The 55,080-nt window shown below is 59.7% G+C and carries 53 protein-coding genes (1 of these 53 only partly in view); 21 read left to right on the forward strand and 32 right to left on the reverse strand.

What is annotated here, in order from left to right; translation table 11 throughout:
- Both BFP89_RS07790 and BFP89_RS07795 read right to left on the reverse strand, forming a co-directional pair.
- On the reverse strand, positions 1-229 hold the beginning of the coding sequence (locus BFP89_RS07790) for an FUSC family protein (RefSeq protein ID WP_065884936.1). 833 nt of this gene lie to the left of the window's left edge; 229 of the gene's 1,062 nt are visible here — the first part of the coding sequence; the start codon lies at positions 227-229; its stop codon lies off the left edge, out of view.
- A 266-nt stretch (positions 230-495) separates the two neighbouring features.
- The gene (locus BFP89_RS07795) at positions 496-2,112 is read right to left on the reverse strand and encodes an NADP-dependent glyceraldehyde-3-phosphate dehydrogenase (RefSeq protein WP_065884937.1); all 1,617 of its coding nucleotides are present in this window, start codon (positions 2,110-2,112) and stop codon (positions 496-498) included.
- Between the two features lie 138 nt (positions 2,113-2,250).
- Between BFP89_RS07795 and BFP89_RS07800 the strand changes: the two genes are divergently transcribed.
- The 3 genes from BFP89_RS07800 to BFP89_RS07810 all read left to right on the forward strand — a co-directional run bounded on the left by BFP89_RS07800 (position 2,251) and on the right by BFP89_RS07810 (position 5,074).
- Positions 2,251-3,126 carry a Dyp-type peroxidase gene (locus tag BFP89_RS07800; RefSeq protein ID WP_065884938.1) on the forward strand — a complete coding sequence of 292 codons (876 nt, stop codon included), beginning with the start codon at positions 2,251-2,253 and terminating at the stop codon, positions 3,124-3,126.
- 80 nt (positions 3,127-3,206) lie between these two features.
- A complete protein-coding gene (locus tag BFP89_RS07805) occupies positions 3,207-3,593 on the forward strand; it encodes a hypothetical protein (protein WP_128876389.1) in 387 nt (128 codons plus the stop codon).
- Positions 3,594-3,709: 116 nt separating this feature from the next.
- Positions 3,710-5,074, forward strand: a complete 1,365-nt coding sequence (locus BFP89_RS07810; protein WP_065884940.1) for an MFS transporter — start codon at positions 3,710-3,712, stop codon at positions 5,072-5,074.
- 27 nt (positions 5,075-5,101) lie between these two features.
- On the opposite strand, the gene BFP89_RS07815 is transcribed toward BFP89_RS07810, so the two are convergent.
- The gene (locus BFP89_RS07815) at positions 5,102-5,623 is read right to left on the reverse strand and encodes a DUF3087 family protein (RefSeq protein ID WP_065884941.1); all 522 of its coding nucleotides are present in this window, start codon (positions 5,621-5,623) and stop codon (positions 5,102-5,104) included.
- A 113-nt stretch (positions 5,624-5,736) separates the two neighbouring features.
- Between BFP89_RS07815 and BFP89_RS07820 the strand changes: the two genes are divergently transcribed.
- Together BFP89_RS07820 and BFP89_RS07825 are read left to right on the forward strand one after the other, a co-directional pair.
- Positions 5,737-5,916, forward strand: coding sequence for a hypothetical protein (locus tag BFP89_RS07820; protein WP_065884942.1), 180 nt, complete (start codon positions 5,737-5,739; stop codon positions 5,914-5,916).
- Positions 5,917-5,930: 14 nt separating this feature from the next.
- A complete protein-coding gene (locus tag BFP89_RS07825) occupies positions 5,931-6,125 on the forward strand; it encodes a DUF6021 family protein (RefSeq protein WP_065884943.1) in 195 nt (64 codons plus the stop codon).
- A 29-nt stretch (positions 6,126-6,154) separates the two neighbouring features.
- Here BFP89_RS07825 and BFP89_RS07830 read toward each other — a convergent pair whose 3' ends face one another.
- A complete protein-coding gene (locus BFP89_RS07830; protein ID WP_065884944.1) occupies positions 6,155-6,391 on the reverse strand; it encodes a DUF6555 family protein in 237 nt (78 codons plus the stop codon).
- Between the two features lie 250 nt (positions 6,392-6,641).
- Here BFP89_RS07830 and BFP89_RS07835 point away from each other — a divergent pair, with 250 nt between their 5' ends.
- Entirely contained in the window at positions 6,642-7,394 is a 753-nt protein-coding gene (locus BFP89_RS07835; RefSeq protein WP_065884945.1) for an outer membrane beta-barrel protein, read from the forward strand.
- Positions 7,395-7,456: 62 nt separating this feature from the next.
- Here the strand turns inward: BFP89_RS07835 and BFP89_RS07840 are convergent, their stop codons facing one another.
- From BFP89_RS07840 to BFP89_RS07950, 23 genes are all read right to left on the reverse strand, one after another.
- The gene (locus tag BFP89_RS07840) at positions 7,457-7,771 is read right to left on the reverse strand and encodes a helix-turn-helix domain-containing protein (protein ID WP_065884946.1); all 315 of its coding nucleotides are present in this window, start codon (positions 7,769-7,771) and stop codon (positions 7,457-7,459) included.
- Positions 7,761-8,111, reverse strand: a complete 351-nt coding sequence (locus tag BFP89_RS07845; RefSeq protein WP_065885047.1) for a toxin — start codon at positions 8,109-8,111, stop codon at positions 7,761-7,763. Before BFP89_RS07845 ends, BFP89_RS07840 begins: the two co-directional genes overlap by 11 nt.
- A 237-nt stretch (positions 8,112-8,348) precedes the next feature.
- Positions 8,349-9,812 carry an NADH-quinone oxidoreductase subunit NuoN gene (nuoN, locus tag BFP89_RS07850; protein ID WP_065884947.1) on the reverse strand — a complete coding sequence of 488 codons (1,464 nt, stop codon included), beginning with the start codon at positions 9,810-9,812 and terminating at the stop codon, positions 8,349-8,351.
- Positions 9,813-9,819: 7 nt separating this feature from the next.
- The gene (nuoM, locus tag BFP89_RS07855; RefSeq protein ID WP_065884948.1) at positions 9,820-11,352 is read right to left on the reverse strand and encodes an NADH-quinone oxidoreductase subunit M; all 1,533 of its coding nucleotides are present in this window, start codon (positions 11,350-11,352) and stop codon (positions 9,820-9,822) included.
- A gap of 49 nt (positions 11,353-11,401) precedes the next feature.
- Positions 11,402-13,255 carry an NADH-quinone oxidoreductase subunit L gene (nuoL, locus tag BFP89_RS07860; protein ID WP_065884949.1) on the reverse strand — a complete coding sequence of 618 codons (1,854 nt, stop codon included), beginning with the start codon at positions 13,253-13,255 and terminating at the stop codon, positions 11,402-11,404.
- Entirely contained in the window at positions 13,252-13,560 is a 309-nt protein-coding gene (nuoK, locus tag BFP89_RS07865) for an NADH-quinone oxidoreductase subunit NuoK (protein WP_003174727.1), read from the reverse strand. Before nuoK ends, nuoL begins: the two co-directional genes overlap by 4 nt.
- Positions 13,561-13,562: 2 nt before the next feature.
- Positions 13,563-14,066 (reverse strand): NADH-quinone oxidoreductase subunit J, encoded by a 504-nt coding sequence (nuoJ, locus tag BFP89_RS07870; protein WP_065884950.1) that lies wholly within the window; start codon positions 14,064-14,066, stop codon positions 13,563-13,565.
- Positions 14,067-14,075: 9 nt separating this feature from the next.
- Complete coding sequence (gene nuoI / locus BFP89_RS07875) at positions 14,076-14,624, reverse strand: NADH-quinone oxidoreductase subunit NuoI (RefSeq protein ID WP_003174725.1); 549 nt, start codon at positions 14,622-14,624, stop codon at positions 14,076-14,078.
- An 11-nt stretch (positions 14,625-14,635) separates the two neighbouring features.
- Positions 14,636-15,643: an NADH-quinone oxidoreductase subunit NuoH gene (gene nuoH / locus BFP89_RS07880; protein ID WP_003174724.1), complete on the reverse strand. Its 1,008-nt coding sequence runs from the start codon at positions 15,641-15,643 to the stop codon at positions 14,636-14,638.
- Positions 15,640-18,354 carry an NADH-quinone oxidoreductase subunit NuoG gene (nuoG, locus tag BFP89_RS07885; RefSeq protein WP_065884951.1) on the reverse strand — a complete coding sequence of 905 codons (2,715 nt, stop codon included), beginning with the start codon at positions 18,352-18,354 and terminating at the stop codon, positions 15,640-15,642. The genes nuoH and nuoG overlap by 4 nt, the downstream gene beginning before the upstream one ends.
- A gap of 136 nt (positions 18,355-18,490) precedes the next feature.
- A complete protein-coding gene (gene nuoF, locus BFP89_RS07890) occupies positions 18,491-19,849 on the reverse strand; it encodes an NADH-quinone oxidoreductase subunit NuoF (protein ID WP_065884952.1) in 1,359 nt (452 codons plus the stop codon).
- Positions 19,846-20,343, reverse strand: coding sequence for an NADH-quinone oxidoreductase subunit NuoE (nuoE, locus tag BFP89_RS07895; RefSeq protein ID WP_003232080.1), 498 nt, complete (start codon positions 20,341-20,343; stop codon positions 19,846-19,848). The genes nuoF and nuoE overlap by 4 nt, the downstream gene beginning before the upstream one ends.
- 2 nt (positions 20,344-20,345) lie before the next feature.
- Positions 20,346-22,130 carry an NADH-quinone oxidoreductase subunit C/D gene (nuoC, locus tag BFP89_RS07900; protein WP_065884953.1) on the reverse strand — a complete coding sequence of 595 codons (1,785 nt, stop codon included), beginning with the start codon at positions 22,128-22,130 and terminating at the stop codon, positions 20,346-20,348.
- A 72-nt stretch (positions 22,131-22,202) separates the two neighbouring features.
- Positions 22,203-22,877, reverse strand: coding sequence for a NuoB/complex I 20 kDa subunit family protein (locus tag BFP89_RS07905; protein ID WP_003174719.1), 675 nt, complete (start codon positions 22,875-22,877; stop codon positions 22,203-22,205).
- 10 nt (positions 22,878-22,887) lie between these two features.
- Positions 22,888-23,301: an NADH-quinone oxidoreductase subunit A gene (locus BFP89_RS07910; RefSeq protein WP_003192109.1), complete on the reverse strand. Its 414-nt coding sequence runs from the start codon at positions 23,299-23,301 to the stop codon at positions 22,888-22,890.
- 638 nt (positions 23,302-23,939) lie between these two features.
- On the reverse strand, positions 23,940-25,265 hold the full coding sequence (gene aceA / locus BFP89_RS07915) for an isocitrate lyase (protein WP_025858968.1): 1,326 nt from the start codon (positions 25,263-25,265) through the stop codon (positions 23,940-23,942).
- A gap of 177 nt (positions 25,266-25,442) precedes the next feature.
- Positions 25,443-26,180, reverse strand: coding sequence for a secretin N-terminal domain-containing protein (locus BFP89_RS07920; protein WP_065884954.1), 738 nt, complete (start codon positions 26,178-26,180; stop codon positions 25,443-25,445).
- 220 nt (positions 26,181-26,400) lie between these two features.
- Positions 26,401-26,823: a GNAT family N-acetyltransferase gene (locus BFP89_RS07925; protein WP_065884955.1), complete on the reverse strand. Its 423-nt coding sequence runs from the start codon at positions 26,821-26,823 to the stop codon at positions 26,401-26,403.
- Positions 26,816-27,982 carry a ribosomal protein uL16 3-hydroxylase gene (locus tag BFP89_RS07930; RefSeq protein ID WP_065884956.1) on the reverse strand — a complete coding sequence of 389 codons (1,167 nt, stop codon included), beginning with the start codon at positions 27,980-27,982 and terminating at the stop codon, positions 26,816-26,818. Before BFP89_RS07930 ends, BFP89_RS07925 begins: the two co-directional genes overlap by 8 nt.
- A gap of 84 nt (positions 27,983-28,066) precedes the next feature.
- Positions 28,067-29,437 carry an adenylosuccinate lyase gene (purB, locus tag BFP89_RS07935; RefSeq protein WP_065884957.1) on the reverse strand — a complete coding sequence of 457 codons (1,371 nt, stop codon included), beginning with the start codon at positions 29,435-29,437 and terminating at the stop codon, positions 28,067-28,069.
- Positions 29,438-29,562: 125 nt separating this feature from the next.
- Positions 29,563-30,186, reverse strand: a complete 624-nt coding sequence (hflD, locus tag BFP89_RS07940; protein WP_017137510.1) for a high frequency lysogenization protein HflD — start codon at positions 30,184-30,186, stop codon at positions 29,563-29,565.
- Complete coding sequence (mnmA, locus tag BFP89_RS07945) at positions 30,183-31,307, reverse strand: tRNA 2-thiouridine(34) synthase MnmA (RefSeq protein ID WP_065884958.1); 1,125 nt, start codon at positions 31,305-31,307, stop codon at positions 30,183-30,185. The genes hflD and mnmA overlap by 4 nt, the downstream gene beginning before the upstream one ends.
- A gap of 59 nt (positions 31,308-31,366) precedes the next feature.
- Complete coding sequence (locus BFP89_RS07950) at positions 31,367-31,813, reverse strand: NUDIX hydrolase (protein WP_065884959.1); 447 nt, start codon at positions 31,811-31,813, stop codon at positions 31,367-31,369.
- Between the two features lie 250 nt (positions 31,814-32,063).
- Here BFP89_RS07950 and BFP89_RS27190 point away from each other — a divergent pair, with 250 nt between their 5' ends.
- From BFP89_RS27190 to BFP89_RS07970, 6 genes are all read left to right on the forward strand, one after another.
- Positions 32,064-32,444, forward strand: coding sequence for a DMT family transporter (locus tag BFP89_RS27190; protein ID WP_176718401.1), 381 nt, complete (start codon positions 32,064-32,066; stop codon positions 32,442-32,444).
- 15 nt (positions 32,445-32,459) lie between these two features.
- The gene (locus BFP89_RS27195; RefSeq protein WP_176718402.1) at positions 32,460-32,960 is read left to right on the forward strand and encodes a DMT family transporter; all 501 of its coding nucleotides are present in this window, start codon (positions 32,460-32,462) and stop codon (positions 32,958-32,960) included.
- Positions 32,961-32,999: 39 nt separating this feature from the next.
- The gene (locus BFP89_RS27200) at positions 33,000-33,428 is read left to right on the forward strand and encodes a cupin domain-containing protein (protein WP_083208029.1); all 429 of its coding nucleotides are present in this window, start codon (positions 33,000-33,002) and stop codon (positions 33,426-33,428) included.
- 17 nt (positions 33,429-33,445) lie between these two features.
- Positions 33,446-34,969: an acyl CoA:acetate/3-ketoacid CoA transferase gene (locus BFP89_RS07960; protein ID WP_065884960.1), complete on the forward strand. Its 1,524-nt coding sequence runs from the start codon at positions 33,446-33,448 to the stop codon at positions 34,967-34,969.
- Between the two features lie 70 nt (positions 34,970-35,039).
- The gene (locus BFP89_RS27205) at positions 35,040-36,602 is read left to right on the forward strand and encodes an FAD/NAD(P)-binding protein (protein WP_176718403.1); all 1,563 of its coding nucleotides are present in this window, start codon (positions 35,040-35,042) and stop codon (positions 36,600-36,602) included.
- A gap of 133 nt (positions 36,603-36,735) precedes the next feature.
- On the forward strand, positions 36,736-37,614 hold the full coding sequence (locus BFP89_RS07970) for a LysR family transcriptional regulator (protein WP_065884962.1): 879 nt from the start codon (positions 36,736-36,738) through the stop codon (positions 37,612-37,614).
- A 60-nt stretch (positions 37,615-37,674) separates the two neighbouring features.
- Here the strand turns inward: BFP89_RS07970 and BFP89_RS07975 are convergent, their stop codons facing one another.
- Positions 37,675-39,900 (reverse strand): NADP-dependent isocitrate dehydrogenase, encoded by a 2,226-nt coding sequence (locus BFP89_RS07975; protein WP_065884963.1) that lies wholly within the window; start codon positions 39,898-39,900, stop codon positions 37,675-37,677.
- A gap of 494 nt (positions 39,901-40,394) precedes the next feature.
- On the opposite strand from BFP89_RS07975, the gene icd reads away from it, so the two are divergent.
- Positions 40,395-41,651 (forward strand): NADP-dependent isocitrate dehydrogenase, encoded by a 1,257-nt coding sequence (gene icd / locus BFP89_RS07980; protein WP_065885048.1) that lies wholly within the window; start codon positions 40,395-40,397, stop codon positions 41,649-41,651.
- 72 nt (positions 41,652-41,723) lie between these two features.
- Here icd and BFP89_RS07985 read toward each other — a convergent pair whose 3' ends face one another.
- On the reverse strand, positions 41,724-41,987 hold the full coding sequence (locus tag BFP89_RS07985) for a cold shock domain-containing protein (RefSeq protein ID WP_065885049.1): 264 nt from the start codon (positions 41,985-41,987) through the stop codon (positions 41,724-41,726).
- 224 nt (positions 41,988-42,211) lie between these two features.
- Here BFP89_RS07985 and clpS point away from each other — a divergent pair, with 224 nt between their 5' ends.
- On the forward strand, positions 42,212-42,580 hold the full coding sequence (gene clpS, locus BFP89_RS07990; protein WP_005789091.1) for an ATP-dependent Clp protease adapter ClpS: 369 nt from the start codon (positions 42,212-42,214) through the stop codon (positions 42,578-42,580).
- Between the two features lie 29 nt (positions 42,581-42,609).
- Positions 42,610-44,880, forward strand: coding sequence for an ATP-dependent Clp protease ATP-binding subunit ClpA (gene clpA, locus BFP89_RS07995; protein WP_065884964.1), 2,271 nt, complete (start codon positions 42,610-42,612; stop codon positions 44,878-44,880).
- A 183-nt stretch (positions 44,881-45,063) separates the two neighbouring features.
- On the opposite strand, the gene infA is transcribed toward clpA, so the two are convergent.
- The 3 genes from infA to aat all read right to left on the reverse strand — a co-directional run bounded on the left by infA (position 45,064) and on the right by aat (position 46,827).
- Positions 45,064-45,282 carry a translation initiation factor IF-1 gene (gene infA / locus BFP89_RS08000; RefSeq protein WP_002553999.1) on the reverse strand — a complete coding sequence of 73 codons (219 nt, stop codon included), beginning with the start codon at positions 45,280-45,282 and terminating at the stop codon, positions 45,064-45,066.
- A 100-nt stretch (positions 45,283-45,382) separates the two neighbouring features.
- A complete protein-coding gene (locus BFP89_RS08005; RefSeq protein WP_065884965.1) occupies positions 45,383-46,090 on the reverse strand; it encodes an arginyltransferase in 708 nt (235 codons plus the stop codon).
- 56 nt (positions 46,091-46,146) lie between these two features.
- Complete coding sequence (aat, locus tag BFP89_RS08010; protein ID WP_065884966.1) at positions 46,147-46,827, reverse strand: leucyl/phenylalanyl-tRNA--protein transferase; 681 nt, start codon at positions 46,825-46,827, stop codon at positions 46,147-46,149.
- Positions 46,828-47,324: 497 nt separating this feature from the next.
- Between aat and BFP89_RS08015 the strand changes: the two genes are divergently transcribed.
- From BFP89_RS08015 to cysG, 6 genes are read left to right on the forward strand one after another with little or no spacing between them, the layout of a single operon-like run.
- Complete coding sequence (locus tag BFP89_RS08015) at positions 47,325-49,733, forward strand: DNA translocase FtsK (RefSeq protein WP_065884967.1); 2,409 nt, start codon at positions 47,325-47,327, stop codon at positions 49,731-49,733.
- A gap of 54 nt (positions 49,734-49,787) precedes the next feature.
- Positions 49,788-50,411 carry an outer membrane lipoprotein chaperone LolA gene (gene lolA / locus BFP89_RS08020; protein WP_065884968.1) on the forward strand — a complete coding sequence of 208 codons (624 nt, stop codon included), beginning with the start codon at positions 49,788-49,790 and terminating at the stop codon, positions 50,409-50,411.
- A gap of 27 nt (positions 50,412-50,438) precedes the next feature.
- On the forward strand, positions 50,439-51,761 hold the full coding sequence (locus tag BFP89_RS08025; RefSeq protein ID WP_057721800.1) for a replication-associated recombination protein A: 1,323 nt from the start codon (positions 50,439-50,441) through the stop codon (positions 51,759-51,761).
- Entirely contained in the window at positions 51,761-52,135 is a 375-nt protein-coding gene (crcB, locus tag BFP89_RS08030) for a fluoride efflux transporter CrcB (RefSeq protein ID WP_057721801.1), read from the forward strand. The genes BFP89_RS08025 and crcB overlap by 1 nt, the downstream gene beginning before the upstream one ends.
- 16 nt (positions 52,136-52,151) lie before the next feature.
- A complete protein-coding gene (serS, locus tag BFP89_RS08035; RefSeq protein WP_065884969.1) occupies positions 52,152-53,432 on the forward strand; it encodes a serine--tRNA ligase in 1,281 nt (426 codons plus the stop codon).
- A complete protein-coding gene (gene cysG / locus BFP89_RS08040) occupies positions 53,433-54,827 on the forward strand; it encodes a siroheme synthase CysG (protein ID WP_065884970.1) in 1,395 nt (464 codons plus the stop codon). It abuts the gene before it with no gap.
- Positions 54,828-55,080 lie beyond the last annotated feature (253 nt).

Here is a 55,080-nt window from a genome sequence, read left to right on the forward strand (position 1 = left end):
CGACGGCTTTCTTGCCGATATTGCCATGGTGCTGCAAACCGCCGATCACGATCAGCATGGTCACCGACGCCCATTCACCATGCGGCAGGTTGAGGCCGGTGGTCAGCAGGATCGTCGCCAATAAGCCGATGGACACGCGCACGGCGTGGATCAGCTTGGCATGACGATAGCGCCGGTACGGGTCGAGCAGGGGGCGCAGCAGGCGCCGGGCAAAAATGGGCAGGTTCATCGGTATTAAGGGGGCCTCATTAGTCAGGGCAAACCGATCCAATGTGAGAGGGGATTGCCCTAATGTCAGTCAGTCAAACGTAGACCGCCGTCTGTAGGAGCGAGGGGGGCGCCTAGCTCTTGCTCGCGAAAAACGCCAACGATAACGCGTGCTGTCTGAATGAACGCGGTGCCTGTGAGTTTTTCGCGAGCAAGCTCGCTCCTACAAAAGTCCTAACTGCCTGGCATCAGGGCAAGCCCCCTCCCACCTATTTGACCGAGGTGATCTTAGAAGATGTAGTCGGTGCTGATGAAGCTCGAGTCACGGTTGCGCAGGATATCGCCGAGCAGCGCCTTGTTGCTCTCCTGGAACTTGGTCGCCACCAGGGTGCGGATCGAGAACACGCGCAGCGCGTCATGTACCGACAACGTACCCTCGGCCGAGTTCTTGCGCCCGTTGAAGGGAAAGGTGTCCGGCCCGCGCTGGCACTGGGCGTTGATATTGATCCGGCCGACCTGGTTGGCGAAGGTGTCCACCAGCCGTCCGATCTCCACGGCATTGGTGCCGAACAGGCTCAATTGCTGGCCGAAGTCCGAGTCCAGTACGTAGTCAATCACTGTCTCCAGGTCCCGGTAGGGCACGATCGGCACCACGGGGCCGAATTGTTCTTCGTGGTACACGCGCATCTGCGGGTTCACCGGGTACAGCACGGCCGGGTAGAAGAATGACCCACGGCTCGCCCCGCCGTCGGCATTCACCACCCGGGCACCGTGCTGCGCGGCATCGGCCACCAGGTCGTTGAGGTAATCCACCTTGCCCACTTCCGGCAGCGGGGTCAGCGCCACGCCGTCATCCCAGGGCATGCCGGGTTTGAGCGTCGCCAGCCTGGCGTTGAATTTTTCGATAAAACGGTCGACCACATCCTCATGCACAAACAGGATCTTCAAGGCCGTGCAACGCTGGCCGTTGAACGACAGCGAGCCGGTGAGCGCTTCGCTGACCGCATTGTCGAGATCCACCTCGGGCAGCACGATGCCCGGGTTTTTCGCATCCAGGCCCAATGCGGCGCGCAGCCGGTGAGGTTTCGGGTGCAATTTTTTCAGGGCGCTGGCGGCCTTGTTAGTGCCGATGAACGCAAAGATATCGATCTTGCCGCTGGCCATCAGCGCGCTCACGGTTTCGCGGCCGCTGCCATAGATCACGTTGATCACCCCGGCCGGGAAGCTGTCGCGGAACGCCTCCAGCAACGGGCGGATCAACAGCACGCCGAGCTTGGCCGGCTTGAACACCACGGTGTTGCCCATGATCAGCGCCGGGATCAGCGTGGTGAACGTTTCGTTGAGCGGGTAGTTGTAAGGCCCCATGCACAGCGCCACGCCCAGGGGCACGCGGCGGATTTGCCCAAGGGTGTCCTGCTCCAGCTCAAAGCGGCTGCTGCGACGGTCGAGTTCCTTGAGGGCGCTGATGGTGTCGGTGATGTAGTCGCAGGTGCGGTCGAACTCTTTCTGTGAGTCCTTGAGGTTCTTGCCGATCTCCCACATCAGCAGCTTGACCACCGCGTCGCGCTGTTCGCGCATGCGCCGCAGGAAGGCCTCCACATGCCGGATGCGGTCGGCCACGCGCAGGGTCGGCCACTCACCCTGGCCCCGGTCATAGGCGCGCACGGCGGCGTCGAGGGCGGTGAGGGCGGTCTCGGCGTCCAGCAGCGGCGTGCTGCCGATGTGCACGCGTTCGTCACCCAGTTGCACAGGGCTTTGCACGCGGGCCAGCGGGCCGTTCCACACCCGCAACTGGCCATCGACCAGGTAATCACGTTGTTCAATCGGCGCCGCGAGGCGAAATTGTTCAGGAATCTCTGCGGTGGAGGCAGGAAACAGCTGCGTGAGCAGGTTGCTGGTGGTCATGTCGCTACCCCTGGAATAGTTGCAAATCTTGACTAGAGAGTCACCCATACGAGGGCTCTGTGGCAAGGCTTGCGCGCTTTCCCCTGCGCATGGCGGGTGCTTCGGGATAAACTGCGCGGCTTTCTTGAAGGAGTTCACATGAGTCACTACCAGTCGGGCATTCTTGCCACACCGGTGCCGTTGCAGGCACGCCATCTGTTTTTTGCCCTCGAGTCCCGGGATGCCTTGCCCGCTGCGCTGGACGCGCTGGTGCAGTTGACGGATTCAGCGGCGGTGGTCGGTTTCGGCAAGCCCCTGGTAGACGCGCTGGGCGCAGGCATCGAAGGGTTGCGCAGCTTCCCGGCCATCAGCGGCCCGGGCGCGCACAACCCGTCCACCCAGCAGGCTCTGTGGGTATGGTTGCATGGCGTGGACCGTGGTGAATTGCTGTTGCGCAGCCGCGCGTTCGAAAAAGCCCTGGCGCCGGCGTTGCGTCTGGTACAGATGACCGAAGGCTTTCGCTACAAGACCGGTTTCGACTTGACCGACTACGAAGACGGCACCGAGAACCCTCACGATGCCGCGGCCGTCGAAGCTGCCTTCACCCACAGCGGCGCCAGCTTCGCCGCCCTCCAGCAGTGGCAGCACGACCTCGACGGTTTCGCCGCGCTACCGGCCCAGGAGCGCGACCACATCATCGGCCGTCGCCATGGCGACAATGAAGAACTCGACGACGCCCCCGATTCCGCCCACACCAAGCGCACCGCCCAGGAAAGCTTCACCCCGCAGGCGTTCGTGGTGCGTCGTTCGATGCCCTGGGCCGAGAACGGCCAGGCAGGGCTGATGTTTCTCGCGTTCGGGCATTCCTTCGACGCATTCGAAGCGCAACTGCGCCGCATGAGTGGACTGGAAGACGGGATTGTCGATGGTTTGTATCGCATCAGCACACCGTTGACCGGTGGCTACTATTGGTGCCCGCCCTTGCAGGAAGGGTGTCTGGACCTCAGTGCGATCACACCGGCAACGCCGTTCTGAAGGTGCGCGCACCCTGGAACTGACCTGAGGGCGCTGGCCACTTAACAGCGACCTCGGCACACTTCCAGGAGCACTCAATCATGATGGTCTCACGCATTTCCGTGAACGTTTCACCGGCGCGTCCGAATCCGAAGGATTACTCATCGATGTCGGACTCGGACCTGGCCAAGGCATTTGGCGACAACTTCCAGGCGTTCAAGCACCCGACGACCCCGAATGCAACCACGGATAAAATCCGTGAAGTGGCGGGACGTTCGCTGACCGGCGACGCGCAGAAAGACAATGAAACCCAACTGGCCCGCGAGCTGCTCAAGCGTGACAACGTCATGAAGGCGCTGGATTCAGTGGATGACAACGGCAAGCGCGACGGCGTGATCGGCCCCTGGAATCCGAAGATGGCGGCTGATCAGTTAGCCTGTCATTGCCGCCCGAATCCGCCCATTACCACGCTGCAAATCACTTATTGAGCCGGGCCTGGCCAGCCCTTGGCAACATGAAAAGATTGACAGGCAAGCCAACGAACGCTGAAAAAAATCCGCACTGGCCGTACTCTAGGCACCCTTGCCACCTGTGCGGATTGTTCATGTCTCCTGTTGCCGATGGGCTGCCCTTCGATAAACGCTTGCCGGCCGTGATTGCCCTTTCCCTGGGCATCGGCATGGCGACGCTGGACACTGCCATCGTCAATACCGCCCTGCCGACACTGGCCCAGGGCATCGGTACTGACTCGGCCTCGGTGATCTGGGTGGTCAACGCCTATCAGTTGGCGATTATCGCAACCGTGCTGCCGTTTGCTTCGCTGAGCGATGTGCTGGGGCATCGCCGCGTGTACCTCGGCGGGTTGCTGCTGTTCATTGTTTCGTCGTTATTGTGCGGGCTGGCCGATTCGCTGCTGACCCTCACCGCCGCGCGGGTGGCGCAGGGCCTGGGGGCGGCCGCGCTGATGAGCGTCAACACCGCGTTGCTCAGGCATATCTACCCCGCGAAAATGCTCGGGCGTGGCCTGGGCTATAACTCGCTGGTGGTGGGGCTGGCGTTCACTCTCGGGCCCACCGCCGCGTCGGCGATTCTCTCAGTGGCCAGTTGGCATTGGCTGTACCTGATCAATGTGCCACTCGGGCTGCTGGCCCTGGGCCTGGGCCTGCGCTCGTTACCGACGCTGCCGATCACCGGGCACGCGTTTGATCGGTTGGCGGCGCTGTTATGTGCCGGCTTGTTCGCCTTGCTGGTCCTGGGTCTGGGCGCCGCCGTGCATGGCGCACAGGGCGCGCTGACCCTGGGCCTGATCGCGCTGGCGCTGGTGTTCGGCGCTTTACTGCTGCGCCGCGAGACCGGGCATCCGGCGCCGATGCTGGCAATCGACCTGTTCAAGCGCCCGCTGTTTGCGTTGTCATCGCTGACCGCGATCTGTGCCTTCAGTGCCCAGGGCCTGGCGTTTGTCGCCTTGCCGTTCCTGTTGCAGTCGGCGCTGGGCCACAGCCAGGTGCAGACCGGCTTTCTGATGACGCCGTGGCCGGCCGTGGTGGCGGTCATGGCCCTGGTCGCGGGACGCCTGGCTGACCGCGTGTCACTGGGTTTGCTGTGCGGTATTGGCTTGTTGATGCTCAGTGTCGGCATGGCCGCGCTGGCAACCTTGAGCAATGATGCCTCGGCCTTCGATATCGGCTGGCGCATGGCCTTGTGTGGCGCCGGCTTCGGCTTTTTCCAGTCGCCCAATCTCAAGGCGCTGATGACCAGCGCACCCCTGGCCCGCAGCGGCGGGGCCAGTGGCATCGTGGCGATCTCGCGGTTGCTGGGCCAGACACTGGGCGCCTCGTTGGTCGCCCTGTGTTTCCATCTGTTCGTGGACAGTGGCCCAGCCTCCGCACTGTGGCTGGGTTGCGGGTTTGCGCTGATCGGTGCTGTGGCCAGTGGCCTGCGTTTATTGCCCTATAAACGAACGGCTTAGCGCTTGTGGCTGGCGCGCACGCAATGCTCAGCGGTTTTTAAGGCTCTCCAGCCAAGCCGGGTCGAGGCGGGTTTGTTCGGTATCGATCCCCAGCGCCTGCATCCTGGCTTTGTGCGCCTGGACCTCATCCACCAGTTGCGCCTGGGCGCTGGAGTTGGCATCCAGGGCATGCATCTGTGTCAGCGCCAAGTGGTAGAAGCGCAACACGTTGATAGCGTCCGGGTCATCGGCCTGCACCCGTTCACTGACCTTGTGCATCACATTGGTCACGCTCATCAGGCTGCGCTTGAGCTGCCAGCCGTAGACCGCCGGTGCCAGCCAGGACTGGCGCCAGAAGGGGCCGCGCACCAAACCGACCGTGATCAATACCCCGGCAAATACACCGCCGACATTGAAGCGAAAGTTGTCCCCGCCAGGCTCACCGAACAGCATCACCGCCAGGCTCGACAGCACCATGGCCAGGGTCAGGAATACCACGGCAACAATCAGCGTGCTGCGGCGGGTTTGTTTTCGATAGAGGGCGGGGTCACAGGGTTTGAGTTCGAACATTCGGGTCAGGTCTCCAGCACGGGAGGGCATCTTCTCATGCTTCACGCAATCAAGTTGAACGATGGCCAACGGTGTTTCCTCTAAATCCTGAAGTCACCATGAGGTAAGCCATCATGTCCGAACACAAGCAACCGCCGCCTGGCACGCCCAATCCTGAGCGCACCCCTGGTGAAGAGGAGCGCGATAACGATGCGCTGCGCCCCAACGACCCGGCCGAGCGCCAGGACAACGAAGACGTGGAGCAGGTCGAGCACGACCTGGAAAACCTCCACGACAAAGCCCGCCCGCTGTAAGCAAGGAGGTCTGTATGAGCAATCCCCCGAACGGCCCGCGCTCTGACGAACACGCCACCGGCAAGGATGAGCTGGGATTCGATCCCGACTCGCCGGATGTGGCTGACCCGCAGGTCGATCCCATTGGCCCGGCCATCGCGCCGCTGGACAAGCAAAAACAAGCGGAAAAAAAGCCGCCCTACGATCCGTTGGGCGACTTGAAGAAGTAAATCAGGCCCCGCAATGTGCGGGGCTTTGTTTATTTTGGAGGGTTCCAGCTCACATCGGTGATGCCGTATTTTTCCGCCCAGGGCCGAGTGGTCTTTTTCACCTGCTCATGCCCCACGCGGCCGATGCGGCTGACGTGCGCAATGTCGGCGTCGACGGCCGCCCAGTGCCAGGCTTCGGTGCTGTTCATCACCTCGGCGCGCACTACAAAAGACTTGGGTTTACCGTGCAGCTGGTAGTTGATGGTGTAGATTTTTGCGGTACTCATGTTGCCTCCCTGTCTTGTTATAGATGGATAGGCCGCCGCGCGTAAAGGTTCATTCAAAATGACAATTCGCACGGGTGCGCGGCGTAGTGACGCATCCAGTGCGCACCCATAGCGAAGAGTCTTGAGCTAGAGCCTTCGCTGAACCGTTTTTTCTCCATGTTGGTGCACATTCGTTCGAACTTTTTGCAAATGCGAAGGTTCGAACTGATTCCTGAATACTTTGCCCACTCAAAAAATGGAGATGTAAACGATGTCCAAACTATTCGGAAACTTCCTCAAGAACACCTCGTGGCTGGCCCTGGTGGCGGCGCCAGGCGTGGTGTTCGCGGCACCGTCGACCGACCCGATTTCCACCTTCGGGATCCTCGGCAGCTATAACGACTTCAAACTCGAAGGCGGTAGCGAAAGCGACAAGGACCACATGCCCGAGGCGGGCCTGTTCTACAACTTCGGCAATAAGCTCACTGCCGAATCCGGCTTCATCTACCAGGCCGGTATCGAAGCCAAGTACGGCGAAAAGAGCGACAACAAACTCAAGGAAGGCCAGGCCGACCTCGACCTCGGCTGGCGCGCCGCGCTGGATGCACGCAACTTCGTCGACGTGATCGTCGGCGGCGGCTACACCTGGACCCGCTACGAGCCGGACACCAATGGCTACGACCTGAAGCTCACCAACAAGTCGCCGTTCGCCAAGGCTGCCCTGGGCTACAACCATCAGTTCGATGACATGACCCTGCGCGTTGAAGCCGGCGCCCGTCATACCATTGATGGCCGCTCCAAACTCAAGGTGGACGGCGTCGGCAGCGACAGCGTGGACCTCAAGGACCGCACCAACCCTTACGCCGAAGTCAGCCTGCTGATGAACCAGAAGGGCAACCTGCCGGTGATGGCGGGCCTGTACTACACCCGCACCGAGTACAAGCTCGATGACGATTCCTATGTAGCCGACAATACCAAGCTCAAGCGTGATGAGTATGGCTTGAAGGTCGGTATCGCGTTCTGACGTTATTGCACTATAAAAAACGCCCCGAACATTCGGGGCGTTTTTTTTGCAGCTGTTTCAGGTCAGCCCAGTGCCGCCAGTTGCGCCACGGTCTCGGGAAAACGCGCCACCAGTCGTATCAACGTGACAGCCTGTGCATTGGGCTTGGCCCGGCCTTGTTCCCAGTTCTCCAGGGTGCGGGTGTTGGTACGCAGGTACATGGCGAATACCGACCGGGAGAGGTTGAGTTGCTGACGTACTGCAACCACTTCTTCAGCTGTGAGGGGGTCGAGTTTGTTGAGCTGCGCCTTATGGGTGCGCAGGGTGATCTTGCCCTGGCGTTCTTCGGCCAGCGCATCGAAGCCTTCGACCAGTTCGGAAAAAATTTCACGTTTCATTGTGTGTTCTCGCTTTGATTTCCCTGTCCAGCATGTATTTAAGGGCTTTCTTGTGTTGTGGTGTCAGGTCGCTCTGTTCGTGCTTGCCGTACAAGGTGAATAACCAGAATTGCGTGCCGCCTGACCACCAGTAGTAAATGACCCGCAGGCCACCGCGTTTACCTTTGTTTCGTCGCTCATCGACGAAGCGAACCTTGCGTAACCCTCCCGTTCCCTCGATCACATCTCCTGCTTCCGGGTTTTTCATCAGCTCCTGTTGAAAACCGTGGAAAAGCTCGTCACTCAGATAGTCCTCGCGATGCCGCTCGAAGGCCGGCAGTTCGATAAATAGAGCATCCATGTTCTGTACGTAGCCTGCGTATAGTTTGGTGGCCCACTCGCCTTGAGTCAAGTGCCCTTGCTGTGGGAACTTTCTTAAAACGCAAACACCATAGAACCCTTTCCAGCAGGGGAGATGCCAGAGGAAGAGGTATAGCAAGAAGGAAAAGTCAGCGAGCAGGGAAGGGAAAAAACAGGCCTTGGAAACGCAAAACGGCGCCCAAAGGCGCCGTTCTTTTTACTGCATCAACCTAAACGATCAAACCCCCAGCACCGCATGCTGCACCAGAGTGAGCAACGGTTGCGGGTACACACCCAGGAAGAACGCGAGCAGGGCAATGGCCAGCAGCATCACGCCACCTGCCTTCTGTTCCCAATGCAGCTCGGCGTCCACACGGCGCAGGTTCGGCTCGATCAGGTAGAGGGTGACCATCACGCGCAGATAGTAGAACACGCCGATGGCGGAGCCCAGTACCAGGGACGCAACCAGCCACCACTCGTGGGCCTCGACGCCGGTGGCGACGATGTAGAACTTGCCGATAAAGCCGGCCGTCAGCGGGATACCCGCCAGGGACAACATCATCACGGTCAGCACGGCGGTCAGGTACGGACGGCGCCAGAACAGGCCGCGGTATTCGTACAGGGCGTCGGCGTCACGGCCTTTGTACGGCGAGGACATCAGCGTGATTACACCGAATGCGCCGAGGCTGGTGATCACGTAGGTGACCAGGTACACGCCGATGGCTTCCACGGCCAGGCCTTTACTCGCCACCAGGGCGATCAGCAGGTAGCCGAAGTGGGCGATGGACGAATAACCCAGCAGACGCTTGAGGTTGTTCTGGGTCAGCGCCAGCAGGTTACCGAACAGGATCGATGCAATGGCGATCACCGTCAGTACGTTGCTCAGCACGCCGGTGTTGGCCGCAGGCGAGATCTGGAACAGACGCACCATCACTGCAAACACGGCAACCTTGGACGCCGTGGCCAGGAACGCGGCCACCGGCGCCGGGGCGCCTTCGTACACGTCCGGGGTCCACAGGTGGAAGGGCACCAGCGACAGCTTGAACGCCAGGCCGATCAGCATCATCGCCAGGCCCAGTTGGGCAATCGGCGCCGGGCTGTTGGTGGCGGCCAGGGCGTGGCCGATACCGGTGAAGCTCAGGCTGCCGGCTTCGGCGTAGAGCAGGGCCATACCGAACAACAGGAACGCGGAACCGGCGGCCGACAGCACCATGTATTTGATGCCGGCTTCCAGCGAGCGCTTGCTGAAGAAGGCATACGCCACCAAACCGTAAGTCGGGATCGACAGCAGTTCCAGGCCGATGAACAGGCCGGCCAGGTGCTGTGCGCTGACCAGCACGATGCCACCGGCCGCGGCCAGCAGGATCAGCAGGTACAGCTCTTCCTTGTTGCCCGGGTAGCCGGCGGCGCCTTCGCCGAGGTAGGCATGGGCGAGCGTGACACAGGCCAGGGTCGCCACCAGGATCAGGGCGATGTACAGCAGAGCGAAGTCATCGACCATCATCAATGGCGTGACCGCCAGTGGCGCGACCTTGAGGGCCGGGATGATCGACAGCAGGGCCAGGTTCAACCCGGCACAGGACAGCAGGAACGTTTGCGAATGATTGCGGCGCCAGGCGATCGCCAGCATCACCACCACAATGGTGAGGCTGGTGATCAGCAGCGGCGCAAGCGCGATAAAGTGTTGGATCGTGAATTCCATAGCGCTCTTACCGGGCCGAAGCGAGTTGAGAGAAGGCGGTGCCGAACCACTGCTGCACGCCATGCATCGTGGCGGCAGACGTGTCCAGGAACGGCTGCGGGTATACGCCGATGTAGATCAGCAGCACCGCAAGGCCGAGCACCATGATCAGTTCGCGCGCATCCATCCCTTGCAGGACGGTGTCGGACTTGGCCGGGCCGAAGTAGGCGCGGTGGATCATGATCAGCGAGTAGACCGAACCGAACACCAGGCCGGAGGTGGCAATGGCACTGATCCACGGCGTCTGTACGAAGGCCCCCATCAGGATCAGGAATTCGCCGATGAAGTTACCGGTACCCGGCAAGCCCAGGGACGCAGCGGCGAAGAACAGGCTGATTGCCGGCAGGTAAGCGATGCGGGACCACACGCCACCCATCTCACGCATGTCACGGGTGTGCAGGCGCTCGTACAGCTGACCACTGAGGATAAACAGTGCAGCGGCCGAAACACCGTGGGCCAACATCTGGATCACCGCGCCTTGCAGCGCCAGCTGGCTGCCGGAGTAGATGCCGATCAGTACGAAACCCATGTGGGAAACGGACGAGAATGCAATCAGACGCTTGATGTCGGTTTGGGCGAAGGCCAGGAACGCGCCGTAGAAGATCCCGATCAGACCCAGGGTCATGGCAATCGGCGCAAATTCGGCCGAGGCATTCGGGAACAGCGGCAGGGCGAAGCGCAGCAGGCCGTAGGCGGCGGTCTTCAACAGGATACCGGCGAGGTCGACGGAACCGGCGGTCGGCGCCTGGGCGTGGGCGTCAGGCAACCAGGAGTGGAACGGCACCACCGGCAGCTTCACCGCGAACGCGATGAAGAAGCCCAGCATCAGCACGTACTCGGTGGTCAGCGACATCTTGGTCTTCAACAGGTCGGCGTAGTTGAACGTGATCACGCCGGTGCTGTTGAAGTTGACCAGGACCAGGCCCAGGATCGCCACCAACATGATCAGGCCGGAGGCCTGGGTGAAGATGAAGAACTTGGTCGCCGCGTAGATCCGGGTTTTCTTGCCGTCCGAAGAACTGTGACCCCAGAGCGCGATGAGGAAGTACATCGGCACCAGCATCATTTCCCAGAAGAAGAAGAACATGAACAGGTCCAGCGCCAGGAACACGCCGACAACGCCGCCCAGGATCCACATCAGGTTCAGGTGGAAGAAGCCCACGTGACGCTGGATCTCTTTCCACGAGCAGAGTACCGAGAGGATACCCAGCAGGCCGGTCAGCAGGATCATCAACAGCGACAGGCCGTCCAGCGCCAGGTGCACGTTGATGCCGAAGCGCTGGATCCACACGTGCTTGAATTCAAGCGCGAAGGTGGGATCGACACCCGGTGCCGGAGCGAATGAATAGTCGCCGTGGGCCCACAGCCAGAGGCCGAGCGCGAGTTCCAGGGACATGGTCAGCAACGCGATCCAGCGGGGGAGGGTGGCGCCGAAGCGTTCACCCATCCAGCAGAGCAGGCCGCCGATAAAGGGGATCAGGATTAGCCAGGGCAGAATCATGACAGGCTCGTTTCCTTTCGCAAGTTTGCAAAGTTCGCAAAGTTCATAGTCATACCGCCACCACCACGATGGCACCGATCACCAGCACGGCACCGGCCGCCATGGACGCTGCGTACCAACGCAATTGGCCGGTCTCGCTGCGGCTCAGGGCGGTGTGACCGGCCTTGGCGGCGCGCGGGATCAGACCGATGGTCTGGTCGAGCGGGTCTTTGCGCAGCACGTGGCTGATCGCAAGGTAAGGCTTGACGAACAGTTTGTCGTAGATCCAGTCGAAGCCCCAGGCGGCGAACCACCAGGCCGAGAGGAAACGGCCAATGCCACTGTTGGCCACGGCGGTTACCAGGCGACGCTTGCCGAGGAACAGCAGGGCTGCGAGCAGGATACCGGCGATGGCGATGGCGCCCGAGGCGATCTCCAGGCTGTGCTTGTCGGCGCCGCCGGCATGGCCGACGCTTTGCGGCAGTACACCGGCCAATGGCGGGGTGATCAGCGCGCCGATGAACGTCGACAGGATGATCAGCACCGACAACGGCAACCAGTGCGAGATGCCATGGCCTGCGTGGGCTTCGGTCTTGGCTTCACCGTGGAAGGTGATGAAGATCAGGCGGAAGGTGTACAGCGAGGTCATGAACGCGCCCACCAGGCCTGCGTACAGCAGGTTATGGTTACCGCTGGCAAACGCTTCCCAGAGGATTTCGTCCTTGGAGTAGAAGCCTGCGGTCACCAGCGGCAGGGCGGCCAGGGCGGCACCACCGACGATGAAGCTGGCGTAGGCCAGTGGCAGCTTCTTCCACAGGCCACCCATCTTGAAGATGTTCTGCTCGTGGTGGCAGGCAACGATCACCGCACCGGAAGCAAGGAACAGCAGGGCCTTGAAGAAGGCGTGGGTCATCAGGTGGAAGATCGCCGCGTCCCAGGCGCCAACGCCCAGGGCCAGGAACATGTAGCCGATCTGGCTCATGGTCGAGTAGGCGAGGATACGCTTGATGTCGGTTTGGACCAGCGCGGCAAAGCCGGCCAGTACCAGGGTCACGCCGCCGACGATGCCGACCAGGTGCAGGATGTCCGGCGCCAGGGTGAACAGGCCGTGGGTACGGGCAATCAGGTAGACACCGGCGGTGACCATGGTCGCGGCGTGGATCAGTGCCGACACCGGGGTAGGACCGGCCATCGCATCCGCCAGCCAGGTCTGCAGTGGCAGTTGCGCGGATTTACCCACGGCGCCGCCCAGCAGCATCAGGGTCGCCAGGGTGATCCAGAAGTCGCCGACCTGGAATTTCTGCGGTGCCAGCACCAGCAGTTCCTGGATGTTCAGCGTGCCCACCTGTTGGAACAGGATGAACAGGCCGATGGCCATGAACACGTCGCCGATCCGCGTGACGATAAACGCCTTGAGTGCGGCGTTACCGTTGTTGCGGTTGCTGTAGTAGAAACCGATCAACAGGTACGAGCACAGGCCCACGCCTTCCCAGCCGAAGTACAGGAACAACAGGTTATCGCCGAGCACCAGGAACAGCATGCTGGCGATAAACAGGTTGGTGTACGAGAAGAAGCGCGAGTAGCCCGCTTCACCGCGCATGTACCAGGACGCGAACAGGTGGATCAGGAAGCCCACACCCACCACCACGCCGAGCATGGTGATCGACAGGCCGTCGACATAGAGGGCGAAGTTGGGCTTGAAGCCCTCCACCGAAATCCACTGCCACAGCACCAGGGTGTAGTGACCGCCTTCCGGCGGCGCTACGTTGAATTGCCAGATGACGTAGGCGGCAACGATGGCCGACAAGCCAATCGAGCCTACGCCGATCAGGGCCGAGAGGTTCTCCGACCAGCGTCCGCGAGAGAACGACAGCAGCAGGAAACCGATCAGGGGAAATACGAAAGTCAGAAAGATCATGTTCATCCGCGCATCTCACTGGCAGCGTCGATATCAAGCGTGTGGAAGCGACGATACAGTTGCAGCAGGATCGCCAGGCCAATACTGGCCTCTGCGGCTGCCAGGCTGATCACCAGGATGAACATGACTTGTCCATCCGGCTGGCCCCAACGTGCACCCGCCACGATGAACGCCAGTGCCGCAGCGTTCATCATGATTTCCAGGCTCATCAACACGAACAGAATGTTACGGCGAACCATCAGGCCGACCAGGCCAAGGCAGAACAGGATGCCGGCGACCGCCAGACCATGCTCCAAAGGGATAGCAGGCATCGTCATTGCTCCTTGGCTTCGTTGCGGCCCAAGTGGAAGGCCGTGATGGCTGCGGCAAGCAGCAGCATCGAAGCCAGTTCGACCACCAGCAGGTACGGGCCGAACAGGCTGACGCCCACGGCTTTCGCATCCACGGTGGTGTGGCCGATGGCCTGGCCGCTCTGGTGAGCGAACAGCACATACAGCAGTTCACCCAGCAGCAGGGCTGCGAGGACAACCGGGCCGAGCCAGATGCCGGGCTTGAGCCAGACGCGTTCCTGGGCGACCGAAGCCGGCCCCAGGTTGAGCATCATCACCACAAACACGAACAGCACCATGATGGCGCCGGCATAGGCGATCACTTCCAGTACACCGGCGAACGGTGCGCCGAGGGCAAAGAAGGTCATGGCCACGGCGATCAGCGAAATGATCAGGTAGAGCAGGGCGTGCACGGGGTTGGTGTTGGTGATCACGCGAAGCGTGGACACCACTGCGATACCCGATGCGAAATAGAAAGCGAATTCCATCTTTCTTCCTTAAGGCAGCAAGCTCTTCACGTTGATCGGCTCGGCTTCGTTTTGTGCGGCGCCTTTTGGCTTACCGGCAACGGCCATACCTGCAACACGATAGAAGTTGTAATCAGGGTTTTTACCGGGACCAGAGATCAGCAGATCTTCTTTCTCGTACACCAGGTCCTGACGTTTGAACTCGGCCATCTCGAAATCCGGTGTGAGCTGGATCGCGGTGGTCGGGCAAGCTTCCTCGCACAGGCCGCAGAAAATGCAGCGCGAGAAGTTGATGCGGAAGAAGTCCGGGTACCAGCGACCGTCTTCGGTTTCAGCTTTCTGCAGGGAGATGCAACCTACCGGGCACGCCACGGCGCACAGGTTGCAGGCTACGCAACGCTCTTCGCCATCGGGGTCGCGGGTCAGTACGATGCGGCCGCGATAGCGCGGCGGCAGGTACACCGCCTCTTCCGGGTATTGCAGGGTGTCGCGTTTGCGAAAGCCGTGACCGAACACCATCACCAGGCTTCGCAACTGGGTACCGGTACCCTTAACGATGTCGCCAATATATTTGAACATGGGTCAAATCCTCACTGAACCGCGGCAGCCGGCGTGTTCAACAACACGACGGCAGCCGTCACCAGCAAATTGATCAGGGTCAGCGGCAGGCAGAATCTCCAGCTGAAATCCATCACCTGGTCATAGCGCGGGCGCGGAATCGAGGCGCGCAGCAGAATGAACAGCATGATGAAGAACGCGGTCTTCAGGAAGAACCAGAAGAAGGCCAACTGCGGCAGGATGCCGAACGGGCCGTGCCAGCCGCCGAAGAACAGCGTGACCAGCAGGGCCGAGATCAAGATGATGCCGATGTACTCACCGACGAAGAACATGCCCCATTTCATGCCGGCATATTCAATGTGGTAACCGTCGGCCAGTTCCTGTTCCGCTTCCGGCTGGTCGAAGGGGTGACGGTGAGTCACGGCCACGCCCGCGATGAAGAAGGTACAGAAGCCGAAGAACTGCGGAATGATGAACCACAGGTTCTGCGCCTGGTACTCGACGATGTCGCGCATGTTGAATGAGCCAACCTGCACCACGATGCCCATCAGTGCCAGGCCCATGAACACTTCATAGGAGACGGTTTGCGCCGAGGCGCGCAGGCTGCCGAGCAGGGCGAACTTGTTGTTGCTCGACCAACCGGCGAACAGCACCGCATACACCGACAAACCGGCCATGGCGAAGAAGAACAGCAGGCCAATGTTCAGGTCCGCCACACCCCAGGTTGGAGTGATCGGGATGATCGCGAAAGCGATCAGCAAGGCGCTCATGGCCACGACCGGCGCCAGGGTGAAGATCACCTTGTCGGCGAACGGCGGGGTCCAGTCTTCCTTGAAGAACATTTTCAGCATGTCGGCGGCGATCTGGAACATGCCGAACGGGCCGACGCGGTTCGGACCGTAACGGTCCTGCCACCAGCCCAGCAGGCGACGTTCGACGAAGCTGAGCAGGGCGCCCGCGACGACCACGGCCAACAGGATCACGATGGCCTTGACCACCGAGATGATCACGTCGATCACTTCAGGAGTGAACCAAGTCATTGCGCTGCCTCCTGCAGACCGTCAACGGTGTGGCCAAAGATCGCTGGAGGAATCCCGGCGAGGCCTTTTGGCAATGCAACCAGGCCGGCGCCCAGCTCGTCGTTGATGCGCAGCGGCAGACGCAGGGTCTGACCGGCCACGCTCAGGCTGAGCAGGGCACCGTCGTTGACGCCCAGGCGGTCGGCTTCGGACTTGGCCAGCGACACGTAGGCTGCGGGGATGCGTTCTTGAACCGGCGCGGCCTTGGAAGAGGTTTCTTCGCTGCCGAACAGGTGGAAGAACGGCACGACCTGCCAGGTGCCCGGCGCCGGGTTGAACGGACGCGGTACCGCCGCGAACCAGTTCAGCGAGTCACCGGTGCTTTCGATCAGGCGGGTGCCCGGGTCGCCCGCGCGGATGTGACCACCGACTTCGTCCTGGAACTTGTTCCAGGCCTGCGGTGAGTTCCAGCCCGGCGACCAGGCAAATGGCACCTGCTGACGCGGTTCGGCCGAACCCGAGTAACCTTCCATGGAGAAGGCGAACGCGGTGTCGATGTCTTGCGGTGTACGCGGTTCATGCACGCTGATGTCAGCACGCATGGCGGTGCGCCCGGAGTAGCGCAGCGGTTCACGGGCCAGTTTCAGGCCCTTGATGCGGAACGCGGCGGACGGTGCAGCGTCGACGATGCGTGCCAGTTGCGGCGCGCTCGCGGCGGTGGCGGCGGTGACGTGGTCGAGCTGGGTCCAGTCAATCGGCTGGTTCAGCAGGGTCGCGCGCAGGGCATGCAGCCAGCGCCAGCCTTCGTGCACCAGGATGCTGGCGTCCATGTACTTCGGATCGAACACCTGGAAGAAGCGCTGGGCGCGGCCTTCCTGACTGACCAGGGTACCGTCGCCTTCGGCGAAGGTGGCGGCTGGCAGCACCAGGTCGGCACGCTCGCTGGTGGCGGTCTTCTGGTGGTCGGCAACGATCAGCACCTGGGCGGCGTTGAGCGCAGCGTCAACCTTGGCCGCAGCGGTGCGGGTGTACAGGTCGTTTTCCAGCACGACGATGGCGTCGGCATTGCCGTCGATCACCGCTTGCAGCGCGGCATCCACGGACTCGCCGCCAAGCATGGCCAGGCCGAGGCTGTTGGCTTCCGGCACGACCAGGCTGATGGAGCCGTTCTTGTCGCGCAGTTTCAGGGCCTTGGCGATGTTGGCGGCGGCTTCGATCAGCGCCTTGGAACCCAGGGAAGTGCCGGCAATGATCAAGGGACGCTTGGCCGCCAGCAGGGCGTCGGCAATACGCTGAGCCAACTCGACAGCTTCAGCGTCCAGGCCTTCGACGGCCGGCGCGCTGGCGTCGAGGGCATGGGCCACGGCGAAACCGAGGCGGGCCAGGTCGTCCGGTGCGGCGTGGACGCATTCTTCGGCGATGTCGTCGAGCTTGGTTTCAGCCAGGGACGCGATAAACAGCGGGTTCAGCGCGTGCTGGCCGATGTTTTTCACCGCAGCGTCAAGCCACGGCTGTACGCGCATGGCGTCGGCCATTTCCTCGGCCTTGCCTTTGACCGATTGGCGCAGCGACAACGCGATACGCGCAGCGGTCTGGGTCAGGTCTTCACCGAGCACGAAGATCGCATCGTGGTCTTCGATGTCGCGCATGTTCGGTACCGGCAGCGGGCTGTCGTTCAGCACTTGCAGGACCAGGCGGATGCGCTCCAGTTCACCGGCTTCAATGCCGCTGTAGAAATGCTCGGCGCCGACCAGTTCGCGCAACGCGAAGTTGCTTTCGAGGCTGGCGCGGGGTGAACCGATACCGACGATATTACGCCCGCGCAACAGGTCGGCGGCTTTATCCAGCGCCGCGTCCAGGCTCAGCTTGGCGCCATCGGCCAGCAGCGGCTGGCGTGGGCGGTCTTCGCGGTTGACGTAGCCATAGCCGAAACGGCCACGGTCGCACAGGAAGTACTGGTTGACCGAACCGTTGAAGCGGTTTTCGATACGACGCAGTTCGCCGTAGCGCTCGCCCGGGGAGATGTTGCAACCGCTGGAGCAGCCATGACAGATGCTCGGGGCGAACTGCATGTCCCACTTGCGGTTGTAGCGCTCGGAGTGAGTCTTGTCGGTGAACACACCGGTCGGGCAGACCTCGGTGAGGTTGCCGGAAAACTCGCTTTCAAGCACGCCGTCTTCAACGCGACCGAAGTACACGTTGTCGTGGGCGCCGAACACGCCCAGGTCGGTGCCGCCGGCGTAGTCTTTATAGAAGCGCACGCAGCGGTAGCAGGCGATGCAGCGGTTCATCTCGTGGGAAATGAACGGGCCGAGGTCCTGGTTCTGGTGGGTACGCTTGGTGAAGCGATAACGGCGCTCGTTGTGGCCGGTCATCACCGTCATGTCTTGCAGGTGGCAATGACCGCCTTCCTCACAGACCGGGCAGTCGTGGGGGTGGTTGGTCATCAGCCATTCGACCACGCTGGCGCGGAACGCCTTGGATTCTTCATCGTCGATGGAGATCCAGGTGTTGTCGGTGGCTGGGGTCATGCACGACATGACGATACGACCACGGGTGTCGTTCTCGTCGGTGTATTGCTTGACCGCACACTGGCGACAGGCACCGACGCTACCAAGCGCGGGGTGCCAGCAGAAATACGGGATGTCGAGGCCGAGTGACAGACATGCCTGTAACAGGTTGTCCGCCCCATCGACTTCGAGCGCTTTGCCGTCTACGTGGATAGTGGCCATGGTTCAAAGTTCTTCGTTGGCCCGTTGTCAGCGGGCGTGGCTAATGGAATCTTGTTATTCATGTGCATCAACACAGCCATCAAGGCGTCCGCACATGAGAAAAGCGAAGGGCACGGACCCTTCGCTTCTTTAAGCTCTACGCACCGACCATGGTCGGTGATACCACCTGAGTGAGTTCGCCCGCGCGGGTTGGCGCGATGCCGGCCTCGAATTCAGGACGGAAGTATTTGATTGCGCTGCCCAATGGCTCCACGGCGCCCGGTGCGTGAGCACAGAAGGTCTTGCCTGGGCCGAGGAAACCCACCAGTCCGAGCAGGGTTTCGATGTCACCCTCGCGGCCTTCGCCGTTTTCCAGGGCCATCAGCAGCTTGACGCTCCACGGCAGACCGTCGCGGCAAGGGGTGCAGAAGCCGCAGGATTCACGGGCAAAGAACTGCTCCATGTTGCGCAGCAACGAGACCATGTTCACGGTGTTGTCGACCGCCATCGCCAGGCCGGTGCCCATCCGGGTGCCCACCTTGCCGATGCCGCCGGCATACATCTGTGCGTCGAGGTGCTCGGGCAGCAGGAAACCGGTGCCGGCGCCGCCTGGCTGCCAGGCTTTCAAGGTGTAGCCGTCGCGCATGCCGCCGGCGTAGTCCTCGAACAGCTCGCGTGCGGTCACGCCGAATGGCAGTTCCCACAGACCCGGGTTCTTGACCTTGCCGGAGAAGCCCATGAGCTTGGTGCCCATGTCTTCGCTGCCTTCACGGGCCAACGATTTGTACCAGTCCACGCCGTCGGCGATGATCGCCGGCACGTTGCACAGGGTCTCGACGTTGTTCACGCAGGTTGGCTTGCCCCACACGCCCACGGCAGCAGGGAAGGGCGGCTTGGAGCGTGGGTTGGCGCGGCGGCCTTCGAGGGAGTTGATCAGTGCGGTTTCTTCACCGCAGATATAACGCCCGGCGCCGGTGTGCACGAACAGCTCGAAGTCGAAACCCGAGCCCAGGATGTTCTTGCCCAGCAGGCCCGCCGCCTTGGCTTCGGCCACGGCACGGTTGAGGTGCTTGGCGGCGGTGGTGTATTCGCCGCGCAGGAAGATATAACCCCGGTAGGTTTTCAGCGCGCGGGCGCTGATCAGCATGCCTTCGATCAGCAGATGGGGCAGTTGCTCCATCAGCATGCGGTCTTTCCAGGTATTGGGCTCCATTTCATCCGCGTTGCACAGCAGGTAGCGGATGTTGATGGATTCGTCTTTGGGCATCAGACCCCACTTAACACCCGTGGGGAAGCCTGCACCGCCGCGGCCCTTGAGGCCTGCGTCCTTGACGGTCTGGACGATATCGTCCTGGGCCATGTCGGCGAAGGCCTTGCGCGCGGCGGCGTAGCCGTTCTTGGCCTGGTATTCGTCAAGCCATACCGGCTTGCCGTCATCACGCAGGCGCCAGGTCAGCGGGTGGGTCTCGGCCGAACGCTTGATCAGGTTGGCCGGGCCGAAGGAAGTCAGGGTCATGGGTAGCCCTCGAGCAATTGGGTGACGCCAGCAGGCTGTACGTCACCGAATGTGTCGTCGTCGATCATCAACGCCGGCGCCTTGTCGCAGTTGCCCAGGCAGCACACCGGCAGCAGCGTGAAGCGGCCGTCGGCGGTGGTCTGGCCCAGGCCGATGCCCAGCTTGGCCTGGATCTCGCTGACCACGGACTCGTGGCCACCGATGTAGCAAACCATGCTGTCGCACACGCGAATGATGTGGCGGCCCACCGGCTGGCGGAAGATCTGGCTGTAGAACGTGGCCACGCCTTCAACGTCGCTGGCGGGGATGCCGAGGATTTCGCCGATGGCGTAGAGGGCGCCGTCCGGCACCCAGCCACGTTCCTTCTGGACGATCTTCAAGGCTTCGATCGACGCCGCGCGCGGGTCTTCGTAGTGATGCAGCTCGTGCTCGATGGCCGAGCGCTCGGTTTCACTCAGGGTGAAACGGTCTGTCTGGATAAGCGTGCTGTTCATGCTTAGCGGTCCACGTCGGCCATAACGAAATCGATACTACCCAGGTACGCAATCAAGTCCGCGACCATCTCGCCTTTGATCACCGAAGGGATCTGCTGCAAGTGCGGGAAGCTTGGGGTGCGAATCCGGGTGCGGTAGCTCATGGTGCCGCCATCGCTCGTCAGGTAATAACTGTTGATGCCCTTGGTCGCTTCAATCATCTGGAAGGACTCGTTGGCCGGCATCACCGGGCCCCACGAAACCTGCAGGAAGTGCGTGATCAGGGTCTCGATGTGCTGCAGCGTGCGCTCTTTCGGCGGCGGCGTGGTCAGGGGGTGATCCGCCTTGTACGGGCCTGCCGGCATGTTGCGCATGCATTGCTCGATGATCTTCAGGCTCTGGCGCATTTCTTCGACGCGCACGATGCAACGGTCGTAGGCGTCGCCATTGGCCGCCAGCGGCACTTCGAATTCGAAGTTCTGGTAGCCGGAGTACGGGCGTGCCTTGCGCAGGTCGAAGTCGCAACCGGTGGAACGCAGGCCGGCACCGGTGACGCCCCATTCCAGGGCCTCTTTGGTGTTGTATTGCGCGACGCCGATGGTACGGCCCTTGAGGATGCTGTTATCCAGGGCGGCCTTCTGGTATTCGTCCAGACGCTTGGGCATCCAGTCGATGAATTCCTTGACCAGGCGCTCCCAGCCGTTCGGCAGGTCGTGGGCAACGCCGCCGATGCGGTACCAGGCCGGGTGCAGGCGGAAACCGGTGACGGCTTCGATGACCTTGTAGGCGCGCTGGCGGTCGGTGAAGGTAAAGAACACCGGGGTCATGGCACCGACGTCCTGGATGTACGTACCCAGGAACAGCAGGTGGCTGGTGATGCGGAAGAACTCGGCCATCATGATGCGGATGGTGTCGACGCGGTCCGGCACCTTGATACCGGCCAGCTTCTCGACGGAGAGCACGTACGGCAGGTTGTTCATCACGCCGCCGAGGTAGTCGATACGGTCGGTGTAGGGGATGAAGCTGTGCCAGGACTGTCGCTCGGCCATCTTTTCGGCGCCACGGTGGTGGTAGCCGATGTCCGGGACGCAGTCGACGATTTCCTCGCCATCCAGTTGCAGGATGATACGGAAGGCACCGTGGGCCGAAGGGTGGTTCGGGCCCAGGTTGAGGAACATGTAGTCCTCGTTGGTGCCGGAACGCTTCATGCCCCAGTCTTCCGGACGGAAGCGCGCTGCCTCTTCTTCAAGCTGCTGCTTGGCGAGGGTCAGGCTGAACGGGTCGAACTCGGTGGCGCGGGCAGGGTAGTCCTTGCGCAGCGGGTGACCTTCCCAGGTCGGCGGCATCATGATGCGCGTCAGGTGCGGGTGGCCCGGGAAATCGATACCGAACATGTCCCACACTTCACGCTCGTACCAGCTGGCGTTCGGCCAGATACCGGTCACGGTCGGGACGCTCAGGTCGCTCTCGGAGAGGGCGACCTTGATCATCACGTCACTGTTACGTTCCAGCGACATCAAGTGGTAGAACACGGTGAAATCGGCGCCGCTCGGCAAGCCCTGGCGCTTGGTGCGCAGACGCTCGTCCACGCCATGCAGGTCATAGAGCATGACGTACGGCTTGGGCAGGTTGCGCAGGAAGGTCAGGACTTCGACAAGCCTGGCACGCGCCACCCACAGCACCGGCATACCGGTGCGTGTGGCCTGGGCGGTGAAGGCATCAGGGCCAAAACGGTTATTGAGTTCGACAACCACATCCTGGTCGTCTGCCTTGTAAGGCGGGATATACAGAGCACTGCCTGTAGTCATGGTTTTTTATCGCTTTCGGTCAACGTAAAGAATGAAGCCAGGTTTTCGTTCTATAAAAAGAAGCGGGCTGGATCAGACTTCGTCGGGGCTGCGCAGGTTGGTGACTGCGATTCGCTGTTCGCGGCGCTGTTCCTTTTGGGACGGCATCTCGGCGCGGTACACGCCTTGATCGCCGACGACCCAGGACAGCGGGCGACGCTCCTTGCCAATCGATTCCTGCAACAGCATCAAGCCTTGCAGAAATGCTTCGGGACGGGGCGGGCAGCCAGGCACGTAGACGTCCACGGGCAGGAACTTGTCCACCCCTTGAACGACGGAGTAGATGTCGTACATGCCACCGGAGTTGGCGCACGAACCCATGGAGATCACCCATTTCGGTTCGAGCATTTGCTCATAGAGACGCTGGATGATCGGCGCCATCTTGATAAAGCAGGTACCGGCGATAACCATGAAATCCGCCTGGCGCGGCGATGCCCGGATAACCTCGGCGCCAAAGCGCGCGATGTCGTGGGGCGCCGTGAAGGCGGTGGTCATTTCCACGTAGCAGCACGAAAGGCCGAAGTTGTACGGCCACAGGGAGTTCTTACGCCCCCAGTTGACCGCGCCACTCAGCACGTCTTCCAGCTTGCCCATGTAGATGTTCTTGTGGACTTGGTCTTCTAACGGGTCGGAAACGGTTTCCCGTTCGCCGATGGGGTACTGCTCGTTAGGAGCATCCGGGTCGATCCTGGTGAGATTGTATTGCATCGCCAAAGCCTCATTGTTTCAGCTTCGCTTGCCGCTTGCGACGAGCTTCCGGAGCCCAGTCAAGGGCGCCCACTCGGAACAGGTAGACAAGACCTGCCAACAGAATTGCTATGAAAACGAGAGCTTCGACGAATCCGGTCCAGCCGCTTTCGCGGACGGACACAGACCAGGCAAAGAGAAAGAGGGCTTCGATATCGAAGATCACGAAGAGCATCGCGACCAGATAGAATTTGGCTGAGAGCCGCAAGCGGGCGCCACCTGTAGGTAGCATGCCGGACTCGAACGGTTCGTTTTTGCTGCGACCCCAGGCTTTTGACCCGAGGAGGCTGGAGACGCCGAGCATGAAGGCGCAAAGCCCCACAACACCGAGGAGGAAAATGGCAAAGCCCCAGTTGTGGGCCATGAGTCCTGTCGCGTCGGTCATGCTGGAAATCCTTAACAGAGAGCAAAGGTCTCTGAGCTCGAAAAAGTCACGATGCAGTGACGATATGTCGCACTGCAATCAATCGCGGTGATTTTATGGCTAAACACCGGGCAAGTAAAATTCCTGTGGCGAAATTATTCGGCGGAATAAGCACATAGTGCACCTTTATAGGGCTGTAGCCCTTGCAGGGCGGGCATTAGCGGGCTTTTTATCAAATGTGTTTTGTTTAAGTGGTAACGAAGTTTTCTCATTCCAAATGATAATGAATATTGTTTGCGTGGGGTTTAAGCGAATGTTTCTCGTGTAGCGGGGTAAGTTACCGTTACTTGGTTGAGTGTCGCTTAGTTATGGGTGCGCATCTTTTAACTGATTTGATTCGGGCGGACACCGCTCTGGATCAATGTTTTGCGCAAAATCCATTGTGGGAGGGGGCTTGCCCCCGATTGCCGAGTGTCAGTCAGCACATCGGTTGCTGGCCCACAGCTATCGGGGGCAAGCCCCCTCCCACATGGGATTCGTGGTGCATCAGTAGATTATGTGCAGGCAAAAAAAACGCCCCGAACCAGTCGGGGCGTGATGGCTGTGCGGCACTGCGGTTAGGTCTTCCCTGGGGCCGCAGTGGCCGTGTACTCAGTCACTCAGTGGAACTGCTCTTCCTCGGTCGAACCGGTCAGCGCGGTCACGGACGAGGTGCCGCCCTGGATCACGGTGGTCATGTCGTCGAAGTAGCCGGTGCCCACTTCCTGCTGGTGCGCCACGAAGGTGTAGCCTTTGGCGGCGTCAGCGAATTCCTGCTCCTGCAGTTTCACGTAGGCGGTCATGTCGTTGCGGGCGTAGTCGTGCGCCAGGTTGAACATGCTGTGCCACATGTTGTGAATGCCGGCCAGGGTGATGAACTGGTGCTTGTAGCCCATGGCGGACAGTTCGCGCTGGAACTTGGCGATGGTTGCATCGTCCAGGTTCTTCTTCCAGTTGAAGGAAGGCGAGCAGTTGTAGGACAGCAGTTGGTCCGGGTATTCCTTCTTGATCGCTTCGGCGAAGCGACGCGCTTCGTCCAGGTCCGGCTTGGCGGTTTCGCACCAGATCAGGTCGGCGTACGGCGCGTAGGCCAGGCCACGGGCGATTGCCTGGTCGAGACCGGCGCGCACTTTATAGAAACCTTCCTGGGTGCGTTCGCCGGTGACGAATGGCTGGTCGTACGGGTCGCAGTCCGAAGTCAGCAGGTCAGCGGCGTTGGCATCGGTGCGCGCCAGGATGATGGTTGGCGTACCGGCAACGTCAGCGGCCAAGCGTGCGGCGGTCAGCTTCTGTACGGCTTCCTGGGTCGGAACCAGCACCTTGCCGCCCATGTGGCCGCATTTTTTCACCGACGCCAGCTGGTCTTCGAAGTGCACGCCGGCGGCGCCCGCCTCGATCATGCTCTTCATCAGTTCGTAGGCGTTGAGTACGCCGCCGAAACCGGCTTCGGCGTCGGCCACGATAGGTGCGAAGTAGTCGATGTAGCCTTCGTCGCCCGGACCTTTACCGGCTTTCCACTGGATCTGGTCGGCACGCCGGAACGAGTTGTTGATGCGCTTGACCACGGTCGGCACGGAGTCCACCGGGTACAGCGATTGATCGGGGTACATGGATTCAGCGGAGTTGTTGTCCGCGGCCACTTGCCAGCCGGACAGGTAGATCGCCTGGATACCGGCTTTTACCTGTTGCACTGCCTGGCCGCCAGTGAGGGCGCCCATGCAGTTGACGAAATCTTTGTCGGGACGGAAGGACGGCTTGGCACCCTGGGTAACCAGGTTCCACAGCTTCTCGGCGCCGAGTTTTGCAAAGGTGTGCTCAGGTTGGACCGAGCCACGCAGGCGGACGACGTCAGCAGCGGAATAAGCGCGGGTCACGCCTTTCCAGCGTGGGTTTTCAGCCCAGTCTTTTTCAAGGGCTGCAATTTGCTGTTCGCGTGTCAGTGCCATGTAGTTAAACCTCGTCGTCGCGTCTTGTAGGGTTCGAAGGCCCTTGCCAGGGCCCTTGATTAGCGGGAGCGAGGCCATCATGCACAGCCTTTTTGGGGGCGTCAAATGTTTTGTAGTGCTTTTTTTCAGGCACTACATATTTAGTCTGATACGACTCGCCAGTCAGTTTTTGGTGCTTCAGTTCAGCGTGTCGACCTTGACCCGCACCGTCAGGTCATCGCGGCCCTGAGTAGCGTAGCTGCGGGTTGTAGAGGATTTATCGGCCTGGGTCTCACGGTTGATGCCGGCCAGGGAAATCCATTCGCCCAGGCGGCCGCTGACAGTTGTGTCGGTACTTTGTACGTTCACTACATCGGGACGTTCCTGGCTCATGCGGTCACGGTTGGTACTGATGGCCAGGTGAACGGTCTCTCCGGTGACGCTGGCGGTCACGTAGAAACCCTGGGTGACGTTGCGATACTGGGTCTGGTTCTGCAGGCGACCATAGCTGTCCTGCTGGGTGGTGGTCAGCGGTACGCTCTGGCCGACCTGAATCAGTGCCGGCACGCCTTCGCTGGCCTGGATCTGCTGGACGCCGCCGTCGCGGCTGGTGGTGCCGTAGCTGATGATACGGGTCTGGCTGTCGCCGCTGGCCTGCTGGTTGTTTTCATTGGTGTCGACGGTGATCAGCAGGCGCTTGGCCGGGGTGTCGAGTTGAGCGAGCAGGGTGCGCAGGCCTTCGATCTTTGCCGGCGCCGCGTTGACGATGAGCTGATTGCCATAGGCACTCACGGTGCCGTCCTTGCCGATGAAGTTCTGCGCCACGGGCAGCAGGTCGGCGCTGGTGCGGTTGCTCAGGTTGACCACTTCGGTGTCGGCCATGGCCGATGCGCTGGCGGCCAGGAGGAGGGCGGTGAGCAGGGTGCGTAGGGACATGTCCGTTATCTCTGCAATTCATTTGGCTTGGATAGTGCCAGTTTGTCGGCCCGGCGGGTCGCAAGTTGAATATCAGACAGCAAAATGCCCTGGCAAGGCAGGGCATTTTTTGGCGTTGCTGAAATAGCTATCGGGGGCAAGCCCCCTCCCACATTTTGACCGAGTACATCTTCAAGTGTGGGAGGGGGCTTGCCCCCGATAGCCGCGACGCGGTCCCGGATCAGTCCCCGCGCACCATATCCACATGCGGAATCCCGACTTCAAGAAACTCATCACTGACAATCTTGAAACCCAGCCGCTCGTAGAACGGCGCCGCATACACCTGCGCACTGAGGAATTGCCGGCTCTGGCCGCGCTTCTCGGCCACGCCGATCACCGCTTCCATCAGCTTGTCGCCGACCTTCAGCCCGCGCCAGTCCTTGAGTACCGACACGCGGCCGATCTCACCGCTGGGCAGCAGCCGCGCGGTGCCAATCGGGAAATCACCTTCGAACGCCAGAAAGTGCATCGCACCGGCGTCGTCCGCGTCCCATTCCAGCTCGGGTGGAACCGATTGTTCAGCGATGAATACCGCTTCACGAATGCGCCGAATCTCGTCGATATCCTTTCGCCAGTCCGCGACACTTACGTGAATCCTATTCATCCGCAAACCCCAGGCTGCCTTGCTTGACCAGTTCGCACAGCAGGTCGCGGCCGTCTTCGTCGGCCAGCCAGGCGCCGAGGTTCTCGCTGTGCAGGGCGTCTGCCGAGCACACCAGTTTCAACAGTTCGCGCAGTTTGCCCGGCAGGTAACGGCTCTGGCCACTGGCGAACAGCAACACGTCGTCGTCCACTTCCGACCAGGCCAGGCGCGCGCTCGGGTTGCGCACCAGGATCGCGCCGTCTTGCAGGCTGCTGATGAAGTCGTCCTCGCCCAGCTCTTCGCCTGCCACCAGCTCCGGGTAGCGCGGTTCGGTCATGAACTGGCCGAACCAGGTCAGCAGCATGCGCTCGTCGCTCATGTGCTCGGCCAGCAGGCTCTTGAGGCGATCCAAGGCATCGCTCTGAATCTGATGCGGGTCGCTGACCGGCTGGGCGTCGGCATCGGTGTAGCGCTCTTCGTCGGTCAGGTACTGGCTGAGGAAGTCGGTGAAGTGGGTCAGCACCTCGGCGGCGCTCGGCGCACGGAAGCCTACCGAGTAGGTCATGCAGTCGTCTTCGGCAATGCCGAAATGCGCCAGGCGCGGTGGCAGGTAAAGCATGTCGCCCGGTTCGAGCACCCACTCGGCGCTTTCTTCGAATTCGGCGAGGATGCGCAGGTCGGCGTGCTGCAGCAGCGGACTTTCAGAGTTGCACATCTGGCCGATTTTCCAGTTGCGCTTGCCCTGGGCTTGCAGCAGGAACACATCGTAGTTGTCGAAGTGCGGGCCGACGCTGCCACCCGGTGCGGCGAAGCTGATCATCACATCGTCGATGCGCCAGCTGGGCAGGAAGCGAAAGTGCTCGAGCAGCTCGGCGACTTCCGGCACGAACTGATCCACTGCCTGTACCAGCAGGGTCCATTCACGCTCGGGCAGGGTGCTGAAGGCGTCTTCGGCGAACGGGCCGCGACGCAGCTCCCACGGACGTTCGCCGTGTTCGATCACCAGGCGCGACTCGACTTCTTCTTCCAGGGCCAGGCCGGCCAGTTCGTCGGCGTCGATCGGGCTTTCGAAGTCGGGGATGGCCTGGCGGATCAGCAGCGGTTTCTTCTGCCAGTAGTCGCGCAGGAATTCCCGTGCCGTGATGCCGCCCAGAAGTTGAAGAGGGATATCAGGATTCATGTGTAACCTATTGAAAAAAAGCACTTTTAAGACAGGAATAAAAACGCCCGGCGCGGCCGGGCGTCTCAAAGGGTCGTGCGATGATCAGATGCGCTTGGCTTGCTCTACAGCGTTACCGATGTAGTTGGCCGGGGTGAGCAGTTTCAGCTCGGCCTTGGCGGCAGCTGGCATGTCCAGGCCGTCGATGAAAGTTTGCAGCGCATCGGAGGTGATGCCCTTGCCGCGCGTCAACTCTTTGAGCTTCTCGTAAGGGTTTTCGATGTTGTAGCGGCGCATCACGGTCTGGATCGGCTCCGCCAGAACTTCCCAGCAGGCATCCAGGTCAGCGGCGATTTTCTGCTCGTTGAGCTCCAGCTTGCTGATGCCCTTGAGGCTGGCTTCGTACGCGATCACGCTGTGGGCAAAGCCCACGCCGAGGTTGCGCAGTACGGTGGAGTCGGTCAAATCGCGCTGCCAGCGCGAGATCGGCAACTTGCTGGCCAGGTGCTGGAACAGCGCGTTGGCGATACCCAAGTTGCCTTCGGAGTTTTCGAAGTCGATCGGGTTGACCTTGTGCGGCATGGTCGACGAACCGATTTCACCGGCAATGGTGCGCTGCTTGAAGTAGCCCAGGGAGATGTAGCCCCAGATATCGCGATCGAAGTCGATCAGGATAGTGTTGAAGCGCGCAATGGCGTCGAACAACTCGGCGATGTAGTCGTGGGGTTCGATTTGCGTGGTGTACGGGTTGAAGCCCAGGCCCAGCTCGTCTTCGATGAAGGCGCGGGCGTTGGCTTCCCAGTCGATCTCAGGGTAGGCGGACAAGTGGGCGTTGTAGTTGCCCACGGCGCCATTGATCTTGCCCAGCAGTGGCACGGCGGCGACTTGCGCGATCTGGCGCTCCAGGCGGTACACCACGTTGGCCAGTTCCTTGCCCAGGGTGGTCGGTGATGCCGGCTGGCCGTGGGTGCGCGACAACATCGGCACGGCGGCGAAGCGGATCGCCAGTTCGCGGATCGCTTCGGCGGTCTGGCGCATCAGCGGCAGCATTACGTCATCACGGCCTTCGCGCAGCATCAGGGCGTGGGACAGGTTGTTGATGTCCTCGCTGGTGCAGGCAAAGTGGATGAACTCGCTGACCTGGGCCAGTTCCGGCAGCTTGGCCGCTTGCTCTTTGAGCAGGTACTCGATGGCCTTGACGTCGTGGTTGGTGGTGCGCTCGATCTCTTTCACACGCTCGGCGTGCTCCAGGGAGAAGTTTTCCGCCAGGGTATTCAAGACAGCGTTGGCCTCGGCGGAAAACGCCGGCACTTCGCTGATGGCGGGGTGAGCGGCCAGGCGCTGGAGCCAGCGCACTTCAACCAGGACGCGAGCACGAATCAAACCGTATTCGCTGAAAATAGGGCGCAGGGCCTGGGTTTTGCCGGCGTAGCGGCCGTCAACAGGGGAAACCGCAGTGAGCGAAGAAAGCTGCATAGGGTGTTCTCGGACAGTCGGGCAACGAAATGGGGCGCGTATCATACATGAAAAAATCCGCCGGTCCGTCGCCAACTGACCGGCGTATTACGCGTAACAGCGTGAAAAAGGTTTGCTGGTGCGACTTATTCGTTGCGCATCAACGGGTAAAGCTCTTTGAGCAATTTGCGTCGGCTGATCACCAACTGCCAACGATGACCGCCCAACTGGCGCCACAACCGTGCCGAACGAATCCCCGCCAAGAGCAGGGCGCGGATTTTCGAGGCGTTGTTCGGTTGCTGCAGGTTGCGCATGTCGCCGTGTACCTGGATGCGCTGGCGCAAGGTGCTCAAGGTGTCCTGGTACAGCGCGCCACAGGCTGCGATCACGTTTTCGTGGGCCGGGCCAAAATGTTCAACCTGGGATTGGATCTGCGGCAGGCGTTTGCCGATGGTTTCGAGCAGGTCGTCGCGCTTGGCCAACTGGCGCTCGAGGCCGAGCATCGACAGGGCGTAGCGCAAGGGTTCGCGCTGCAAGGTGCTGGGGTCGCGTTCCAGGGCGCCGATCAAGGCCCGGTAACCTTCACGCAAGGCCAGGTCGTCGCCGCCGTAGACTTCCAGGGTGTCCTTGGGGTCGCGGATCAACAGGCTGCCGAGCATGCAGGTCAGGCCTGCCTCGGTGACCTGGCCGGTCTTGGCGATCTTGTCCACCAGTACCGCAGCCAGAAATACACCGCCAAGGGCCGTCAATTGCTCCTGGGTCGGGCTCATGCCGGGTTGCTCCAGGCTTGCGCGACTTCGATGACGCCGCCGCCCAGGCAGATTTCGCCGTCATAGAACACCACGGATTGGCCTGGGGTGACCGCGCGTTGCGGGTCATCGAAGGTGGCGCGGTAACCCGTGGCGGTTTTTTCCAGGGTGCACGGCTGGTCGCTCTGGCGATAGCGCACCTTGGCGGTCAGGCGGCGTGGGGCGCTCAGGTCGATCGGGTTGACCCAATAGATGTCCGAAGCAAGCAGGGCGCCTGAGAACAGCAGCGGGTGTTCGTTGCCCTGGCCGACGATCAGCACGTTGTTTTCCAGGTCCTTGACCAGCACGTACCACGGCTCTTCCCCTGCGTCTTTCAAGCCGCCGATGCCCAGGCCCTGACGCTGGCCAATGGTGTGGTACATCAGGCCATGGTGACGGCCGATCACTTCACCGTCGGTGGTTTTGATTTCGCCCGGTTGTGCCGGCAGGTATTGCTTGAGGAAGTCGCTGAAGCGGCGCTCGCCGATAAAGCAGATGCCGGTAGAGTCTTTCTTCTTGGCGGTGGCCAGGCCGTGTTTCTCGGCGATCCTGCGCACTTCGGGCTTTTCCAGCTCACCAACCGGGAACAGGGTCTTGGCGATCTGTTCACCGCCGACGGCGTGCAGGAAGTAGCTCTGGTCCTTGTTCGGGTCCAGGCCCTTGAGCAGTTCGGTGCGGCCATCGATGTCGCGGCGGCGTACGTAGTGGCCAGTGGCGATCAGGTCGGCGCCCAGCATCATGGCGTAGTCGAGGAACGCCTTGAACTTGATCTCGCGGTTGCACAGGATGTCCGGGTTCGGCGTCCGGCCGGCCTTGTATTCGGCCAGGAAGTGCTCGAACACATTGTCCCAGTATTCGGCGGCGAAGTTGGCGGTGTGCAGCTTGATACCGATCTTGTCGCACACGGCCTGGGCGTCCGCCAGGTCGTCCATGGCGGTGCAGTATTCCGTTCCATCGTCTTCTTCCCAGTTCTTCATGAACAGGCCTTCCACCTCATAACCCTGCTCCATGAGCAGAACGGCGGAAACGGAAGAATCCACGCCGCCGGACATGCCGACGATGACGCGCTTCTTTTGTGTGTCAGAAGGGGCTGGATCACGCATAGGGTTTCAACGGGTGTCTTGAAAAAGGACGCGATTCTAGCAGGCCTGGGCCCGCAAGGCTAAAGAGAAGGACGGATCAATTCCAGGCTGTGACGCTGGCCGGCCAGATAATCATCGATACAGCGGATGATCAGCTCGCTGCGCCAGTTGTCGCGCAGGCCCAGCAGCTCGTCCCGGGTCAGCCAGCGGGCGCGCAGGATGCCTTCGTCGAGTTGATAGTCCGGGTGGTGTTTCAGGGCCTTGGCGATGAAACAGACGCGTTGGTAGGTCACGCCGTTGCTCGGGGCGGTATAGAGGTAGATGCCGACGATGCCGGTGGCTTCGACGTCCCAACCGGTTTCTTCGAGGGTTTCACGCACGGCGGCTTCGGTCAGGGTTTCGTTCGGGTCCAGGTGGCCGGCAGGCTGATTGAGCACGGCACGGCCGCCCTTGAGTTCTTCGACCATCAGGAAGCGGCCGTTGTCTTCGACGAGGGTGGCGACGGTGATGTGGGGGAGCCAGGTCATTTGAACGCCTCGATTCAGGGTGTGACGCGTCAGTGTGGGAGCGGGTTTACTCGCGATGGCGGTGTTTCAGCCACCGAATATATTGGCTGAGCTACCGCTTTCGCGAGCAAGCCCGCTCCCACATTTTGATTGGGTTTCTTCAGTGAGGCTGCATAAGCAATCTGCATCATGCCCCTGACATTTTATGATTTTACCGATTTCAGCCAGGGGCGCAGCTTATCTCTCCAGAGCCATTAGTCCGGAGAGGGTCATGAACCCAATTGCCCACAAAAACTACGAAGTGCGCCTTACATCGCCACTACCCATTGCCTTCATCCTGCTGTGGAGTTCCGGCTACATCGGTGGTGCGTTTGGCGTGCGTTATGGCGAGCCTTTTACCATGACGTTCTATCGGTTTGCGCTTGCTGCCCTGGTTTTCCTGGGAGTGGCGCTCGCCATCAAAGCCGAGTGGCCGAGACGGCTCGCGCCTTACTTTCATGCGGCTGCGGTAGGTCTACTCTTGCAAGCCTTGCAGTTCGGCGGTCTTTACACCGGAATCAGCCAAGGCGTGCCAGCAGGGCAGGCCGCGTTGATTGTCGGTTTAATGCCGGTATTTGTGGTGATCGGCGCCTACTTGTGTCTGGGTGAGTAACTGAGCTGGCGCGACTTGCCGGGCTCGATCCTGGGCGTTGGCGGTGTCGCCATCGTTGTGGCTAGCAGTTTTTCCGGGTCCGGGGCGCCAGTCAGTGGTTACGCCGCGGTGGGGTTGGCGCTGCTGGGCATCACCCTCGGCACGCTCTACCAAAAGCGCTTTTTAAGCGGAGTCAACCTGTGGGTGGGTTGTTTCATCCAGATGGTCACTGCATCGCTTGTCATGTTGATACTCGCTTACACCACGGAAACCATGCATGTCACCGAGTGGGAGCCCTTCGCTGCCTCGGTGGCATGGATCACCCTGATGAACTCGGTCGGCGCCCTTACTTTGCTCTACCTGATGATTCGGCGAGGCGAAGCGAGTAAGGCCACCAACTTGTTTCATGTTATTCCGGCGGTCACGCAGATTATGGCCTCATTGGTGTTGGGTGAAGTGCCTAGTGTAGTGGCAATTTTGGGATTTATTGTTTCGGGGATTGGGGTTTATTTGATGAATCATGCACGAGTGAAGTGATCCGTCGAATATCAACGTCCGCTGACTAGGAAGGTAATCATGTTTGAACAAGAAATGATAGATGGCAAACTATATGAAAATAAACTAGATCTCAATGGCGGGGGGTTGTCTATTAATGATATTGAACATCTGAGTTTTCAACCTTATGAAATTGATGGTCGCGAGGGTGTTTCAATATTTTATCTGTATGACGCGCGGCACGATGCGCAAGGGCCTGCCGCTGCATTGGTTTGCTATGCAGCTGGGGCGCTCACACCGAGGCATTTTCATCAGGGCTGGGAGTTGGTCTTGGTGATCGATGGTGAGCTTGTTGATGATAGAGGGAGCCATGTTGCAGGTGCATTGCAAGTATACCCTCCAGGGTCTTCGCATCAACTTTCGTCTCAATCAGGTTGCACATTTTTAGTGGTTTGGGAGCAGCCAGTTCGGCCGTTCCCTGTTCAGGATATAGATGTATTTAATACCTAGAAAGCAGAGGCTGCGGTATGAAAGTAATTAGTGAGTTGCAGGCGGCAGATTTGATTGAAGATGAATGGACAATTATCCCAGGAGGGTTTGGTAGTTGCGGACATCCTGATGGACTTACTCGGGCAATCGGTGAACGCTTCAAGCGCGAGGGGCGGCCCCGTAAGCTTGGTCTGCTCTTTGCTTCCGCTTCTGGGGATCTTGCCGAAAAGGGGGTGGATGCTTTGGCTCACAGTGGGTTGGTGGCGAAGGCAATTGGAGGGTTCTGGGGGCTTATACCGCGATTGGGGAATATGGCGCGCCAAGGAGAGATAGAAGCGCATAACTGGCCGCAGGGGGTTATCAGCCAGTTATTCCGTGCGATCGCGGCGAAGAAGCCCGGTGTGATTTCCAAGGTCGGCCTCAACACTTTTGTTGATCCTGATCATGAGGGTGGACACTTGGATCGGCGGGCGGGGCGGGCGCTCGTTCAGAAGATCGTTGTTAATGGGGAATCGACGCTTCTTTATCCTGCAGTTAAGGTTAATTGTGCGTTGTTAAGAGGAACGTGTTGTGACCCTTTAGGAAATATTTCGATGGAGCGGGAGGTATCTCATAGCGATGCGCTCGCGCAGGCAATGGCAGTTAAAAATTGTGGAGGGATAGTGATTGTGCAGGTTGAAAGTTTGGTAGGGTTACATGATATTGAACCGCATGATGTAAAAATACCCGGGCTGTTTGTCGATTATGTGACAGTGTCGCGCCCTGATGAACATCCTCAAACTTACGGTGTGGGGCATAACGCAGCATTCACGCGACCGGGAGTGCTCACTCCCATTATAAGTTCGGTCTCATGTGCTGAGCGAATTATTGCTAACAGAGCTTTGCAGGAAATTCGACAAGAAAATGCCCGGATTATCAATCTTGGTATTGGTATACCGGTAGTCGTTGCGCAAGTGGCTGAAGGGTTGGGCTGTGCGGAGTCGATGAACTTTACTGTTGAATCTGGCGTTATAGGTGGTAGGCCAGCTGCTGGATTGTCATTTGGGGCTAGCTATCGCCCAGCGAGTATTATCGAGCAGGCCGCCTTGTTTGATTTTTACGAAGGCGGTGGAATTGACGTGGCGTGCTTGGGCTTTGCCGAAATGGACAGCTTTGGAAATGTTAATGTTTCTAAATTTGGTCGTAAGTTGCAAGGTGCCGGTGGATTCATAAATATCTCTCAGTCGGCTCGATGTGTTGTTTTTTGTGGGACTTTCACGGCGGTAGGGTTGGTGGTAAATGTAAGTGAAGGGAAAGTCCGAATTGTTCGAGAAGGTAGTGTAAATAAATTTGTTCGTCAGGTCTCGCATTTGACTTTTAATGGTGGTTATTCTAAAGCGCTGGGCCAAAGAGTTATATTTGTCACAGAGCGAGCTGTCTTTGTATTGAGAGATGGAGTGGTTTATCTGGAGGAGGTCGCTCCAGGTATAAGTGTAGAGCAGGATATTATGCCATTCATCGAAGGTGGGTTCGTAGTGTCTAGCAACTGCAAGCCCATGTCGGATGAGTTATTTTTGTTTTAAGTGTGCAAAGTTTAAGTTTTTCAAAAGTTTAGATGTTACATCCAGAAAGTCAATTCTGTGGGAGGTTGTTATGTCTAGTAAAGTAATTACGGTAATCGGTGGCGGCGCCTCAAGTGTCTCTTTTATCTACGCGGTTTTAAACGGATTAAAGAGATATGGTTGTCGTTCGAACGTGTCGATATTTTTGCTGGATAAGCAATCTCAATGTGGTCGAGGACTTGCCTATTCTGAAGATTGCAGTACAAATATTTTAAATACGCGAGCGGAATTCATCTCGCCTTTCCCTGACCAGCCTGGACATTTCTACACGTGGTTATTGGCTAATCGTGAAATTTGGGAATACGACTTCCCTGATATTAATCTTTGCCCGCAGGCGTTTCTTCCTCGGTCTTTGTTTGGATTGTATCTTGCGCACATGATTCAGTTTTTGGTCAAAAGCGCGGTAGAGCTCGGCTGCCAATTAATGCCAGTGCATGACGAGGTCGTCAATATCAGTTTCTCGCATGACGGGAGGATCGTGGTGTCAACAAATGGGAATCTCTCCTTTCCTAGTGATCATGTAGTGCTTAGTTGTGGTAATGCGCGCAGTTTAGAATACCGACATCTTGCTACTGCTAAAAATTTCTTCTCCAGCCCTTATCCGATCAAGCGCACATGCCGCCTAATTCAAAAGCAGGAAAGTGTAGCGATTGTCGGATCAAGACTGAGTGCTATCGACGCGGTGATCGGGCTTACTGCAAATGGCCATAAAGGGCCTATTACGTTGCATTCACGCACGGGAGCCCTGCCCAGTGTCAGGGGGACTCAGGCACGCTATCAACCGACGATTCTGACAGAGGAAAATGTTAGATCTTGTATTTCTCGCGCTGGCGTAGTGCGACTTGAAGACGTGCTTCTTTGGACGACGCAGGAGTTAGCCATAGAGGGCGGGCCGATTTGTATGGCCGATTGGCCAACTATGTGTTCCCAAAGGCCAGCGGTAGAGTTTCTTGAGGCAGAAATAGCTGCTGCCCATCACCCGCGGTTTTGGCAATCCGTTCTCTACTCTACAAATGCTGTACTCGATTTGATTTGGCCTGCAATGCCGGACGAGGATAAGAAGATATTCTTGGGTTACTCGAGTTGGTGGATGGCCTACCGTGTCTCAATTCCAATTGAGAATGCATTAAAAATAAAGCTATTACTCGAATCCGGGCAGCTATCAATTATCAAAGGTGAAATTGAGACGATTGAGTACAGTGGGCGATTTACCTTAACGGTGGCTGATCTGGCGAATACAAGTTGCTACGAATATGACTCCGTTGTAGTGGCTACTGGTACCCCTCGAGATGTGAGTAAGTTTGATAACCCTTTGGTTCAAAATATTCTTCAGCAGGGAATTGGGTGCGCGGACCCATTCGGCGGAGTGAAGGTGTCTATCGAGTCGGGCAGCTTGATTAATAGTCTGGGGTATGTGGATGACAGGATCACTGTCCTGGGAGAGTTGACAAGCGGCGCGTTCTTTTTTACCAGCGCTTTAGAAATAAACGCTCGTCATTCGGCGGAGCGAGCAGAATATGTTTTAGCTAGATTGGCGCTAACTTCCGATACGTATTTTGAATACCATCAACGCTCGATTGTGGGAATGGGATGACAGAAAACTATTCAATTAAACATTTTTTGTATATTTTCATTCGTGTATTTAGCCCGCACCTAGCCGAATAGCTAGTGGCGAGCGCGACGTTGATTTGCCACAATCGGAACACAATTTCGATCGGTGGCCTGCCATGAGAATCAATCTTGATATTCAGTCGTTGCGAAGCTTTATAAAAGTGGGCGAAACTAAGAGTTTTACACGTGCGGCCGAAGCGTTAAGCTTGACCCAGCCTGCTATCAGTCAACAGATCAAACGATTAGAAGACTTATTGGGGGTGGCGTTATTTGCGAGGGAAAATCGGCAGGTATTGTTGACGCTGGAGGGAGAAAAGCTTTTTGGTTATGCCAAGGATATCGTTGTTTGTAACGATAAAGTCGGTAGGCTGTTTGAAAGGGTAGAGAAAAGACAAACGATCATAGTAGGTATGCCGGAGCATTTTTGTGAGAGGGTCCTCCCCAAGATTATTTCCAGCATGGCTATTCACTTTCCAAGCATACAAATGGTAGTGAAAGTCGCTAGATCAGGCTTTTTATTAGATGCGGTTAATGAGGGTAAGATCGACTTATGTCTCGTTATAGATGAACTGAAAGAAATGCATGAGCGTCCTTGGCATACATTATCGGTTAGATGGTTTGCTGGCGATAGCGCTGACATGACCGATAAGCCGTATGATGTTCCTCTCGCTTTGTTCAAGCCGCCCTGTGGGCTTCGCACTCTAGCGATCCGAAGTCTAGAAGAGAGTGGTATCAAATGGCATTGCGTTTATGAATCGGAAGACTTGATGTCGTTGCGGTCTGCGGTGCAGGCGGGAGTCGGTATTACATTGTTGCCATTTGTAGCACAAGTGTCGGGTTTAAAGAGCCTTGATGGCATTTTCAGTTTGCCAGTGCTACCTCAATTTGCTGTGATACCTAAAGAGCGAGCGGGTTGGAATCCTGCTTACAGGTGTGAGGTAATTGCGTTGATTCGCTCAGTATGGATTTCAGAGTACGCCAATGCTTCCTCGTGACTACTCACATTCGCAGAAACCCCGGCACATGGCCGGGGTTTGTGATGTTCCTTTACAACCTTACTTCAACTTGGCAATCGCCGCATTGAGGGTGCTGCTCGGACGCATGGCCTTGCTGGTCAGCTCGGGGTTCGGCGCGTAGTAGCCGCCGATGTCCACTGGCTTGCCCTGTACGGCGTTGAGCTCGGCAACGATGGTTGCTTCGTTCGCGGCCAGGGTCTGGGCCAGTTCGCCGAACTGCGCTTGCAGGGCAGTGTCTTCGGTCTGGGCGGCCAGGGCCTGGGCCCAGTACAGCGCCAGGTAGAAGTGGCTGCCGCGGTTGTCGATGTTGCCGACTTTGCGCGATGGCGACTTGTTGTTGTCGAGGAACTGGCCGGTGGCCTGGTCCAGGGTCTTGGACAATACCAGGGCCTTGGGGTTGTTGTAGGTCACGCCCAGATGCTCGAGGGACGCGGCCAGGGCCAGGAACTCGCCCAGGGAATCCCAGCGCAGGAAGTTTTCTTCCACCAGCTGCTGCACGTGTTTCGGCGCCGAGCCGCCGGCGCCGGTTTCGAACAGGCCACCGCCGTTCATCAGCGGCACGATGGACAGCATCTTGGCGCTGGTGCCCAGTTCCATGATCGGGAACAGGTCGGTCAGGTAGTCGCGCAGTACGTTGCCGGTCACCGAGATGGTGTCCAGGCCCTTGCGGGTGCGCTCCAGGGTGAACTTCATCGCGTCGACCGGCGACATGATGCGGATGTCCAAACCTTCAGTGTTGTGGTCTTTCAGGTAAGCCTGAACTTTCTCGACCACGACGCCATCGTGTGCGCGCTGTGGGTCCAGCCAGAAGATGGCCGGGGTGTTGCTGGCGCGAGCGCGGTTGACGGCCAGTTTGACCCAGTCCTGGATCGGCGCGTCTTTGGTCTGGCACATGCGGAAGATGTCGCCGGCTTCGACCGACTGTTCCATCAGCAGCTTGCCCTGGCTGTCGGTGACGCGGACGACGCCGTCAGCCTTGATCTGGAAGGTCTTGTCGTGGGAACCGTACTCTTCGGCTTTCTTGGCCATCAGGCCAACGTTCGGCACGCTGCCCATGGTGGTTGGGTCGAAGGCGCCATTGGCCTTGCAGTCTTCGATGACGGCCTGGTAGATGGTGGCGTAGCAGCGATCCGGGATCACGGCCTTGGTGTCGTGCAACTGGCCGTCGGTGCCCCACATTTTGCCGGAGTCACGGATCATGGCCGGCATCGAGGCGTCGACGATCACGTCGCTCGGCACGTGCAGGTTGGTGATGCCTTTGTCGGAGTTGACCATCGCCAGCGATGGGCGAGCGGCGTAGACCGCCTGGATGTCCGCTTCGATCTGCGCCTGCTGGTCGGCCGGCAGCGCCTTGATACGGGCGTACAGGTCGCCGATGCCGTTGTTCAGGTTGAAGCCGATCTGCTCCAGCACGGTGGCGTGCTTGGCCAGGGCGTCCTTATAGAACTCGGCGACGATCTGGCCGAACATGATCGGGTCGGAGACCTTCATCATGGTGGCTTTCAAGTGAACCGACAGCAGCACGCCTTGCTTCTTGGCGTCTTCGATCTCGGCGGCGATGAATGCGCGCAGGGCTTTTTTGCTCAGCACGGCGGTGTCGATGATCTCGCCGGCCTGTACCGAGGTCTTTTCCTTCAGGACAGTGGCGGTGCCGTCTTGAGCGATCAGCTCGATTTTGACAGCGTCAGCGGCTTCGATCTGTACGGCTTTTTCGCTGCCGTAGAAGTCGCCATTGCTCATGTGGGCGATGTGCGACTTGGAGTCGGCAGCCCAGGCGCCCATTTTGTGCGGGTGCTTGCGTGCGTAGTTCTTGACCGACAGCGGTGCGCGGCGGTCGGAGTTGCCTTCGCGCAGTACCGGGTTCACGGCGCTGCCCTTGACCTTGTCGTAACGTGCACGGGTTTCTTTTTCCGCGTCGGTGGTTACGGTTTCCGGGTAGTCCGGCAGGGCGTAGCCCTGGGCCTGCAGTTCCTTGATCGCGGCTTGCAGCTGCGGGGTCGAGGCGCTGATGTTAGGCAGCTTGATGATGTTGGCTTCAGGCGTAACGGCCAGGTCGCCCAGTTCGGCGAGGTGGTCCGGGATGGCCTTGGCGCCCAGTTGCTCGGGGAAGCTTGCGAGGATGCGCGCGGCGAGGGAAATGTCGCGGGTTTCCACGGCAATATCAGCGGAAGCGGTGAAGGCCTCTACGATAGGCAGCAGTGAATAGGTGGCGAGGGCTGGGGCTTCGTCGGTGAAGGTGTAGATGATCTTCGAGCGGGTGGGCATATTCGGATTAACTCTCTTCTTTGCTGAAAGCGTGCGCAGAAACTCGAGATGCGCCGGGTGGAGCGCGTTCGTTCAAAGTCATCCATGAGCGAAATGTCGAGTGTTCTTCGCGGTGATGTTGGGTTGCATCAGTCGAGCGTCAAGCGTTTGGACTATTGTAATAGTCCTGCTTTCTGGCTGAAGGCTACTGTCTAGAGCGGTCAACCGTCGTGACTCTTTGGTCAGCGGCGGCATTATACATAGGTCGCTATGCTTACGCTGAGCCTTCATACAAAAGGTGGGTCGTCCATTGGTCTAAAGGTCGCAGGCGGGCCGGGTGCGGGCAACGTCGCACGTTGTGCTCAAGATTGGCGGTTTTCCCTTTGCTTTCAGGCTTGTAGGCGACAAGTTATGCTGTTTTCGACGCAAATGAGCATGGCGTGAGGTTTCAGTCGCCATTTATCTGGAGTAGGCTCGAACGCAGCCAGATGTTCAATCCATAGATGGAGTTCAGCATGGGATACAAGAAGATTCAGGTTCCGGCAGTCGGCGACAAAATCACCGTCAATGCAGACCATTCTCTCAATGTTCCTGACCAACCGATCATCCCGTATATCGAAGGAGACGGTATCGGCGTCGACATCAGCCCGGTGATGATCAAGGTGGTCGACGCTGCTGTTGAAAAGGCCTACGGCGGCAAGCGCAAGATCTCGTGGATGGAGGTGTATGCCGGTGAGAAGGCCACTCAAGTCTACGACCAGGACACCTGGCTGCCCCAGGAAACCCTGGACGCGGTCAAGGATTACGTGGTGTCCATCAAGGGCCCGCTGACCACCCCGGTCGGCGGCGGCATCCGTTCCCTGAATGTGGCCCTGCGCCAGCAACTCGACCTGTATGTGTGCCTGCGCCCGGTGCGCTGGTTCGAAGGCGTGCCCAGCCCGGTCAAGAAGCCCGGGGACGTGGACATGACCATCTTCCGCGAGAACTCCGAGGACATTTACGCCGGCATCGAGTGGAAGGCCGGTTCGCCCGAGGCGATCAAGGTGATCAAGTTCCTCAAGGAGGAGATGGGGGTTACCAAGATCCGTTTCGACCAGGATTGCGGGATTGGCGTCAAGCCGGTGTCGAAAGAGGGCACCAAGCGCCTGGCGCGCAAGGCTCTGCAATATGTGGTGGATAACGACCGCGACTCGCTGACCATCGTGCACAAAGGCAACATCATGAAGTTCACCGAAGGTGCCTTCAAGGAATGGGCCTACGAAGTGGCGGCCGAGGAGTTCGGCGCGACCCTGCTCGATGGCGGGCCGTGGATGCAGTTCAAGAACCCCAGGACCGGCAAGAATGTAGTGGTCAAGGACGCGATCGCCGATGCGATGCTCCAGCAGATCCTGTTGCGTCCGGCTGAATATGATGTGATTGCGACGCTCAACCTCAACGGCGACTACTTGTCCGACGCCCTCGCGGCGGAAGTGGGCGGCATTGGTATCGCGCCGGGCGCCAACCTGTCGGACACCGTGGCCATGTTCGAGGCCACCCACGGTACTGCACCGAAGTATGCGGGCAAGGATCAGGTCAACCCGGGCTCATTGATTCTGTCGGCGGAAATGATGCTGCGGCATATGGGCTGGGTCGAGGCGGCGGATCTGATTATAAAAGGCACCAACGGCGCTATTTCGGCCAAGACCGTGACGTATGACTTCGAGCGGCTGATGGAGGGGGCGACATTGGTGTCGTCGTCGGGCTTTGGTGATGCGTTGATTTCGCATATGTAAAGCCGCTGTATGAAAAGCCGGCCATCCGATGATTGGAGTGGCCGGTCTTTTCGCCCGACGCAGGATGCAGGATCAGGCTGTTTCTTCTTTCTGGGCGGTCATTGCCAAAGGCTCGTCGGTCGCTGGGGTCGTGGCAGGAGAAACTCTTTCGGCTTGTTTTCCTTTTCGGCCTTCAACAATTTTTTCGAACTGCACAAGCTGGCCCGCTTTCAGCGTTTTATACCCTTCCATTTCTATTTGTGAGTAATGCACGAAAATGTCTTCTTCGTAGCCTTCCACTCGAAGAAACCCAAACCCTTTGGCGTTGTTGAACCAATTGACCTTACCACTAGCCATTCCCTTATCCCTCTGCACCAGACTCCATCACTGGAGTATCATCCCGTCTATCCGTCCTAACCCGAATAAATAAGGTTGACTGCGCGGACCTTTTTTACCCACTGTGGGCTCTATTGGTTGTAACACCGATTTGCCGATAGTCAAGGCGACCAAAGGGTTGGAGTTGAAAATCTGACAGGTCGCCCCCACCACTGTATTTGAACCACTGACGAACCTTTCTTTCCATGCATGCAAATAGCCAGATTCGACTAACATTCAATCAGGATCGCCCGGATCAGGAACATGACGACGACGGTTCTGCAGGCATTGCTGTTCAGGAGGCCAAGCCTGCTTTACAGGCGCCGCCGATGTACAAGGTGGTTTTGTTCAATGATGACTACACACCGATGGATTTCGTGGTCGAAGTGCTCGAGGTGTTTTTTAACCTGAACCGCGAGTTGGCGACCAAGGTAATGCTGGCCGTTCACACAGAAGGACGGGCAGTATGTGGAGTGTTTACCCGCGACATCGCCGAGACAAAGGCCATGCAGGTCAACCAGTACGCCAGGGAAAGCCAGCATCCGCTACTCTGTGAAATCGAGAAGGACGGTTAACGCCGACCACTTGGGTATGAGGTGAAGCTATGTTAAACCGCGAGCTCGAAGTCACCCTCAATCTTGCCTTCAAGGAGGCTCGTTCGAAGCGTCATGAATTCATGACCGTCGAACACCTGCTGCTGGCACTTTTGGATAACGAAGCTGCCGCCACCGTTCTACGTGCGTGCGGCGCCAACCTCGACAAACTCAAGCATGACCTGCAGGAGTTTATCGACTCCACGACGCCACTGATCCCCGTGCATGACGAGGACCGTGAGACCCAGCCAACCCTGGGCTTCCAGCGGGTATTGCAGCGTGCTGTCTTCCACGTACAGAGCTCCGGTAAGCGTGAAGTCACGGGCGCCAATGTGCTGGTGGCGATTTTCAGCGAGCAGGAAAGCCAGGCCGTGTTTCTGCTCAAGCAGCAGAGCGTGGCCCGTATCGATGTCGTCAACTACATCGCCCACGGCATCTCCAAGGTGCCCGGGCACGGCGATCATTCCGAGGGTGAGCAGGATATGCAGGACGACGAGGGCGGTGAGTCTTCTTCTTCAAGCAACCCGCTGGATGCCTATGCCAGCAACCTCAATGAACTGGCGCGCCAGGGGCGGATCGATCCGCTGGTGGGGCGTGAGCTGGAGGTTGAGCGCGTAGCGCAGATCCTCGCGCGGCGTCGCAAGAACAACCCGTTGCTGGTCGGTGAGGCGGGCGTGGGTAAAACCGCGATTGCCGAAGGCCTGGCCAAGCGTATCGTCGACAACCAGGTGCCGGATCTGCTGGCCAACAGTGTCGTCTACTCCCTGGACCTGGGCGCATTGCTCGCCGGGACCAAGTACCGTGGCGATTTCGAGAAGCGCTTCAAGGCGCTGCTCGGCGAACTGAAAAAACGCCCGCAGGCGATCCTGTTCATCGACGAGATTCACACCATTATTGGCGCGGGTGCCGCGTCGGGCGGGGTGATGGATGCGTCCAACCTGCTCAAACCGTTGCTGTCGTCCGGTGATATCCGCTGCATCGGCTCGACCACGTTCCAGGAGTTTCGCGGCATCTTCGAGAAAGACCGTGCCCTGGCGCGGCGCTTCCAGAAAGTCGATGTGTCCGAGCCTTCGGTTGAAGACACCATCGGCATCCTGCGCGGTCTCAAGGGGCGTTTCGAAGCGCACCATGGCATCGAGTACACCGATGAAGCCCTGCGTGCGGCGGCTGAGCTGGCGTCACGCTACATCAATGACCGGCATATGCCGGACAAAGCCATCGATGTGATCGACGAGGCGGGTGCCTACCAGCGCCTGCAGCCGGTCGAGAAGCGTGTAAAGCGCATCGACGTGCCTCAGGTCGAGGACATCGTGGCGAAGATCGCGCGGATTCCGCCTAAACACGTCAACAGTTCCGACAAGGAGCTGCTGCGTAACCTGGAGCGTGATCTCAAGCTGACCGTATTCGGCCAGGATGCGGCCATCGACGCATTGTCCACCGCGATCAAGCTATCGCGTGCGGGCCTCAAGTCGCCGGACAAACCCGTGGGTTCGTTCCTGTTTGCAGGCCCCACCGGCGTCGGCAAGACCGAGGCGGCGCGGCAGTTGGCCAAGGCCATGGGCATCGAACTGGTGCGCTTTGACATGTCCGAATACATGGAGCGTCACACCGTGTCGCGCCTGATCGGTGCGCCTCCGGGCTATGTCGGTTTCGACCAGGGCGGTCTGTTGACCGAAGCGATCACCAAGCAGCCGCATTGTGTATTGCTGCTCGATGAAATCGAGAAGGCCCACCCGGAAGTCTTCAACCTGCTGCTGCAGGTGATGGACCACGGCACCCTGACCGACAACAACGGGCGCAAGGCGGACTTCCGCAACGTGATCGTGATCATGACCACCAACGCCGGTGCCGAAACCGCCGCGCGGGCTTCGATCGGCTTCAGCCATCAGGATCACTCTTCCGATGCAATGGAAGTGATCAAGAAGAGCTTCACGCCGGAGTTCCGCAACCGTCTGGACACCATTATCCAGTTTGGTCGCCTCAGTCATGAGGTTATCAAAAGCGTGGTGGACAAGTTCCTCACCGAGCTTCAGGCGCAGTTGGAAGACAAGCGCGTGCAGTTGGAAGTCACCGAAGCGGCGCGCAGTTGGATTGCCGAAGGTGGCTACGACGCGGCAATGGGCGCACGCCCGATGGCGCGTCTGATCCAGGACAAGATCAAGCGGCCGTTGGCCGAAGAAATCCTGTTCGGCGAGCTTTCCGACCATGGTGGCGTGGTGCATATCGATCTGAAGGACGGCGAACTGACCTTCGACTTCGAAACCACGGCGGAAATGGCCTGATCGATAGCTACGGGCGCCAATGTGGGAGGGGGCTTGCCCCCGATAGCAGTGTTTCAGTCGCTACATGAGTGACTGATCTACCGCTATCGGGGGCAAGCCCCCTCCCACATTGGGTTTTGGTACTTGGTAAATTGCACACACACAAAAACGCCCGGCATAACCGGGCGTTTTGTATTGACTTGCTTAGCGAGCGCGGTAAGTGATGCGCCCTTTGCTCAAGTCATAGGGCGTCAGCTCGACGCGCACTTTGTCACCGGTAAGAATACGAATGTAGTTCTTGCGCATCTTGCCGGAGATATGCGCGGTTACGACGTGCCCATTTTCCAACTCCACACGAAACATGGTGTTGGGCAGGGTGTCGACGACAGTGCCTTCCATTTCGAAGCTGTCTTCTTTCGACATGCAGTAAAGCCCTCGGTATCCAGTGAATGGCCCGGTGCAACTGCGCCAGGCAAAAGCGGCGTGCATTGTGCCCGAAAAAGGGTGTTCAAGCCAAGGGGTTCTAGTTAAGCGTTACCCATCTTTGATTAATCAGTAGCTCAATGGGCCGATATTGGGTCTTGTAGTTCATCTTTTTGCAGTTTTTAATCCAGTATCCGAGGTACACCGCCTCCAGTTCCAGGCGCAGCGCTTCACCTATTTGCCAGAGAATCGCAAAGCGCCCCAGGCTGCGGCGTTCTTCGGCGGGCTCATAGAAGGTGTACACCGCCGACAGCCCGTTGGGCAGCAGGTCGGTCACCGCCACCGCCAGCAACCGTCCGTCGAGGCGAAATTCGTAGAAGCGCGAAAAAGGCAGGTCACGCACCAGGAACGTGGAAAATTGGTCGCGGCTGGGCGGGAACATATCGCCGTCGGCATGGCGTTGCTCGATGTAGCGTTGATAGAGGTCGAAATATTCTTCGCTGTACTGCGGCTTGACCGCGTTTACCGTCAGGTCGGCGTTGCGCTTGAGAATGCGTTTCTGGTTGCGATCCGGTAAAAACTGCGCCACCGGGATGCGCGCCGGCACGCAGGCGTTGCAGTTCTGGCAATGCGGTCGGTACAGGTGATCGCCGCTGCGCCGAAAGCCCATCTCCGACAGGTCGGCGTACACATGCACGTCCATCGGCTGGCTGGGATCGAGGAACAGTGTGGTGGCCTGCTCGTCGGGCAGATAGCTGCAAGAGTGGGCTTGAGTGGCATAAAACTTCAAGCGCGCCAACTCGGTCATGATCAACCCTCGGAATAAGCTTTGAAATAAGTGTAAGCCAGGTATGCGGATGGCGCCTAAGAAACCCACGGCGCCGAGTTGGGCTGGTCCAAATGATCGCGCAGATACCCGGCGAATTCGCTGCGCGGTATGCCGCGTGCGCCCAGGCTGTGCAAATGATCATTGGGCATCTGGCAGTCAATCAGCACAAACCCCCAGGCCTGCAATTGCCGGGTCAGCGTGGCGAAGCCGAATTTCGAGGCGTTATCGGCGCGGCTGAACATGGATTCGCCAAAAAACAACTGGCCCATCGCCAGGCCGTACAGGCCGCCGACCAGCTCGCCCTGGTCCCAGACCTCCACGGAGTGCGCGTAACCACGCTGATGCAGCTCCAGATAGGCGCTCTGGATGCTTTCAGTGATCCAGGTGCCGTCCGCATACGCACGAGGCGCCGCGCAGGCCTGGATGACCGCTGCGAAATCCTGATCGAACGTCACGCTGTAGCGCTGTTGACGCAATAATTTGCCCAGGCTGCGCGAGACGTGCAGCTCGTCGGGGAAGATCACCGTGCGTGGGTCGGGTGACCACCAGAGAATCGGCTGGCCTTCGGAGAACCAGGGAAAGCAGCCGTGGCGATAGGCCTGGATCAATCGTTCGGCCGACAGGTCGCCGCCGGCGGCAAGCAGGCCGTTGGGTTCGCGCATGGCCTTGGCCAGCGGCGGGAAGGTCAGGGTGTCGCGTTGTAACCAGGTCAGCATGGCATCCAGGCTTACGGAAGGGGAGGGGAGTGGCAGGTCGGGCGCCTGCCCCAGGACCTGATTATTGTCGACGCAGCGCCTCGGGGCCAGCGCAAATGGCTGCTCGAGCTGGTTTAGCGTGTAAGGGTGTTTCTGCAACTCTGCGTATAAGGTGCGGTCGTAATCGGGTCTGGCCAATGCAGGCCATTTGCCAAGCTTGCCTTGATTGGTAAATACAGCGCATAAGCCTTTGTCAGCAAAGACAATGCATGCTCAAATTGAACAGGCTGCAACACGTGAACGGCTCAGGCCGCCGGGTGATGGGCAAGTGCGTGGCATCGCGCACGCAAACCCGTACAATGCGGCGATCATGGCGTTATCGCCATTTCATCCATGGGTTATGCAGTGTTAAAAAGTAGATTCAGCAACATTTGTCATTTTTCAGCTGCTCGGATAGAGCAGTCGTGTGCAGTCATTCAACAGATGGACGCGCTAAAAGGCGCAGGAAAAGACCCGTTTTGAAGAAATCCGCCGCAACACCCAAAGCAGCAGTCGTGCCGGCCTGGCGTCAGCACCTGCATTACCGACTCAAGGAAGGTGCGCTGATCGCGATCGGCGCGCTGTGCCTGTTCCTGATGATGGCCTTGCTCACCTATGGCAAGGACGATCCCGGCTGGAGCCATAACAGCAAAATCGATGACGTGCAGAATTTCGGTGGCCCGGTGGGTTCCTACAGCGCCGATATCCTGTTCATGATTCTCGGTTATTTCGCGTACATCTTTCCGCTGTTGCTGGCGATCAAGACATGGCAGATTTTCCGCCAGCGTCACGAGCCGTGGCAGTGGAGCGGCTGGCTGTTCTCCTGGCGCCTGATCGGGCTGGTGTTCCTGGTGTTGTCCGGCGCGGCCCTGGCCCATATCCATTTCCATGCACCGACCGGTCTGCCGGCGGGCGCGGGCGGGGCGCTGGGCGAAAGCCTGGGCGACCTGGCGCGGCGCACCCTGAATATCCAGGGCAGCACGCTGATGTTTATCGCGCTGTTCCTGTTCGGTCTCACGGTGTTCACCGACCTGTCGTGGTTCAAAGTGATGGACGTGACCGGCAAGATCACCCTTGACCTGTTCGAGTTGTTCCAGGGCGCCGCCAACCGCTGGTGGGCGGCGCGCGTGGAGCGCAAGCAGATGGTTGCGCAACTGCGTGAAGTGGACACCCGCGTCAACGAAGTGGTGGCCCCAAGCACGCCGGACCGCCGCGAGCAGGCCAAGGTCAAGGAGCGCCTGATCGAGCGCGAACAGGCCCTGAGCAAGCACATGTCCGATCGCGAGAAGCAGGTGCCGCCGGTGATCGCCCCCGCGCCGCCCAAGGCGCCCGAGCCCAGCCACCGCGTGCAGAAAGAGAAACAGGCGCCGCTGTTCATCGACAGCGCCGTCGAAGGCACCTTGCCGCCGATCTCGATTCTTGACCCTGCGGAAAAGAAACAACTCAACTACTCGCCCGAATCCCTGGCGGCCGTCGGCCACCTGCTGGAAATCAAGCTCAAGGAGTTCGGCGTCGAAGTGTCGGTGGACTCGATTCACCCGGGCCCTGTCATTACCCGTTACGAGATTCAGCCGGCCGCAGGCGTCAAGGTCAGCCGCATTTCCAACCTGGCCAAGGACCTGGCGCGCTCCCTGGCCGTGACCAGCGTGCGCGTGGTGGAAGTGATTCCCGGCAAGACCACCGTGGGTATCGAGATTCCCAACGAAGACCGCCAGATCGTGCGTTTCTCCGAAGTGCTGTCGACCCCGGAATACGACAACTTCAAATCGCCGGTCACCCTGGCCCTCGGCCACGACATCGGCGGCAAGCCGGTAATCACCGACCTGGCGAAAATGCCGCACCTGCTGGTGGCCGGTACCACCGGTTCCGGTAAGTCGGTGGGTGTGAACGCAATGATCCTGTCGATCCTGTTCAAGTCGGGCCCGGACGACGCCAAGCTGATCATGATCGACCCGAAAATGCTTGAGCTGTCGATCTACGAAGGCATTCCGCACCTGCTCTGCCCGGTAGTGACCGACATGAAGGACGCCGCCAACGCCCTGCGCTGGAGCGTCGCCGAGATGGAGCGTCGCTACAAGCTGATGGCGAAGATGGGCGTGCGTAACCTGTCCGGCTTCAACGCCAAGGTCAAGGAAGCCCAGGACGCTGGTACGCCGCTGACCGACCCGCTGTACAAGCGCGAGAACATTCACGACGAAGCGCCGCTTTTGACCAAGCTGCCGACCATCGTGGTGGTGGTCGACGAATTCGCCGACATGATGATGATCGTCGGCAAGAAGGTCGAAGAATTGATCGCGCGTATCGCGCAGAAGGCCCGTGCGGCCGGGATTCACCTGATCCTCGCCACCCAGCGGCCGTCGGTGGATGTGATCACCGGCCTGATCAAGGCCAACATTCCTACGCGTATGGCGTTCCAGGTGTCGAGCAAGATCGACTCGCGGACCATCATCGACCAGGGCGGCGCCGAGCAACTGCTGGGCCACGGTGACATGCTCTACATGCCGCCCGGCACCAGCCTGCCGATCCGTGTCCACGGGGCGTTCGTTTCCGACGATGAAGTGCATCGCGTGGTGGAAGCCTGGAAACTGCGTGGCGCACCGGAATACAACGACGACATTCTCGCGGGCGTGGAAGAGGCCGGCAGCGGCTTCGACGGCGGCAGCGGGGGTGGCGACGATGACGCCGAAACCGACGCGCTCTACGACGAAGCCGTGGCGTTCGTGCTGGAAAGCCGCCGTGCCTCGATCTCCGCCGTGCAACGCAAGCTGAAGATCGGCTACAACCGCGCCGCCCGCATGATCGAAGCCATGGAACACGCCGGCGTCGTCACCGCAATGAACACCAACGGCTCGCGCGAAATCATCGCCCCCGGGCAGATGCGCGACTGATCCCGCGCCGCGTGGCAGCACGCGGCGCGCCCTGACTATTCAATGAGGACTCCCATGCGCATTATCCGCATGCTGTTGTTGCCGGCACTGGCCCTGACCGCCGTTTCGGCCCACGCTGACCCGGCTTCCGTGGCCAGTCTGAAGAACCTACTGGACAAATCCCAGACCCTGACCGCGCGCTTTTCCCAACTGACCCTGGACGCCGGTGGCACCCAGTTGCAGGAGACCGCAGGCGAAATGGCCGTGCAGCGCCCCGGCCTGTTCTACTGGCACACCGAAGGCAAGGCCGAGCAGACCATCGTGTCCGACGGCCAGAAAGTCACGCTGTGGGACCCGGACCTGGAACAGGCGACCATCAAGAAGCTCGACCCGCGCCTGAACCAGACGCCGGCGCTGCTGCTGTCGGGGGACGTGTCGAAGATCAACGACAGTTTCGACATCACCTCCAAGCAAACCAGCAACGTCATTGAGTTCACGCTCAAGCCCAAATCCAGGGACACCTTGTTCGACACCCTGTCGCTGTCGTTCGGCAACGGCGTGATCAACAACATGCGCCTGGTCGACAGCGTTGGCCAGCGCACCGATATCCTGTTCTCCGGGGTCAAGGCCAACCAGCCTGTGCCCGCGTCCAAGTTCAAGTTCGACATCCCCAAGGGTGCCGACGTGATCCAGGAATAAACTCCCCAGAGGTTTCAAACGCTGCCCATGGATCTGTTTCGAAGTGACCCGATTGCCCAGCCCCTGGCCGCGCGCCTGCGCTCGACCAACCTGGATGAGTACGTCGGTCAGGAGCATCTGCTCGCTCGCGGCAAGCCCTTGCGTGAAGCCCTGGAGCAGGGTGCGCTGCACTCGATGATTTTCTGGGGGCCGCCGGGGGTGGGTAAAACCACCCTGGCACGGCTGCTGGCCAAGGTCTCGGATGCGCATTTCGAAACGGTCTCCGCCGTGCTGGCCGGGGTCAAGGAGATCCGCCAGGCGGTGGAAGTCGCCAAGCAGCAGGCCGGGCAGTACGGCAAGCGCACCATCCTGTTTGTCGACGAAGTGCATCGCTTCAACAAGTCGCAGCAGGATGCATTCCTGCCGTACGTCGAAGACGGCACGTTGATCTTCATCGGCGCCACCACTGAAAACCCTTCTTTCGAACTCAATAACGCGTTGCTCTCGCGGGCTCGCGTCTATGTGCTCAAGAGCCTTGACGAAGCGGCGATGCAGAAGTTGTTGCAGCGCGCCTTGAGCGAAGACAAGGGCCTGGGCAAGCGCCAACTGAGCGTCAGCGAAGAGGGCTTCAAGATCCTGCTCACGGCCGCCGATGGCGATGGCCGGCGTTTTCTCAACCTGTTGGAGAACGCCTCGGACCTTGCCGAAGACGGCGGCGAGATTGGCGTGGACCTGCTGCAAAGCCTGCTGGGCGACACGCGTCGGCGCTTTGATAAGGGCGGTGAAGCGTTCTACGACCAGATATCGGCGCTGCACAAATCCGTACGCGGTTCCAATCCGGACGGCGCGTTGTACTGGTTCGCGCGCATGATCGACGGCGGTTGCGATCCGTTGTACCTGGCGCGCCGCGTGGTGCGCATGGCCAGCGAAGACATCGGCAATGCCGACCCCCGCGCCTTGAGCCTGTGCCTGGCCGCGTGGGACGTGCAAGAGCGCCTCGGCAGCCCGGAAGGCGAACTGGCGGTGGCCCAGGCCATCACTTACCTGGCCTGCGCGCCGAAAAGCAACGCGGTGTACATGGGCTTCAAGTCGGCGCTGCGAGCGGCGGCCGAACATGGTTCCCTCGAAGTGCCGATGCATTTGCGCAACGCGCCGACCAAGCTGATGAAACAGCTGGGTTACGGCGATGAATACCGCTATGCCCATGACGAGCCGGACGCCTACGCGGCCGGCGAAGATTACTTTCCCGATGAGCTCGAGCCGCTGGCGCTCTATCAACCGGTGCCCCGTGGCCTGGAGCTGAAGATCGGCGAAAAGCTCAACCATCTGGCCCAACTCGACCGTCTCAGCCCCCGTCAGCGGAGAAAGTAGTGCTCAAGACGATTCTTGCCGTGTCCGCAGCCGGCATCGCTGGTACATTATTGCGTTTCGCCACCGGCACCTGGGTCAGCGCCCATTGGCCGAAGCATTTCTATGCGGCGACCCTGGCGGTCAACCTGGTGGGCTGCCTGATCATCGGGCTGTTGTACGGCTGGTTCCTGTTGCGCCCGGAAGTGCCGATTGAAATTCGCGCCGGCTTGATTGTCGGCTTTGTAGGCGGTCTGACGACCTTTTCATCCTTTTCACTGGATACGCTGCGCCTGCTGGAAAGCGGGCAGGCCCTGGTCGCCTTCGGGTACCTGGGCATCAGCGTGTTCGGCGGGCTGCTCGCCACCTGGGCCGGCCTGTCCCTGACCAAACTTTGATAAACGAGAGACCGACATGCTCGATTCCAAACTGTTACGTAGCAACCTTCAGGACGTAGCGGACCGCCTGGCATCCCGTGGCTTTGCCCTGGATGTTGCGCGCATCGAAGCGCTGGAAGAACAGCGCAAGACCGTCCAGACCCGCACCGAAGCACTGCAGGCTGAGCGGAATGCGCGTTCCAAATCCATCGGTCAGGCCAAGCAGCGCGGCGAAGACATCGCGCCGCTGATGGCGGACGTCGAGCGCATGGGCACCGAGCTGTCCGACGGCAAACTCGAGCTGGACAAAATCCAGTCCGAACTGGATTCGATCCTGTTGGGCATCCCCAATATTCCCCATGAGTCGGTGCCGATTGGCGAAGACGAAGACGGCAACGTCGAAGTGCGCCGCTGGGGCACGCCGAAAGCCTTCGATTTCGAGATCAAGGACCACGTGGCCCTGGGCGAATTGACCGGCGGCCTGGATTTCGAGACCGCCGCGAAAATGTCCGGCGCACGCTTTGCTTTGCTGCGCGGCCCGATCGCACGCATGCACCGTGCCCTGGCGCAGTTCATGATCAACCTGCACACCGCCGAGCACGGTTATGAAGAAGCCTACACGCCTTACCTGGTGCAGGCGCCGGCGCTGATGGGCACCAGCCAGTTGCCGAAATTCGAGGAAGAGCTGTTCAAGATCAGCCGCGAGGGTGACGCTGATCTATACCTGATCCCGACCGCCGAAGTGTCGTTGACCAATATCGTTGCCGGCGAAATCCTCGATGCCAGGCAATTGCCGTTGAAGTTCGTGGCCCACAGCCCGTGCTTTCGCAGTGAAGCCGGTGCATCCGGTCGCGATACGCGCGGCATGATTCGCCAGCACCAGTTCGACAAGGTCGAGATGGTCCAGGTGGTCGAGCCTTCGACGTCGATGGAGGCGCTGGAAGGCCTGACTGCCAACGCCGAGCGCGTCCTGCAACTGCTGGAGCTGCCGTACCGCGTACTGGCGCTGTGCACCGGCGACATGGGGTTCAGCGCCGTGAAGACCTACGACCTCGAAGTGTGGGTGCCGAGCCAGGATAAATACCGCGAGATTTCGTCGTGCTCCAACTGCGGTGATTTCCAGGCCCGGCGCATGCAGGCGCGGTTCCGTAACCCGGAAACCGGCAAGCCGGAGCTGGTGCACACCCTCAACGGTTCGGGCCTGGCCGTAGGCCGTACGTTGGTGGCCGTGCTGGAAAACTACCAGCAGGCAGACGGTTCGATCCGCGTGCCTGAGGTGCTCAAGCCGTACATGGGCGGCGTCGAGGTCATCGGCTAAATGGAATTTCTGCCGCTGTTTCATAACCTGCGCGGCAGTCGTGTGTTGGTTGTCGGTGGGGGGGAGATTGCCTTGCGCAAATCCCGCCTGCTGGCTGACGCCGGCGCAGTGCTGCGGGTGGTTGCTCCCCAGATCGAAGACCAGTTGCGTGAACGGGTACTGGGCAGTGGCGGGGACCTGATGTTGCGCGGTTATCAGGAGGCCGACCTCGACGGTTGCGTGCTGATCATCGCCGCCACCGACGACGAGCCACTGAACGCGCAGGTGTCCAGTGATGCCAAGCGTCGCTGTGTACCGGTCAATGTGGTGGATGCGCCAGCCTTGTGCAGCGTGATCTTCCCGGCGATCGTCGACCGTTCGCCGTTGGTGATTGCGGTGTCCAGTGGCGGCGATGCGCCGGTGCTGGCGCGCTTGATCCGCGCCAAGCTGGAGACCTGGATTCCGTCCACCTATGGCCAATTGGCCGGGTTGGCGGCGCGTTTTCGTGCCCAGGTCAAAGGCTTGTACCCGGATGTGCAGCAGCGTCGCGCGTTCTGGGAAGAAGTCTTCCAGGGTCCGATTGCCGACCGTCAATTGGCCGGGCAGGGCGCTGAGGCCGAGCGCCTGCTGATCGAAAAGGTCAATGGCGCACCGCCTTACGCACCGGGTGAGGTGTACCTGGTGGGCGCGGGTCCGGGCGATCCGGACCTGCTGACCTTCCGCGCCTTGCGCCTGATGCAGCAAGCCGACGTGGTGTTGTATGACCGTCTGGTGGCCCCGGCGATTCTGGAGCTGTGCCGCCGTGATGCCGAGCGCGTGTATGTCGGCAAGCGTCGCGCCGAGCATGCCGTGCCCCAGGACCAGATCAACCAGCAACTGGTGGACCTGGCCAAGCAAGGCAAGCGCGTGCTGCGTCTCAAGGGCGGCGACCCGTTCATTTTCGGGCGTGGCGGTGAAGAGATCGAGGAACTGGCGGCCCACGGCATTCCGTTCCAGGTGGTGCCGGGCATCACCGCGGCCAGTGGTTGCGCGGCGTATGCGGGGATTCCGCTGACGCACCGTGACTATGCGCAGTCGGTGCGCTTTATCACCGGGCACCTGAAAAACGGTACGTCGGACCTGCCCTGGCAGGACCTGGTGGGGCCGTCGCAGACCCTGGTGTTCTACATGGGCTTGATCGGTTTGCCGATTATCTGCCAACAGTTGATCCTGCATGGCCGCGCTGCCGATACGCCGGCAGCGTTGATCCAGCAGGGCACCACCTCCAACCAGCGCGTGTTCACCGGCACACTCGCCGACTTGCCGCGCATGGTGGCGGAGCATGAAGTGCATGCACCGACGCTGGTGATCGTGGGAGAGGTGGTGGTGTTGCGCGAGAAGCTCAAGTGGTTTGAAGGCGCTCAGTCTCAGGTGTAAGCCTCAAAAACATCGGGGGCAAGCCCCCTCCCACACTTGGAATGCATACCCATGTGGGAGGGGGCTTGCCCCCGATGGCGGCCTCTGGGCCGACCAGGATGTCGGATCAGATCGAGTACATATCCGTTTCTGCGGTAACGGCCACTTAGGGTTCCGCCCCGGCGGCTCACTTTTGAAAAGCGCAAAAGTAAGCAAAACGCTCTTGCCCCACCACTCGGCACCTCGCCTAGGCTCGGTGTGCCCTCTCTCCGGC

The sequence above is a fragment of the Pseudomonas sp. 31 R 17 genome, assembly GCF_900004915.1.
Taxonomy (GTDB): Bacteria; Pseudomonadota; Gammaproteobacteria; order Pseudomonadales; family Pseudomonadaceae; genus Aquipseudomonas; species Aquipseudomonas orientalis_A.

What these genes read in the sequence shown, in the direction of transcription:
- nuoM (WP_065884948.1), bottom strand. Translation starts at nt 11,352, where the DNA reads ATGATTCTGCCCTGGCTAATCCTGATCCCCTTTATCGGCGGCCTGCTC.
- cysG (WP_065884970.1), top strand. Translation starts at nt 53,433, where the DNA reads ATGGAATTTCTGCCGCTGTTTCATAACCTGCGCGGCAGTCGTGTGTTG.
- nuoE (WP_003232080.1), bottom strand. Translation starts at nt 20,343, where the DNA reads ATGAACAGCACGCTTATCCAGACAGACCGTTTCACCCTGAGTGAAACC.
- BFP89_RS08025 (WP_057721800.1), top strand. Translation starts at nt 50,439, where the DNA reads ATGGATCTGTTTCGAAGTGACCCGATTGCCCAGCCCCTGGCCGCGCGC.
- mnmA (WP_065884958.1), bottom strand. Translation starts at nt 31,307, where the DNA reads ATGCGTGATCCAGCCCCTTCTGACACACAAAAGAAGCGCGTCATCGTC.
- BFP89_RS07970 (WP_065884962.1), top strand. Translation starts at nt 36,736, where the DNA reads ATGAGAATCAATCTTGATATTCAGTCGTTGCGAAGCTTTATAAAAGTG.
- nuoJ (WP_065884950.1), bottom strand. Translation starts at nt 14,066, where the DNA reads ATGGAATTCGCTTTCTATTTCGCATCGGGTATCGCAGTGGTGTCCACG.
- BFP89_RS07910 (WP_003192109.1), bottom strand. Translation starts at nt 23,301, where the DNA reads ATGACCGACGCGACAGGACTCATGGCCCACAACTGGGGCTTTGCCATT.
- BFP89_RS07805 (WP_128876389.1), top strand. Translation starts at nt 3,207, where the DNA reads ATGATGGTCTCACGCATTTCCGTGAACGTTTCACCGGCGCGTCCGAAT.
- hflD (WP_017137510.1), bottom strand. Translation starts at nt 30,186, where the DNA reads ATGAGCCCGACCCAGGAGCAATTGACGGCCCTTGGCGGTGTATTTCTG.
- BFP89_RS07920 (WP_065884954.1), bottom strand. Translation starts at nt 26,180, where the DNA reads ATGTCCCTACGCACCCTGCTCACCGCCCTCCTCCTGGCCGCCAGCGCA.
- BFP89_RS08005 (WP_065884965.1), bottom strand. Translation starts at nt 46,090, where the DNA reads ATGACCGAGTTGGCGCGCTTGAAGTTTTATGCCACTCAAGCCCACTCT.
- lolA (WP_065884968.1), top strand. Translation starts at nt 49,788, where the DNA reads ATGCGCATTATCCGCATGCTGTTGTTGCCGGCACTGGCCCTGACCGCC.
- BFP89_RS07830 (WP_065884944.1), bottom strand. Translation starts at nt 6,391, where the DNA reads ATGAGTACCGCAAAAATCTACACCATCAACTACCAGCTGCACGGTAAA.
- purB (WP_065884957.1), bottom strand. Translation starts at nt 29,437, where the DNA reads ATGCAGCTTTCTTCGCTCACTGCGGTTTCCCCTGTTGACGGCCGCTAC.
- infA (WP_002553999.1), bottom strand. Translation starts at nt 45,282, where the DNA reads ATGTCGAAAGAAGACAGCTTCGAAATGGAAGGCACTGTCGTCGACACC.
- BFP89_RS07985 (WP_065885049.1), bottom strand. Translation starts at nt 41,987, where the DNA reads ATGGCTAGTGGTAAGGTCAATTGGTTCAACAACGCCAAAGGGTTTGGG.
- nuoL (WP_065884949.1), bottom strand. Translation starts at nt 13,255, where the DNA reads ATGAACATGATCTTTCTGACTTTCGTATTTCCCCTGATCGGTTTCCTG.
- clpS (WP_005789091.1), top strand. Translation starts at nt 42,212, where the DNA reads ATGCATGCAAATAGCCAGATTCGACTAACATTCAATCAGGATCGCCCG.
- aceA (WP_025858968.1), bottom strand. Translation starts at nt 25,265, where the DNA reads ATGGCACTGACACGCGAACAGCAAATTGCAGCCCTTGAAAAAGACTGG.
- BFP89_RS27190 (WP_176718401.1), top strand. Translation starts at nt 32,064, where the DNA reads ATGAACCCAATTGCCCACAAAAACTACGAAGTGCGCCTTACATCGCCA.
- BFP89_RS07975 (WP_065884963.1), bottom strand. Translation starts at nt 39,900, where the DNA reads ATGCCCACCCGCTCGAAGATCATCTACACCTTCACCGACGAAGCCCCA.
- clpA (WP_065884964.1), top strand. Translation starts at nt 42,610, where the DNA reads ATGTTAAACCGCGAGCTCGAAGTCACCCTCAATCTTGCCTTCAAGGAG.
- BFP89_RS07930 (WP_065884956.1), bottom strand. Translation starts at nt 27,982, where the DNA reads ATGAATCCTGATATCCCTCTTCAACTTCTGGGCGGCATCACGGCACGG.
- BFP89_RS07925 (WP_065884955.1), bottom strand. Translation starts at nt 26,823, where the DNA reads ATGAATAGGATTCACGTAAGTGTCGCGGACTGGCGAAAGGATATCGAC.
- nuoK (WP_003174727.1), bottom strand. Translation starts at nt 13,560, where the DNA reads ATGCCTGCTATCCCTTTGGAGCATGGTCTGGCGGTCGCCGGCATCCTG.
- BFP89_RS07845 (WP_065885047.1), bottom strand. Translation starts at nt 8,111, where the DNA reads ATGGATGCTCTATTTATCGAACTGCCGGCCTTCGAGCGGCATCGCGAG.
- BFP89_RS07820 (WP_065884942.1), top strand. Translation starts at nt 5,737, where the DNA reads ATGTCCGAACACAAGCAACCGCCGCCTGGCACGCCCAATCCTGAGCGC.
- BFP89_RS07815 (WP_065884941.1), bottom strand. Translation starts at nt 5,623, where the DNA reads ATGTTCGAACTCAAACCCTGTGACCCCGCCCTCTATCGAAAACAAACC.
- nuoN (WP_065884947.1), bottom strand. Translation starts at nt 9,812, where the DNA reads ATGGAATTCACGATCCAACACTTTATCGCGCTTGCGCCGCTGCTGATC.
- serS (WP_065884969.1), top strand. Translation starts at nt 52,152, where the DNA reads ATGCTCGATTCCAAACTGTTACGTAGCAACCTTCAGGACGTAGCGGAC.
- BFP89_RS07950 (WP_065884959.1), bottom strand. Translation starts at nt 31,813, where the DNA reads ATGACCTGGCTCCCCCACATCACCGTCGCCACCCTCGTCGAAGACAAC.
- BFP89_RS07810 (WP_065884940.1), top strand. Translation starts at nt 3,710, where the DNA reads ATGTCTCCTGTTGCCGATGGGCTGCCCTTCGATAAACGCTTGCCGGCC.
- BFP89_RS27200 (WP_083208029.1), top strand. Translation starts at nt 33,000, where the DNA reads ATGTTTGAACAAGAAATGATAGATGGCAAACTATATGAAAATAAACTA.
- BFP89_RS07795 (WP_065884937.1), bottom strand. Translation starts at nt 2,112, where the DNA reads ATGACCACCAGCAACCTGCTCACGCAGCTGTTTCCTGCCTCCACCGCA.
- BFP89_RS07840 (WP_065884946.1), bottom strand. Translation starts at nt 7,771, where the DNA reads ATGAAACGTGAAATTTTTTCCGAACTGGTCGAAGGCTTCGATGCGCTG.
- BFP89_RS07835 (WP_065884945.1), top strand. Translation starts at nt 6,642, where the DNA reads ATGTCCAAACTATTCGGAAACTTCCTCAAGAACACCTCGTGGCTGGCC.
- BFP89_RS07960 (WP_065884960.1), top strand. Translation starts at nt 33,446, where the DNA reads ATGAAAGTAATTAGTGAGTTGCAGGCGGCAGATTTGATTGAAGATGAA.
- BFP89_RS07825 (WP_065884943.1), top strand. Translation starts at nt 5,931, where the DNA reads ATGAGCAATCCCCCGAACGGCCCGCGCTCTGACGAACACGCCACCGGC.
- nuoC (WP_065884953.1), bottom strand. Translation starts at nt 22,130, where the DNA reads ATGACTACAGGCAGTGCTCTGTATATCCCGCCTTACAAGGCAGACGAC.
- nuoI (WP_003174725.1), bottom strand. Translation starts at nt 14,624, where the DNA reads ATGTTCAAATATATTGGCGACATCGTTAAGGGTACCGGTACCCAGTTG.
- nuoF (WP_065884952.1), bottom strand. Translation starts at nt 19,849, where the DNA reads ATGACCCTGACTTCCTTCGGCCCGGCCAACCTGATCAAGCGTTCGGCC.
- nuoG (WP_065884951.1), bottom strand. Translation starts at nt 18,354, where the DNA reads ATGGCCACTATCCACGTAGACGGCAAAGCGCTCGAAGTCGATGGGGCG.
- BFP89_RS07905 (WP_003174719.1), bottom strand. Translation starts at nt 22,877, where the DNA reads ATGCAATACAATCTCACCAGGATCGACCCGGATGCTCCTAACGAGCAG.
- icd (WP_065885048.1), top strand. Translation starts at nt 40,395, where the DNA reads ATGGGATACAAGAAGATTCAGGTTCCGGCAGTCGGCGACAAAATCACC.
- BFP89_RS27205 (WP_176718403.1), top strand. Translation starts at nt 35,040, where the DNA reads ATGTCTAGTAAAGTAATTACGGTAATCGGTGGCGGCGCCTCAAGTGTC.
- BFP89_RS07800 (WP_065884938.1), top strand. Translation starts at nt 2,251, where the DNA reads ATGAGTCACTACCAGTCGGGCATTCTTGCCACACCGGTGCCGTTGCAG.
- aat (WP_065884966.1), bottom strand. Translation starts at nt 46,827, where the DNA reads ATGCTGACCTGGTTACAACGCGACACCCTGACCTTCCCGCCGCTGGCC.
- nuoH (WP_003174724.1), bottom strand. Translation starts at nt 15,643, where the DNA reads ATGACTTGGTTCACTCCTGAAGTGATCGACGTGATCATCTCGGTGGTC.